Raw genomic sequence first — 57,671 nt, 5'->3', positions numbered from 1 at the left:
GACCCCGTAGTGTTTAAAAATCTTGGGTTTGTGGTGGTAGATGAGCAGCATAAGTTTGGTGTGGCGCAACGTGCCAAACTTTGGCAAAAAGCAACAGTACCACCGCATGTATTAGTAATGACGGCAACACCAATACCACGTACTTTAGCCATGACTGCCTACGGCGATTTAGATTATAGTGTAATAGATGAATTACCACCAGGCAGGCAACCTATCACTACGGTGCATCGTTTTGAACAAGCAAGGGCAAGTGTAATGGAATTTATACGCACAGAAGTAGAAATTGGTAGGCAGGCTTATATCATTTACCCACTAATAGAAGAAAGTGAGAAAATGAGTTATGAGGATTTAATGCAAGGCTACGAGCAAGTAAAAAGCGTTTTTCCTGAACCCAAATACTTAATAAGTATGGTGCATGGTAGACAAGCACCTGACCTTAAAGAAGCCAATATGCAACGCTTTGTAAAGGGCGAAACTAATATTATGGTAAGCACTACGGTAATTGAGGTGGGTGTAAATGTGCCTAATGCCAGTGTAATGGTAATTGAGAGTACCGAAAAATTTGGTTTATCGCAGTTGCACCAGCTACGTGGCAGGGTAGGTAGGGGTAGTGAGAAAAGTTTTTGCATTCTTTTAACAGGTAGTAAAGTCAGCAAAGAAGGCCGTGAGCGTATCAAGATAATGTGCGCTACCAACGATGGCTTTTTGATAGCAGAGAAAGATTTGGAGCTACGTGGGCCTGGTGATATTGAAGGTACAAGGCAAAGTGGAGCTTTAAACTTTAAGTTAGCTTCAATTGTAAATGATAAGGAATTACTAGAGCTAGCTAAAAAAGAGGCAGAAGAACTACTAGACAGAGATGTAGATTTAATTCTGGCAGAAAATTTGGTGCTAAAACAATTTTTACAGCAGCAAAAGGGGAAAACTGGGTGGAGTAAAATTTCGTAGTTTTTAGCCACTGAAGCACAGAATATTTTACCCGTAGAAGACATAGACATGCACAGAAATTTAGTTCTGGTATTGTTTTATTTGAGAGAGTTATTTTTAGCGTCTAAGATTTTCTCTGAGTTTCTGTGCATCTGTGGCAATAAAAAAAGTTCAGCGAAGTTCGCGGAAGCAAAATGAGGTGTAAAATCAGCCCAGCGAAGTTCGCTGACGAGAAAAAAGGTTGTAAAATGGCATCAGCGAAGCTCGCTGATGAGAAAAAGAGTGTAAAATCAGTCTAGCGAAGTTCGCCGAAGCGAAATGATTTATAAAATTATTGTAGCGGTATTCGCTGACTAGGTTTTAACCATAAAATGGTTATAGCGGCTTTCGCTAAAAGGAATAGCTGCGACAAATAATAGAATTTATTTCTACCAAATACTAACTGCAATAAAAGAGAACATTAAATTTGATATGCACTATCTAAATGTAAAGCAGTTGGCTATAAAACATCACATACTTTTATTAATACTTCTAGTGTTTACTAGTGCCACTTTTGCGCAGCAATCTCTAGAATTTATTGAAAATAAAGGGCAATGGGATAATGCTATTCAATACAAAGGGCAACTTACTACAGGCTCATTTGCCTTAAAAAAAGATGGTGGCTATAAAATGACGCTCTTAAATCACGATGACCTTAAAGCTATTGGCGATATGTTGCATGGTCATAAAGATACTCATACATCTAGTGGTGCAAGTGGTGGCGATAGAGAACAAGCTGTTACATCTACCAATTCAAATAGAACGACAACATCATCAAGCAGCAATGGTACTATTCGTGGTCATGTTTATGAAGTGAGCTTCTTAAATGCCAATCCAAACCCTACGGCTGTGCCTGATAAGCAACAATCTTTTTACAACAATTATTATATAGGCAATGATAAAACCAAATGGGCTAGTGGCTGCAAGGTATTTGGTGCCGTAACCTATAAAAATATTTATCCCAATATTGATGTGAGGTATTACACTGACAAAGGACAATTGAAGTACGATATTATAGTAAACCCTGGTGGTGATGTAAACCGTGTAGCATTGTATGTAGATGGTGTAGACGCTTTGAAGCTAAAGGATGAACAACTGGTTTTTAAAACATCGGTAGATGAAGTGAGAGAAGCCATTCCTTATAGCTATCAGTCAGGCAGAAAAGGTAAGCAAACTGTGGCTTGTAGGTTTGAATTAAAAGGTAATATTGTACGCTACAAATTAGATAATCCAGTAGATAATGATGCTACTTTGGTGATAGACCCAAGTTTAATTTTTTCAACATTTACAGGTAGTACAGTTAGTAATTGGGGTTACACAGCCACTTACGATGGGGCAGGTAATTTTTATGCTGGCGGTATTGTTTTTGGTGATGCTTATCCATTTCAAAATGGTGCATTTAGTTTTAGAGGTGGAAATAATTTAAGCGGTGAAAATGATGGACCATTTGATATAGGGATTATTAAATTCAATTCAACTGGAACAAAAAAAATATATGCTACTTATTTAGGTGGTGCACAAGGAAATGAATATCCACAAAGTTTAGTTGTAGATGCCAATAATAACTTAGTAGTTGCAGGCAAATCGACTGCTTCAGATTATCCCGGATCTACAAGAGCTTCAGGCAGAAATGACTGTGACATTGTTTTAACCAAGTTTAAGGCAGATGGAACTTCTTTAATTGGCTCGAGAATGATAGGTGGTACTAATGACGATGCTGTAAATATTCAGAACAAGTATACAAATACAAACGTAACACCGGCAAATTTCTCTACACGTAGAAATTATGGTGACGATTCTAGAAGTGAAGTAATTATTGATGCATCTGGGAATATTTTGCTAGCATCATGCACACAATCAACAGATTTTCCTACTGTAAATGCATTTCAAAATACCAATGGTGGTTCGAATGCAAGTGGTAGGTCTCAGGATGGGGTGTTTTTAAAAATATCATCAGATTTAAGTACAATACTTGTAAGTAGCTATTTAGGCGGTAATAACGATGATGCAGCTTTTGTATTATCAATAAATCCTACAAATGGTAATATTTATATTGCAGGTGGTACAGCGAGTACTAATTTCCCTGGCGATAAAATAAGCGTACTAAATGCAAGTAATTCAGGTGGCGATTGTGATGGTTTTGTGGCTATACTTAATAGTGTTGGTACACAACTGCTTAAAAGTACTTATTTGGGTACGGTTGGTGCTGATGTTGTGTATGGTATTCAGTTTGATAAATATGGTTATCCTTACGTAATGGGCACTACAACTGGTGTTTGGGTAGTTACTAATAATGTGGCTTTTGTGCAAAATGGTGGCAAGCAGTTTATTTCTAAGTTGCAGCCTAATTTATCTGCTTATGTTTATTCAACTGTGTTTGGTACAAACACAGCCGCCCCTAATATTTCACCTACAGCTTTTCTTGTAGACAGGTGTGAGAACGTGTACGTATCTGGGTGGGGTGGTTTTGCAAATACTAATTTTAAATATGCGAGTGCTGGTACTAATGGGCTGCCTATAACTTCTGATGCAGTTAAGAAATCTAGTGATGGTAGTGATTTTTACTTTTTTGTAATGGAAAGAAACGCCAATAAGCAATTGTATGGTAGTTTTTTTGGGCAAAATGGTGGCTACGGTGAGCATGTAGATGGCGGAACGAGCCGCTTTGATGCAAATGGCATAATCTATCAGTCTTTATGTTCTTGTGGTAATGCTGATCCTGGTGCTGGCAACGCTTTTCCTACAAGCGGTGGTGCTTTTGCAAGTACTAGAGGTGGCAGTGCGTATTGTAATTTGGCAGCTATAAAAATTGCATTCAATCTCTCTGGTGTGGGTTCTGGTGTACAGTCATCAATACAGGGTACTGCCAATAGAAAAACTGGCTGCGTATTTACCGAAGTAGAATTTAAAGATACATTGGCTTTGGGCAGAACTTACGTTTGGAATTTTGGTGATGGTTCGCCTGAACAAACAACTATAACACCCAATATTAAGCACGCTTATACAGTTGTTGGTAATTATAGCGTTCGGCTAATTTCAATCGATTCATCTACCTGTAATATTTCTGATACCTCGTATGTAACCATTAGAGTAAGAAATGATGCAGCTACTTTAGCTTTAAACGCCACTAAATTAGCACCTTGCAATGCTTTGTCTTACCAGTTTGATAATACATCTATTGCGCCTGTGGGCAAGCCTTTTAGCAATAGTAGCTTTACCTTATTTTTTGGTGATGGTACACAGCGAGCTGTTGGGTTGGGTTCGTTTCAGCATAGTTACCCGGCAGCAGGTACTTATAACGCTGGGCTTATTTTAAGCGATACTAATTATTGTAATTATCCCGATACGTTTAAATTACAGCTTCGCATAGCTGCCAATGTAAAAGCACAGTTTAACACACCGGCTATTGGTTGCGCACCTTATCAAGCAGTTATTACAAATACATCGCTTGCAGGTGAAACTTTTACATGGGATTTTGGTGATGGTACATCTTATGTAGGTGCAGACCCACCACCACACTTATATACTGCTGTAGGTAGTTATACTATTAAATTGTCGGTTGTAGATACCAATACTTGTAACAAAATTGATAGCGCTTCATTTACCATTACCGTGAATGGTAAGCCTACATCAGCTTTCACTTTTAGTCCAAATCCTCCTCAAGCCAATACAGCAGTTGTATTTACCAATAATTCAATTGGCACAGCAAGCAGTTATAAATGGCTATATGGTGATGGCGATTCGTTGGTTACCAATAATATTAATGCAGTAGTAAGCCATATTTATAATGCTACAAACACTTACAATGCCTGTTTAATTGCGTCTAATTTGTCTGGTTGTAAAGATACTTCTTGCCAAAATGTGAGAGCTATTACAGTACCTTTGTTAGATGTGCCAAGTGCTTTAACACCGAATGGTGATGGTAAAAATGATAATGTATTTGTAAAAGGCTACGGTATTGCTAAAATGGATTGGCGTATTTATAACAGATGGGGTGTTTTGATATTTCAAAGTAGTAGCCAGAAAATAGGTTGGGATGGTAAATTTAAGGGTAATGTGCAGGCTCAAGATGTGTACACTTACTCACTTGAAGTTGAATTTAGCGATGGCACAAAATATTCTAAAACAGGTGATATAACTCTACTACGATGAGAAAGTATTTGCAACATATCATTTTGGCTGTATTGCTAATGGTGACAAGTACTTTGTTAGCACAGGATTTGCATTTCTCGCAATATTTCAATGCGCCGCTTTTGGTAAATCCTGCTAATACAGGATTTAATCCTGATTATGATTATAGAGTTGGTGGTAATTACAGAAATCAGTGGGCAGGTGTCATTAATAATCCTTATAAAACCATGAGTTTATGGGGTGATGTACAGCTGTTTAATAATCGTTTTGAGAACGGTTGGGTAGGTTTAGGTGGCACTTTGTACAGAGATGAAGCTGGTAGCGGTAGCTTAACAAGTACGCAAGGTTATGTGTCAGCCGCTTATCATCAATTACTTGGATATTCAAGTTTACTAAGTTTTGGGGCAAATATTGGTTTTGTAAATAAACGAATTGACATAAATAAACTGTCGTTTGATAATCAATGGAACGGTAAATTTTTTGACGTAAATGCTGGTTCTGGCGAATCGTTTGTGTACAGTAGTATTGGTTATTTCGATTTACAAGTAGGTCTAAACTATGCCTTATTTCTATCCCAAAAAGCCTATTTTAATCTTGGTATTAGTGTTTCGCATATTAACCGACTACAAGAAAGCTTTTTTGCTCCTAATAATACCGTAGATACAAGAGTGCCTGTTCGATTTACTACTTTTTTGAATGGTAGTTTTAAAATAGATGATAATTGGATAGTCAATCCTAATGTGTATGTCAGTCAATCTGCCAATGCAACAGAAACTGTGATTGGTATTAATGCCAATAGAAATTTAAGTGGTGATGGTGGTGCACAACAACTAATATTTGGTGCTTATTACAGAAATGCCGATGCTATTATTCCTATGATTGGCTATCAAATAAACGATATGAAAATAACTTTCAACTACGATGTTACTACTTCTAGTTTAGGAAGTTTTAATGGTAGGCAAGGGGCTTATGAAATATCGATAGTAAAAAATGGTATTTACGGTGGTAGTGGTAAAGCCATAAAATGCCCAACAGTAAAATTTTAATCCAGATTTAAAATATTGAGTAAACAGAAAAAAGCCGATTAGAAATTTCTAATCGGCTTTTTGAATATAGTTGAACTAATTATTAAGCAGCTACAACAGCAGCTTTTTTCGCTAATTTACTTTTTAAGTTGGCAGCTTTATTTTTATGGATGATACCTCTTTTAGCTAATTTATCAATCATTGAAATAACGCTAGGTAATTTTTCAGTGTATGCAGTAGCTTCAGTTGATTTTAAATCACGTACGGCATTACGAGTGGTTTTACCATAATAACGGTTACGATCTCTACGTTTTGCCGCTTGTCTTGTATCTTTTTTAGTAGCTTTATGATTTGCCATGTTTCCAATTAAATTTTTACGGAGCGCAAAAGTAAGGGCATTTCATCAAATATTCAAAACAATTTGGCATCTTTTTTTATTCTGCTAATTTTACAAAAATAAATAGTTCTAAAATTTGTGGATATTACCTGTAATTCCTACTTGGTTTATACATGCAATACACGATATTTGCCATCATTTTTTATACAGCAGAATAAACGAATCTAATGAAAGATTTCTCGTACATCACCAATTCTCACCCATCCTATATTGAAAGTTTATATTCAGAGTTTGTAAAAAATCCTAACAGCGTTGATTCTGAGTTCAAAAAATTCTTTGAAGGTTTCGATTTTGCAGTTTCAAATGGTTCGGCTGTTGCTAGTGGCCAAACTGTAAATTCAGCAAGTACTGATGCTGATTGGATGAAAGAAATTAGAGTGTATCGATTGATACTCGGTTATAGAAATAAAGGCCATTTATTAGCCAAAACAAATCCTATTAGAGAAAGAAAAGACAGAGGCGCTAATTTGGATTTACCATTTTTTGGGTTAAGCGATGCAGATTTAAACACTGTTTTTCAGGCGGGTAATATTTTAGGCTTAGGTGCTGCTACCTTAAAAGATATTTTAGCACATCTTAAAAAAGTATATGCAACGCACGTTGGTGTTGAGTTTAAATACATTAGCGACCAAAAGAAAATAGATTGGCTAACCACTGAAATGGAAAATAACTTCATTCAGCCGATTGCATTGCCCAAAAAGAAACGCATACTTGAGAAGTTGAATCAAGGTGTGATGTTTGAGAAATTTTTACATACAAAATATATTGGGCAAAAACGTTTTTCGCTTGAAGGTGGTGAAACAACTATTGCTGCGCTAGACGAAATTATTACAGAAGCAGCTAACCACGATGTAGAAGAAGTAGTGATAGGTATGGCTCACAGAGGTCGTTTAAATATTTTGGCGAACATAATGGGTAAAACCTATGAGCAAATATTTAGCGAGTTTGAAGGCACTGCTGTAATGGATCAAACCATGGGTAGCGGTGACGTAAAATACCACATGGGCTATGGCAGTGAAGTTACTACTGCCGATAATAAAAGTATCCACTTGAAATTGATGCCAAATCCTTCTCACTTAGAAGCAGTAGACCCTGTGGTGGTAGGTTTTGCAAGAGCGAAAGCCGATGTATTGTACAAAAGCGATTTCGATAAAATTTTACCAATATTAATACATGGTGATGCTTCTGTTGCAGGCCAAGGTATTGTGTATGAAGTATTGCAAATGTGCCGCCTAAAAGGCTATTACACTGGCGGTACGATTCACTATGTCATTAATAATCAGATAGGTTTTACTACCGATTTTGAAGATGCAAGAAGTGCTGATTATTGTACCTCAATTGCATCTATGGTGCAAGCACCTGTATTGCACGTAAATGGTGACGACGCAGAAGCGGTGGTACGTTGTGCATCTATTGCGGCACGTTACCGCCAAGAGTTTAATAGCGACATATTTTTAGATATGGTCTGCTACCGTAAACATGGCCACAACGAAGGCGATGATCCTAAATACACGCAGCCACAGTTATACGCGTTAATTGACAAGCATGCTAACCCTCGTGAGCAATACGTGCAATATTTATTGCAAAATGGTGAAGCCGATGCACAAGAATTAGCTAAAGAAATGGAGAAAAAATTCTGGGCAGACTTGCAAGAGCGCCTAGATGATGTGAAACAAAATCCATTGCCTTATAAATACCAACCACCAGAATTAGCTTGGTTAGAAATGAAGAAAGCTGCTCAAGCAGATTTTGAAAACTCACCATCAACAGCTATTTCTGCTGAAACTGCTAAATTGTTGTTTGATGGCTTAATGAAATGGCCTGCTGACTTTAAGCCTTTGAAAAAGGTAGAAAAGCTGATTCAAGATAAAGTGAAATTGCTTGAAAGTGAGCAAAAAATAGACTGGGCTACTGGTGAGTTGATGGCTTATGGCTCTTTATTGCTTGAAGGTAATATTGTGAGAATGAGTGGTCAAGATGTGAAGCGTGGTACTTTTAGCCATAGACATGCGGTAATTCGTGATGAAGAAACCAACCAAGAATATAACCGCCTTAACCACTTTAACGATACGCAAGCTGAATGTAGAATTTACAATTCTTTATTGAGTGAATATGGTGTACTTGGTTTTGAATATGGTTATGCTTTAGCAAATCCTAATGCGCTTGTAATTTGGGAAGCTCAATTTGGTGATTTTTGTAATGGTGCGCAAACAATGATAGACCAATTTATTACTGCTGGTGAACAAAAATGGCAACGTCAAAATGGTGTGGTAATGTTATTGCCACATGGTTATGAAGGGCAAGGGCCTGAACACAGTAGTGCAAGATTAGAGCGCTTTTTACAAATGTGTGCTGAGCTGAACATTGTAATTACCAATGTAACTACTGCGGCTAATTTATTCCACTCGTTGCGTAGACAACTAGCTTGGAACTTTAGAAAACCATTAATTAACTTCTCGCCTAAGGCTAACTTACGTAGCCCTGGTACTTACAGCCACATTAGTGAGTTTTCAAATGGTGGTTTTAAAGAAGTGATAGATGATGTTTTTGTTACCGATGCAACCGAAGTGAAGAAAGTATTGTTCTGTACTGGTAAATTGTATTTTGAACTAGCTGATAGACAACAAAAAGAGAACAGAACGGATGTTGCAATTGTAAGATTAGAGCAACTGTATCCTTTACCATACAATCAATTAGATGCTTTGTATAAAAAATACAGCAAAGCAGTATGGTTCTGGGTTCAAGAAGAGCCATTGAATATGGGTGCTGCAACGTTCTTACAAACGAATTTAAAATCTATCAATTTTGGTGTAATAAGCCGCCATGCAAGTGCTGCAACAGCTACTGGCTACGCAAAAGTGCATGCACAAGAGCAGAAAGAAATTATAGATACAGCATTTAGTATTTAAATGTCATGCTGACGAAGGAAGCATCTAAATAAAAGAGATTCTTCGTGCCTCAGAATGACAAGGTGGGAAAAGCTAAATAGCTATAAGAACGTACAAGTGTGCGACGCAACAGACGCTAAATAGTAGTATAAAAGCTGGTAACAAAAAGAAAATATAATTACGAAATAGAATTTTTATGATTGATATTAAAGTGCCTACCGTTGGCGAATCGATAAGTGAAGTAACCTTGTTAAAATGGACGAAAAGAGAAGGTAGCTACGTAGAGCGTGATGAAGTAATTGCTGAACTTGAAAGTGAAAAAGCAACGTTTGAAGTGAACGTTGAAAAAGCTGGTGTTTTAAAACAACTAGCTAAAGAAGGTGATACAATTTTAATTGGTTCGATACTGGCACAAATAGACGAAACAGCTGAAAAGCCAGCTGCTACGGCTGCTGCGCCAAAAGCTGAAGAAGCAAAACCTGTGGCTGCTGCACCTGTTCAAGCGCCTGTGGCTGCACCAACAGATATTAAAGCAACGCCTGTTGCATCCGCAATTATTGCAGATAAAAAAGTAGATGCAAGTTCAATTACACCTAGTGGTTTTGGCGGTAAAATCATGAAAAATGATGTGTTGGATGCATTGAATAATCCGGGTAAAAAAGCCTTTGCTGGTACTGAATTATTTACACGTAATGTGCGTGTAGAAAAAATGAGCAACCTACGCAAAACCATTAGCCGTAGGCTGGTAGAAGCTAAAAATACCACTGCTATGTTAACCACGTTTAACGAGGTTGATATGACAGCAATTATGGCTACACGTAAATTGTATAAAGATAAATTTAAAGAAAGCCATGGTGTAAACTTGGGCTTTATGAGCTTTTTTGCAAAAGCTTGTGCTATTGCATTGGGTGAATGGCCTGCTGTAAATGCGTATATTGATGGTGATAGTTTTCAATACCACGATTATGCTGATATTAGTATTGCTGTAAGTACACCAAGAGGCCTAACTGTACCAGTAATAAGAAACGTGGAAAGCCTTAGCATGGCTGAAATTGAGAAAGCTGTAATTGTATTAGCTAGTAAGGCAAGAGATAGCAAATTAACAGCTGAGGACTTACAAGGTGGTACGTTTACAATAACTAATGGTGGGGTTTTTGGTAGCTTAATGAGTACGCCAATTATTAATATACCACAAAGCGCCATTTTGGGTATGCATAAAATTCAAGATAGGGCAATGGTGATTGATGGCAAAATAGAGGTGCGACCAATGATGTACTTAGCACTGAGCTACGACCACCGTGTAATTGATGGTAGAGAGAGTGTAAGCTTTTTGGTAAGAGTGAAGGAATTATTAGAAAAACCAGAATTATTACTAATTGGTAAAGATCCTGTGAAAACTTTATTAGAATTATAGGTATCTTTATTGCAAAATGTTTTTATGAGAAGCAACCTTTTTCTGTTATCATGTTTGTTAGTGCTTTGTTTTACTTCGTGCCAAAAGAGCATTGAGTGGAATGATTTAATATTAACACCAACTACACCTGTAACACCAACACCTGGTACAACAGGTGGTAACCTGTTAGTGAAAATGGTATCCTTATCTTCAACTGACACAGTGACCTACATATATGGCTATGATTCAGCGAAAAGATTAATAAAGTTGACTCAGGTTGGTGTTTCTAGCGGTGATAAAGTTGATGAAACAGAATATTATATACGAAATGCTGCTGGTAAATTAATTCAGCATACAAAAATTTCTTACTCATCAAAGTCTGTTTTACCCTCTAAATACGATACTGTTTACTCAAAGCTGCATTACCCAACTGGCTCTTCAAACTTCGATTATGTTATTGAATCTGCAAATAGTGGTAATGGGTTTGTTACTGATAGTGTAACATTTGCGTATACTAATAATAAAGTTTCTCAGTATAAATATTACGCTACCTCACCTTCAAGACAGCCTATACTTGTATATCATATTGATGTTACGTATGATGCATCTGGTAATGTAATTAATGAAAAGCTGTATACCTATAATTTTACTACTACACCAACATTATCAACTGACAACGCCTTTACTTATGATAATAAAATATCGCCTTTACAGTATGGGAATGAAAGTTTTGTAGGGTTGGGAGAAAACTTTGCAGGTTCTAATAACGTAGTATCTTTATTAATAACAGATAAATCTGGTGGTAGTACCAATACTGTTTCTGTAAACTACAATATAACTTATAATAGCAATAGCTATCCTGCTACCGCAAACGGAACAGCAATTGTTACTGGTGCACCTGCACAAACTTTACAACTCACATATTTCTACCAATAACATCTAAACAATACTTTTTGTAAAGCCGTTGAGTTGTCTCAGCGGCTTTATTATTACCAATACATGAAGTACGTTCACAAACATATAGCCACTGCTGCTAGTATTATTGCTGCCTACAACGGTGAAGTGCCGTTAAGCAATTACTTAAAACAGTTTTTTGCTTCTAATAAAAAATATGGTGGTAAAGACAGAAAATTTATCGCCCATTTTTGCTTTCTGTATTATCGTATGGCTGGTGCTTGCAGTAACTTATCGGTAGAAGAAACCATCAAAATAGCTATATTTTTATCTAGCAATGAAGCAAGTAATTATGCAGACTTATTTGCTAAAGAATGGCAGCCATTATTCAGCGAAGCGCTACATAACAAACTAGATTTTATTGCCCAAATTCATCCTTCGGTTAATGTAGGGCTTTGTTTTCCCTTGGTAAATGAACTAAGCGAAGGTATTGATGCCGCTAGTTTTTCTATATCGCATTTGGTACAGCCAGATGTATTTTTACGCATGAGGCCAAAGCAACAAGATAAAATACTGCGTAAATTATCAGCCGCTGATATCGCCTATCAATTAGTAAATGAGACGTGCTTGGCTTTGCCAAACAATTCTAAAATAGAAGAAGTGCTGCAAATAGATAGGGAAGTAGTGGTGCAAGATTATTCATCTCAACGAATAAGAGAGTTTTTGAACTTTGTTGCTACATCTCAAATTTCAAACTCCAAGCCGATAGCTATCGGCTCACCCATCACCGTTTGGGATTGCTGCGCAGCTAGTGGTGGTAAATCAATTTTAGCAGCAGATGTTTTAGGAAATATTCGGCTGACTGTCAGTGACATTAGAGCTACTATTATTCAGAATTTAAAAAATAGGCTAGCAAAAGCTGGTGTACCTATTTACAATGTATTTGTAAAAGATTTAGCAACTAGTAACCAGCAACCAGCAACCAGTAACGCTTATCAACTTATCATTTGCGATGCACCTTGCAGCGGTAGCGGTACTTGGGGCCGCACACCAGAACAATTGTATTTTTTTAAGCAAAACCAAATAGACAAATATGTACAACTGCAACAACAAATAACTACCAATGCTCAGAAGTATCTATCGCCTAATGGCTATTTTTTATACATCACTTGCTCGGTATTTAAGCAAGAAAATGAGCAAATGGTTGATTTTATTTTACAGCAAAATCCAAATTTGAGCGTAGTAAAGCAAGAACTGCTAATTGGTTACACCAAAAAAGCTGATAGTATGTTTGCTGCTTTGTTTCAACTTAAAGCTTAATCTGTTCAATCTATACGCACAAAAAAGCCGCTCACATTGTGAGCGGCTTTTGTATTTTCTACTTACTAAACCTTTTAATTAGTTACCACCTTGCATCATTTCTGTACCACCACTTTGGTCAGCCTTGGTGTTTTTACGTTTAAACAATGTTGCATCAAACTTACCAAAACGGTAGCTGAAGTTAATACGTAACACTTGTGGATCTCTTCTTCTTTCACTTATTTGATTGAAGTAAACACTTTCAGAGTAAGTTTTAGATAATTGTGTTCTAAAAATATCATCCATACTTACAGTTAATGAACCACTTTGACCATTTTTCCAAGTCCAATCTTTTCGTAATGCTAAATCAAAGCTATATCTAGGGAAGTTGTAGCCTTGAGCAGTAGACTGAGAACCGCCACCCATAAAGAAGCCACCGCCTCCACCACCCATACGCCCCCCACCGCCACCGCCTTGGGCTAATACGCTTTTCGCTCTATAATCGCCACTAAATTGAATAGAATAACCTTTTTTCAATTTAAAGCTATTGTTCATTTTACCAAACCAGCTTACACGCTCGTTGCTAGCACCGTTATCAACATTGGTAGAGTTGATTTTAGAATTGTAAATGTTTAGGTTTAAAGTTAAATCCCAAAAGCTTGTTACAGGCAATTTGTTAGTAATCTCTAAGCCGTAAGAAATACTGTTATTAGCATTGATGTAAGTGTTAAATACTACACTATCAGCAGTTGTAAGCTGTGGCGCAGGATTTTTATCCTTGTATTGAAAACGCGTAATTAAGTTATCAGTTTGTTTAAAGTAAGCAGTAACTAACAAGTTAGCACCTTTTTTATACGCATTATTATAAGATACTTCAAACGAATTGGTAAATTCTGGTCTTAAATTAGCGTTACCATTGCTCAAGTTTAATGGATCTGAGTAATCGATAAATGGAATTAACTGGAAGAAATTCGGACGGTTAATTCTACGAGAATAGTTTAATTGTAAGTCTTGTTTATCAGTTAATTTATACGTAATAAACGCACTTGGGAATAAACTGATAGGGAAACTCACTTTAAAAGATGAATCTTTTGAAGAAGTAGCACTTAAAATATTGCCTTTATAATCAGAACTTTCTGCACGTAAACCTAATTGATAGCTGAATCTTTTGGCTTTCCAGCTAATATTTGCGTAGGCAGCATAAACTGCATCTGTGTATTTATAATTAGAACTTAATACAGGAAAGTAATCGTAAGTACCAGTGCTATTGTTAAAGAAATACTGATTGTTTAAGTTGCTAAAATCTCTAACAGCAGCTCTTGCACCAAGTTCAAGTTTGGTATTTTCTGTCAATGGATTTTCGTAATCAATTTGACCAGTAAAAAACTTATTCTCACCATTGCCTAAGCTTTGTTGCTTAATAGGCGATTTTGTAGGGTTAATGGTGAAAGGGTAGTAGTTCTGTGTATTGATGAATGAATTGTTGCTATTAGTGCTGTAATTGTAGTTTAAATCTGCACTGATATTATGGCCATTCTTCTCAAAATTGTGTTTAAAGCTTAAAGATGAACCAAAGTTTTTGAAGATAAAATTAGAATTAACGTTGATTAAATTGTAAGATTTGTAAATGCCATTAATAGTAGAATCTACTTGTTGGTCTTGGTCACCATCAAATTTACCTCTATTAAAATTAGCTGCAATACTGATGGTATTTCTGTTATCTACAAAATAATCTAAACCACCACGCAAGAAACCAAAGTAGCCATCATTGGTACTTTTTTGATTTTGGTGAATTTGATCTGGTTTTGTACCAAAATCGTTTCTATCTGTAAGATTGGTAGAAATAGATTTACGTTGGTTGTAAATACCACTTAAAAAGAAGTTCACTTTGTTTTGACGAACGTTTAAATCGCCACCAGTATTAAACCTTGCACGGCTATCTATACCAGCTCTAATACCGCCGTTGTAACCTACTTTTTTGTTCTTTTTTAGTACAATGTTTAAAATACCAGCACCACCACCACTTGCATCAAACTTTGCAGAAGGGTTAGTAATAATTTCTACTTTTTCAATTAAGTCAGCAGGTATTTGATCTAAGGTTAAAGTCGTTGGTCTGCCATCAACAAAAATGGTAGGTGATGCATTTCTTAACGTTACATTACCATCAATATCTACGCTTAATGAAGGAATACTCTTCATTATTTCAGTAGCGGTTTGGCCTGTGCTTACTAAGTTTTTATCTACGTTAAATACTTTTCTATCAATACCAAGTTCAAATAATGGTTTAGCGGTACTTGTTACAGTTACGCTTTGTAGTTGCGTAGCATCTTGGTCTAGTTTAATGTTGCCAAGGTCTTTATCAGCAGCGGCCATGATGGCTGTAAAATCTGGTTGTGTACCAGCAGCAGGAAATTTAATGCCAAAACTTACTGTGTTTTCTGTGGCTTTGTAACCTACAGCCGATAATTTCATTTTAAAATTACCAAAAATTGATAAGCCTTCTAAGCTAAAATCACCGTTTGCTTCGGTAATTACTGTTTTTAAAATGGCTTGTTTCATTTGTTTAGTGATAGTATCAAACTTATTACCAGTCAACTGAACCGATACACCAGGAATACCTTTGTTGGTTTGCTTATCTACAATTTTGCCGTATAAATGGCCAATGTTTACGTTCTGTCCGCCTGCTCTACCAGCGCCACCAGTTCTACCTGCACCAGGAAATTGTGCTTGTGTAATAATTGTGGTAACTAATAAAATGCCTAAGATGAAAATTTTCTTCATGTGTTTCTAAATAATATGGTGCGAAGTTGAACCCTAAAAGCCACGTATCTAGTTGCTTCTATACGAACGGTATAAAGACAAATTTGAATGGATTTTGTTGCCCTTTGGGCTACGAGAACCGTGTATTTGTCGGTGAATTAAAGATGTAGTAGCGTAATGCCTATTTGCAAAAGCCCAATAATAAAGCCCAATACAGCGCCAATAATTTCTACAAAGCGAAATTCTTTACTCATAATGCTGTTAAGTATTTCCTCTAGTTTGTCGCTAGAAAATGCAGCTACTTTTTGGGTTACAATTTGCTCAAGGTCTAGGTCGTTTTGTAAATTGTTGATATAGCTTTCCATCAAGGTAGGAAACAGGGTTTTCAGTTCTTCCATAAACACCCCTTTTAGTTCTGTGATGGTTTTTTCGCCAATAAACATGCTGATAACAGGCATTTTCTCGGCTAGTTTTACACGTAAAAAATGGTCAATATGGGTTTCTACTACTGGCATTACCTTTTCTATGTTTTCTGGGTTGGTAATTTTTCCAGCAATATCTTTAAACGATAACAATTCTTCGCCTACCAACTTGCCTAGCTTGGCTGCAAACTGTGCCTGGTTTTTAGGAAAAATACCTTGAAACGTAATACCTAATATTTTTTTCGGTTCTCTAGGGTGAAACAGCATTTTAATAGCTATCCAATTGGTAAACCAACCAATAAATGCAGAAATGATAGGGATAAGAAATAAGCCTAACGTCATAATAAAGATGATTTATTTGCCACTGATGCACTGAAACACAGAACATCGAACACAAAACACAAAGAATGGTTACTTACAAAACCCGTCAGGTTTTAAAACCTGACGGGTTTATGCTAATTATAAAAAAACCTTGAAAGTTTGCGACCTTCAAGGTTTACCAATTTTTATGAGGGAGAACAATGGGTCTCGAACCCACGACCTACAGAACCACAATCTGTCGCTCTAACCTACTGAGCTATGCCCTCCATTTTGTTTGGGCTGCAAATATAGGGGGGATTTTTATTTTAGAAAAGAGATTTTAAAAAAGTTTTTTGGTGTGCACCACATAGGCAGAGTAGGTAGCGGTTGCTATTGTTTTGCCGCTTTTGGCGAAATGACTACTTACAGTTACTTAATGGCAGCTTACATTAGCTTAATGATGTGTTACATTAACTTAATTGCATCTTACATTGTCTTAATTGCAGCTTGCATTTGCTTAATGGTATGTTGCAGTAACTTAATTACTGCTTACATTAACTTAATAACACCTTTCACCGCCTTAATGGCAGCTTTAAATGACTTAATGACATCTCACCGTTGCTTAACGCTATCTTACATTAACTTAATTACTATTTCAATGCCTATTGGTAGCTTTTCCCAAAAAAAATTTTAAGAAAATGTATAAAAATATTTGCTAGTGTAATGTAAACGAATTACATTTAACATATTATTAATAGTAAATAAATCCCCATGACTAACAGACAAACTAACAAGCTGTCTATGGCTAAGGCAGTACAATTAATTGTAACCACATTTACCAGTATTTTAAACAGTGTGGCTTTTGTAAAAGTAATTACTGACTTAGAGAATACCGTAGCCAATATAGATGGCTATGCACAGGCACAAAGCAAGCAAACCACAGGTACTGCTACAGATAAAGACAAAGCAGAAGATACCGCTATTGCGGCGGCCATAGCCATTATCGGTCCAACACGCAGCTATGCATTAGCCGAAAATAACAACACCTTGTACGAGGCATTGCACTACACCGAAAGCGGCCTCAAACAAACGAGAGATGCGATACTAATAAATACCCTAACCTTGATACGTGATACCATACAACCCTTGCTAAGCAAACTAGCTGACTACGAAGTAACCATAGCCCAAGTGAGTGCTTTAACCACTGCTATAGCCGCTTACCAACCACTAGTAGCTGCGCCAAGGGCTGCCATAAGTGTAAAAGCTGCCGCTACCAACGCTTTGGTAACTGAATTTGAAACGCTAGACAAAGTATTAACCCGCTTTGATGGCCTTGTAGATGCTAAAAAAGCGACGCACCCAGAGTTTTACAGTGCTTACTACACCGCAAGGGTAATAGTAGATACAAGTGGTGGTAGTGGGGAAGAAGAAGTGAGTAATGGTGAGGGGTAGTTTTTTCCAGTCACAGACTGTATAATTTATTTTATCACAAGTGACTCTTGCAGGAACACTTGCGCTAGTGGGGGGGATATGGGGGTTCAATAAAGGGCAATACGATTTCTTTATATAATTTATCTGCCGAGTGCTCAAACTAAAACAAATGAAGAAAATAATATCACTTATACTTGGCTTTACTTTTACAACTGCCCTATTTGCTAATAATAGAACAGTTGGAAGAGATACGCTTTTTATCCTTTTACCAAAAGGGATTGATGAAAACAATACCGTAGTTTATAATAATTATAAAGAATTGGGTATTAGCACCTGTGAAATTTATGGATTTTTAAAAAATAACAAGTTTCAAGATTTCATTGATTCATCGCGTTCATTGGGTATTAGTATTGATATATTGAATAATCCATTATTCTCTGTTAGCAAAACTGCGGCTAGTCATTCTTATGTTAAAAAAATGCTAAGCATAGCTGATATAAAAGATACCCTAAAAAGTAGAATGGATATGGCTTATTTTAGAAAACATAGACCAGTGGGATTTATAACCGAAAATGTGATGCTACTTGAGTATGTTTTGATACTGGTGATTCGCGATGATAAGAACTTTATCTTTAACAAGATAAAAAATATAAGTGGATTTTATATGAAGTCGGATAGTATGAATTAATTGAAGCATAGCTTTAGAAGTTAGATATCAGTGGCGCAAGTACCCCGCTAGGTTCACTAGTGCCTAAAAAAATGTCATTTGTTATTAGATGTATTTTTAAACAATTAGCAACGCCAAAATACCTTTTCAATAGCAAAAAAATAGTAACATTTAATACAAAACATATGAAAAATAATAAGTTAAAGAGTTTTCTTTCGGCAGTATTATTATTGCTGGTTTATGCCTGTCATAAAAATGATTCAGAGCCTAGTTTTGTAACTGGAAAATTTGTTTTTGAAAATGTAGCCGATTACGGTTCAGTTAGGCTTTTTACAAAAAATGGTGAAATAAACGACCCATCGTTGCTAGCCCTTTATAAAATTAAATATGCGGATTTAATTTACCCAAAGCAAAATCAAGCAGTTTCTAGTGATACACTTAATATAATAAATACAACTGAGGCAAAAGATAATAGAAAAACGTATCAAATTAACAAAATCGATAATTTCTATGAATTAAAAAGTGTAGATTCTACAATTTTTATTGGTAATTTCGACTCCTTGCATTACAATATTGGAAAATATAAAGCTTTTTACTCTATAGAGCGTATCTATGGTGGGGGATATTATGGAAAAACATTTGATTACTATTACGTGTTATTTTCTGGCAATAAGTTGGTTATTCCATATATAAGCACTATTCGCTTTTCAACTATAACCTATTTAGGGAATGTAACCAGATACTACATGGCAGCAGGTACTTGGAACAATGTAGCTGACCTCAATGGTATTAGAAGTTTGAATGTTACGGATACCTTATTATTGCAAACATTTAATAATTATGGCAGAAAAATAGATTGATTTAGATAATTACTTTAAATGTACATCACCCGCTCTTCGGGTTGCTCTCTTCGGGTATCCCGAAATGCAGATAACGGGGATTCGTAATCCCCAAAACGATTTTTAGTAGATTTCTTGTTCGTTCCTCACTGGTGCGAGTGTTCCTCTAGGTTCACTCGTGCCTTACAAACAATCCGATTTGTAATCGGATATAAATGTTGTTTTCCCAGTCGCAGACTGGATTATTTGGTGCATCACAAGTGATCCTTTCAGGAACACTAGCGCTAGTTATTTTTTATTTGCTCGCAGATATCGCAGAAATACGCAGATTTTTTTTGTCTCACGGGTTTTTGTTTGCTCTCAGATAACGCAGAAGTACGCAGATTTTTTGATTTAAAAACTACACGAATAACAATATGCAAATTTCTGACTAGTATCTGCGAAATCAGCGCAATCTGCGAGAACCTTTTAAACTATCTACCCGTAATTCTCTGCCAATTGTAGCTTCTTTATTCTTGCTACAATAGCGCCTTTCGTACGTTTAAAATGTTTAATCATATCGGTAATGTCTTTGCCTTTGCAAAATAGCTCAGTTAGTTCTTCATCTAGTTCAGCCGTCCAAGGTTGGTAAGCACCATTATGCTTTTCTCGCACCAATTCTACTGAATAGGTTTTGCCTTTGGTACTAGCAATATAAGGTGTCTTTTTAGTGTTTTGTGCTTTGGCTTTTTGCTTGTCTTCAGCCGATATTTTTGGTATCACATGTATTTGCGCCGCAGGCGGAAAATCAACAGGCATCAACTCTTCAGGTATGTGTAGCGCATGTTTGGCTCTTGTAATAGCTACGTACAGCAAGTTAATTTCTTCGTTGAGTTTTGTTTTATTGAGGGCTTCTTTTTTAGTATCAGCTAAAGTTTTTTCTAGCTTTTCTTCGTTAATAAAATCGTTGGCTAAATGGATAATATCGTATTCCATGCCTTTGCAGCGGTGCACTGTTGAGAAAATAATATCGGCCTTTTCTTTCTCATCGTTTGGTACGTGCTTGTCTTTTATAGCTTTAATAATGCTGGGTATTTCATTACCATATTCTTTCACTATTTCTACCATCATGCCTAGTTGCATGTCTTCGGTTTTTTCAATGTATTCTTTCAGTTCTTCCATGTCTTTCATGGCCTTAATTAAATTGTCTCTAATTAAGTCACGCTTGCCATTTTGTAAGTTCAGCACATCATACAGCGAAGCGCCTTCATCTGCATAAGTGTAAGAATTAATGTTGCCCTCGAAGTAAATATGTTTGATTTCTTTTTTCTCAGTTACATACTCAATGGCTTTTAGCAACAAGCCTAAATTGGTTCTTGCTATTACCGCTACGGTTGCCTGTGTTTTACTTTTGCCCTTGCCATTAATAGTAACAGTTTTGTGTGTAGCTAATTGTTCTTTCCATTGCAACACATCCACTGCTAAGTCTGCTATTGGCTGCGCAAAACGAAAACTGGTAGATAAATGATAGGTTGTAAAATCTGCCTTTTCAAGTGAGTTAACCGCATAGCGCCAACCATAAATTTGCTGGTGCGTATCGCCTACAATTACTTTGGTAGCTGCTTGCTGTAGAAAAATGGCCAACATAGCAGGCGACGCATCTTGACCTTCATCGAACAGTATATAATCGTAGCCAAGTTGTGGGTTTGCCAACTGGAATTTTTTCAAGTAAAAATCGTGGGTAATTTCAATCTCGGCTTTATCCATTTTGCCCAAAACTATTCTTGCTTGCTTTTCTATGTATTGATAATTGGCAGCCACAAATATTCTAGCAACAGGGTCGGTAACAATGTCTAGATAATTGAGTTCTTGTACTTTGCGCTTATCGCTATTGCAGAAGTAAGCAATAAACTTATTGATGTGATTGGCAATAATATATTCAGCATGTTTTTCGCCGGTGGCTTGTAAACTAAGCAGTTCGGCTATTTCGTTGGTTTTGTAACCTTGCGACCTTACCTTATAATTACTGCGATAAACAATGTTTTTAAAAGCTAATGAATGTGCAGTTTCCACCGTCACGTTCGTCAATCCTTTTTCTGTAAACTTTTTAGTGGCTTCAAGCTTTACAGATTTATTAAAAGCCAAGTATAAAATACGACTAGTGGCAGGTTTTGCCTTAGCATAAGCAATAACGGTGGTTGTTTTGCCTGAGCCTGCTACTGCATTTATTTTAATATTCCCTGTTGATTGAATAATGGCTGCTTGTTCTGCGGTTAATTGCATAAGGCCTCAAATAAAGGTCAATGTATTGGTATGGCAAAATAACGATTAGCATTCGCAGTAGTAAAAGCTCAAAATAGAACAAGCCTTACAAGTGTGCACCGATGTATGATAGTAGTACTTGCGCTGGTGACATAAAACATCACAATACGTAACAGATTCTTCCTTCGTCAGAATGACAAAAAAGCCGTTTCGCAATTGCGAAACGGCTTTTTACTATTAGATGCTTCCTTCGTCAGCATGACAACGGGAAAATTAATATCTGTACATATCGCTTTTGAAAGGCCCGTTTTGTGGGATGCCTAAGTAAGCAGCTTGTTCTTCTGTTAATACATCTAGTTCAACACCAATTTTAGCAAGGTGTAAACGAGCAACTTTCTCATCTAAAGTTTTTGGTAACACATACACTTTGTTTTCGTAAGCAGCGTGGTTTGTCCACAACTCAACTTGCGCCAAAGTTTGGTTACTAAAGCTGTTACTCATTACAAAACTTGGGTGGCCAGTAGCACAACCTAAGTTTACCAAACGACCTTCAGCAAGGATGATGATGTCTTTACCATCGATGTTGTAGATGTCAACTTGTGGTTTGATGGTATCTTTTGTATGAGCGTAGTTTTTGTTTAACCAAGCCATATCTATTTCAATATCAAAGTGACCGATGTTACAAACAATCGCCTTGTCTTTCATCAAACGGAAATGTTTTTCAGTAATCAAGTCACGACAGCCAGAAGCAGTAACAATTATGTCAGCCTCAGCAACTGCTTTGTGCATTGGTTTTACTTCAAAACCATCCATTGCAGCTTGCAAAGCACAAATAGGATCGATTTCGGTAACAATAACACGGCAACCTGCACCTAATAAAGAAGCAGCAGAACCTTTACCTACGTCACCGTAAGAACCTACAACCGCAACTTTACCAGCCATCATCACGTCAGTAGCTCTACGAATAGCATCTACCAAACTTTCTTTACAACCGTATTTGTTATCAAATTTAGATTTGGTAACACTGTCGTTTACGTTGATAGCAGGTACTGGTAAAGTACCTTTAGCCATACGCTCGTATAAACGGTGCACACCTGTAGTTGTTTCTTCTGACAAACCTTTGATGCCACTTACAAATTGAGGATATACATCAAATACCATGTTGGTAAGGTCACCACCATCATCTAAAATCATGTTTAAAGGACGGTCAGCACCACCGAAGAATAAAGTTTGTTCAATACACCAATCAGCTTCTTCTTGTGTTTGACCTTTCCAAGCGAAAACGCCAATACCAGCAGCAGCAATAGCAGCCGCAGCTTGATCTTGTGTAGAGAAGATATTGCAAGAGCTCCATTTTACCTCAGCACCTAAAGCAACCAAAGTTTCAATAAGCACAGCCGTTTGAATAGTCATGTGTAAGCAACCTGATACACGAGCACCTTTTAATGGTTGGCTAGGGCCATATTCTTCACGGATAGCCATAAGACCTGGCATTTCAGCTTCTGCCAAACGGATTTCTTTACGACCCCATTCAGCAAGGCTAATATCAGCTACCTTGTATGGTAAGCTAAAATCGATTGATTTTGATAAAGTAGACATGTTTTAAATTTAGGTGGCAAATATAGTTTGGTAGGATAAAGTTGGTGTTATTTAATTTTATTTGGGAAATAATTGGCAAATTTGACTACTAGAAAGAATAAATAGCTATAAAGCCATGTCAAAAGCCATTAAAAAAGAACAATCCACCAATGAGGTTTTGGTGCTAGACGATAAAGACCTTGCCATATTGCGATTGCTACAGCAAAATGCTAAGGCAACCGTAAAAGAAATAGCCGATGCGGTGCATTTAAGTACCACACCTGTGCATGAACGCATAAAACGTATGGAACAAAATGGTGTGATAAAACAATACGCTACTTTGGTAGACCATAGCAAGGTAAAAAAGGGCTTGATGGTGATTTGCTATGTATCGCTAAAGCAACACGATAAAACAGCAGGTAGTGAGTTTATACAAATGATAAATGCCATGCCTGAAGTGATTGAGTGCTATAACATTAGTGGCGAATTTGACTTTATGCTAAAAGTGGTGGCTGAAAATATGGATGACTATTATCACTTTCATGTAAATAAATTAAGTGAAACAGGTAATTTAGGCCATGTGCAAAGTGTGTTTGTAATGGGCGTGATAAAGCAAACGCATGTGGTGGTGTAGTCAATGGTCAATGGTCAATGGTCAATTAACTTTTGGATTGCACAATATACATTAGTGCGGTTACATTTGAGTTTACTTGAAACTTGAAACTTGAAACTTGAAACTTGAAACTTGAAACTTGAAACTTGAAACTTGAAACTTGAAAACAATTACTTTTAAAACTTGTAATAAGTATTAAACATCACTACCAATCAATGATAGATACACCAGTTTGTATAATAGGTGCGGGGCCAGCAGGGCTTGTGGCTTCTTTGTTTTTGAGCAAGCAAGGTGTTGCGCATACAATTTTTGAGCGAAGGAAAGAGGTAGGCGATAAGGTTTGTGGTGAATGTTATGATGGTAGGCTAGCCAATGTGTTGAATAAACTTGATACGAATTTATTACCTACAATGCTTGCTGAGCAAGTATTACAGCCAATAGAACAATACCAATATTTTAACCATAAAGGCAAGGGCTTGTATATAGATGCTGCTAAGCACAATGCGGTTAGCCGGTACAGTACTTATAGAAAAGATTTTGATACATTTTTACGTGCAGAAGTACTAAAAAGCCCATACTCTACGCTTAATACTGGCGAGGCAGTAAGCAATATTGTTACTCATGCAGATGGTATTGAGATCATTACCGCAAACAAGCGCATTAAAAGTGAGCTAGCAATAATTGCAACGGGCAATTTATCTATGCTTGCAAATCAGGCTAGGCAAGCTTTGCCTGACCATTTTTTGTTGGCTGCAAGAGGCTATTACCGCCATTTAAACATTACAGAGCCGCATGGCTTTCAGGTGTACTTAATTAACAAACCTGTACATGGTTATTTGTTTATTAATAAGCTACCAAAGGGTTTGTACACGGTAGAGATGTTTATTCTAAAAAAGCATGCTAGTAAACATGGCTTTAATGCTGAGACCTTGTTGCAGCAAGTGATACAGCAGCAGCCACAAGTAAAAAGCATTATGGCTAGTGCAGTTTTGGTAGAAAAAATTAAAGGTGCTTCTTTACCATCAACAGCTAATAAACACCAAAGTTTTTCTGCTGAAAGAGTGTTGCTAGCAGGTTCTTCTGGTAGTGGGGTAAATCCGTTAACAGGTTGGGGTGTTGGTCATGCAGTGTTTCAAGGTATGTGTGCTGCAGAGCAATGTATTACTAGCTTAGAGGAGCAACAATTTGACGCTAATTTTTTGCAACAATATGATGCACGCTTAAAAAAATCATTGCAAAATGATTGGCAAAAAAGCCAACAAGTAGATTTTATCATGCGGTATTTGCACAAGTCTACTGGCAGATTTATTGGCTATGCAGCGAGTAATAATTACTTAAATAAAATGGCAGAAAAAGCCATTGTAGGTGTGTAACTACAGGCTCATACTCATCACATAATCGTTCATGTAAAAACCTTCGCCAAAGTAAAAGTCTTCAGATTTTACAATTTCAAACCCCATTTTTTCGTAGAAACCAACGGCTTTATTTTTTCTGTTTACTTGTAGTTCTAATTGCTTGCCACCAAGTTTAATTACTTTGTTTAGTACTTCTTTCAAAAGAGCTTTACCTGCACCAGATTGCTGTACATCAGGATTTACATACAGCTTGTGAAGCTTGTAAATATTGTCTTGCTGTAAGCCAAACGACGCAAAACCAACAATCTCATCATCTACTTCTGCCACTAAAAATTGAGTGCCTTCGTAAAACTGATTTTCCAATACATCTTGGCTGTACATTTTCTCAAGCATGTACTCAATTTGCTCGTTGGTAATAATGCGTTTATAAGCACTAGGCCAAGTTGTGTAAGCAATATTTTGTATAGCGTTGATATCTCTAACTGTGGCAATTCTTATTTCAGCAAGCATAGTTTAATGAGTCTTTTTAGTAAACAACTTTTTGTTTAAATATTGGCTAAGCCAAGCACTACCTACACCAATTGCTGCACCAGCCAATACATCAGTAGGGTAATGTTCACCCAAATATAAACGAGAATAACCAACACTCGAAGCCCAAGCATAAGCAGGTACCACTACATACCATTTTTTATATTGTAATGATAAAGAAGTAGCTACTGCAAAAGCTGTAGAAGTGTGACCAGAAGGAAAAGATTTATCACTTTCTATTTGATATGGATTAATCAACAAAGGATATTGCTCGTAAGGTCTATCTCTTTTAATAGTGTACTTTAAACCTTGTGTAACTATTGTATTAATAGCCAAACCACCAACACTTTGCCAACCTTGACGTTGTAGTTTTTTGTCTTTTTTAATAAAGCCTACAATCAGCTGTGTTGCAGGCACACCAACGCTTACAGCATAAGTACTAGCTGATGTTTTTTGCCAAAAGCCAGAAGATGGTTGCTGCGGGTTAATATCATTCAACAAGTTTACTTCCCAGTTTTGTGCGTGGGTAAAACTGAATAATAGTAGGCAACAAATACTTGTGATAACTTTTTGCATGTGATATTTTTAGCTCGCAGATTTCACAGATTTACACAGATAATTTCTATTTATTTCTGCGAAAATCAGCGACATCTGCGATAGATTTTTACAAACTGCTTAGGCTTTCTTCAATAGTTTTAATTCTAGCTTCTGCGTCTGCTTGTTTTTTACGTTCAAATTCTATCACCTCAGGTTTTGCATTTTGCACAAAACGTTCGTTAGATAACTTCTTCAATACGCTTTGCAAAAAGTTTTGCTGATACGCTAAATCCTTTTCTAATTCTACTTTTAGCGCCACTGTGTCAACTTCTCTTTCTGCTTGTAAAAAGAATTTATCTTGCTCTACAGCAACCACAATACTATTTGCAATGGCTTCACTCGTAAATGTAATTGCCTCAGCATTTACTTGCTTAGATAATATGCTTGTAATACCATCGAAACTTGCTTGGTTGCTAGTTTGTATGGCTAATTTGATGGTTTCTTTTGGCTTAATTTGGTTTTTGTTTCTTGCTTCGCGAATGGCAGTAATTACTTGTTTTAATAATTCTGCTTCTGCAAGAATTTCTGATTTAGGATTTGAAATTTGAGCAAACTGTTTTACACACAAGCTATCTGTTTGCTCTTTTAATAACGTGTAAATTTCTTCAGTAACAAATGGTGTAAATGGGTGTAATAATTGCATTAATTGCTCGAAGAAGCCAATGGTTTTATTGTAAATAGATGCACTAATTGGTTGCTCAAAACCAGGTTTTACCCACTCTAAATACCAGCTACAGAAATCATCCCAAATAAGACTATAAATCACTTTTAAGGCTTCACTTATTTTAAACTGCGCCATCAAGCCATCCACTTCAATTTGTACTTGCGCTAGTCTGTTTTCAAACCAAGTGGTTGCAAAATCGCTTTCTGTAGATGGTAAACTATCATCGGTTGACTGTCTTCCTTCCCACATTTTCACCAACTTCAAGGCGTTCCACAATTTATTATTAAAGTTTCTACCTTGTTCAAGTGATGCTTCATCAAACATTAAATCGTTACCAGCAGGTGATGAGAACATAATGCCAAAGCGAACAGCATCGGCACCGTATTTATCAATTAAACCCAATAAATCAGGGCTATTGCCTAATTGCTTACTCATTTTACGACCTTGCTTGTCACGCACCATACCTGTAAAATACACATCTTTAAATGGCAATTCGCCTTTAAATGCATAGCCAGCCATAATCATTCTAGCTACCCAAAAGAAAATAATATCTTGACCGGTAACCAAAGTGGTAGTAGGGTAGTAGTAGTTTACTTCTTCGTTATTTGGGTTGCTAATGCCTTTAAAAACTTCCATTGGCCACAACCAAGATGAGAACCAAGTGTCTAAGCAATCTTCATCTCTAGTAAGTTGCGGATTTGAAATTTGAAATTTGGAATTGTATAATGCGATTGCCTCTTGCTCAGTTTCTGCCACTACACAATTACCTTCATTATCATACCAAGCAGGAATTTGTTGCCCCCACCACAATTGGCGAGAAATACACCAATCTTTAATGTTGCTTAACCAATGGTTGTAGGTATTTTTTAGTTTGGCAGGATGAAACGTAATCTCATCATTCATTACACTAGAAAGGGTTTCTGGATGTTTACCCAAAAACGTTTTCATGTCTACAAACCATTGTAGGCTTAATCTATTTTCAATAACAGCGCCTGTTCTTTCACTAGTACCTACCTGACCTTTATAGTCTTCAATTTTCTCTATTTGGCCAAGTGCTGCAATGTCTTCAGCTATTTGTTTTCTTAAGGCAAATCTGTCTACACCATTGTAAGCCAATATCTGCGCTGGTGGATTTTCGTCCATCAATTGCTCAGCCGTAAACTTGCCTTCAGCATCAAGCGTATCAATGGTTTTAAGATTGTGTTTTCTGCCTATTTCATTATCGTTTTTATCGTGTGCTGGTGTAATTTTTAAAGCACCTGTACCAAATTCAGCATCTACATAATCGTCTGCAATAATTGGTATTTTTCGGTTAATGATTGGTACAATTACTTCCTTACCAATCCACGCTTTGTAGCGCTCGTCATTAGGGTTTACACAAATAGCCACATCACCTAAAATGGTCTCTGGTCTTGTTGTAGCAACCATCATGTACTTGCTACTATCTTCAACCAAAGGGTATTTTACATAGTAAAGTTTGCTATCAATTTCTTTAAAAATTACTTCCTCATCACTTAAAGCCGTTTTACTTGCAGGATCCCAGTTTACCATGCGCAAGCCACGGTAAATAATGCCTTCTTGGTGTAGCTGAACAAATATTTTGATTACTGCTTTGTAGTAATCATCATCCATTGTAAATGATGTTCTGTCCCAATCAAGACTACAGCCCAGTTTTTTTAATTGTTGTAAAATGATGCCGCCGTATTTCTCTTTCCATTCCCAGGCATAGCCCAAAAATTCCTCTCTTGTCAAAGATGATTTGGCAATGCCTCTTTCACGCAACATCGCTACTACTTTGGCTTCTGTGGCAATAGATGCATGGTCAGTACCAGGCACCCAACAAGCATTTTTGCCCATCATTCTAGCACGGCGCACCAATATATCTTGAATGGTATTGTTCAAGCAATGGCCCATGTGTAACACACCTGTAACGTTTGGCGGCGGAATGACCACAGTATAAGCTTCTCTCGCATCAGGCACACTTTTAAAGTAGCCCTTCTCTTTCCATACATCTGTCCATTTTAGCTCTATTGCTTGCGGTTCAAAGTTTTTTGATAATTCCATTGCTTGTTGTTTTCTCTAAATCTATTTGCTGTAAATTCTATACTAATTGCTTCAATTATTTTTTAATAAAATAAGCAATTAGGGCTGCAAAAGTAAGGAAAAGCGAGGCTGTAGATAGGCTTAGTTTTACCCAAATAACTTCAATTGCAAAAACAGATTTTAGCCATTAAAAATCACCTCAAAAACATTCGCACAATCAGTTTAAACTAGGTATATATTTGCACCCACAAAAAAAGTAGGGTAATGAAAATAATGAAATTTGGCGGTACCAGCGTAGGTAAGCCAGAACGTATGCATCAAGTGGCGCAATTAATTACCAAAGATGCTGAACCAAAAATTGTGGTATTAAGTGCATTAAGCGGCACTACCAATTCACTAGTAGAAATTAGTAATCATTTAGCCAAGAGCGACCGTGAGGCTGCCAAGCAATCCATAGATAAATTAGAAGCACACTATAGAAGTTTTGTATTGCTATTGGCAAACGGTGCAGAGGCACAAACTAAGGCAAATGCTATTGTAAGTGAGCATTTTGAATTTCTAAACATCATCTTACGTATCTCTTTTAGCGATGCGTTGAATAAAGATATTTTGGCACAAGGTGAATTGCTAAGTACCAAATTATTCTGCGTATTTTTAGAAGAACAAGGTATTGACCACCAATTATTACCTGCATTAGACTTTATGAGTATTGATGCGAATGGTGAGCCACATGTAGAAGCGATAAGAGCGAAACTAACGCCAATTTTAGCGCAATATGCGTCTAAAAATCTCTTCATTACACAAGGTTATATCTGTAAAAATGCAAGAGGCGAGGTAGACAATTTAAAACGTGGTGGTAGCGATTATACAGCATCTTTAGTTGCTGCGGCTGTAAATGCAACAGTTTGTGAAATATGGACTGACATTGACGGTATGCACAACAACGACCCTCGTATTGTAGAAAAAACCAACGCTATTGAGCAATTGAGTTTTGATGAGGCTGCTGAGCTAGCTTATTTTGGTGCAAAAATTTTACACCCAACTTGTATTTGGCCAGCACAACAAGAAAACGTGCCTGTTAAGTTATTAAATACCATGCAGCCAGAAGCTGTAGGTACTGTAATTACTAAAGAAGCAGGTAGCGTAGGTATTAAAGCTGTGGCTGCTAAAGATGGCATTATTGCTATTAAAATTAAGAGTAGCCGTATGCTATTGGCTTATGGCTTTTTAAGAAAAGTATTTGAGGTATTTGAAAAATACAAAACCTCTATAGATATGATTACCACATCTGAAGTGGCAGTATCTGTAACCATTGATAGTGCTGAATTTTTGAAAGAAATAGTGCAAGAGTTAGAACCATTTGGCCATGTAGAAGTTGAAACCAACCAAAGTATTGTATCTATTGTAGGTAATGAAATAGCCAAAACAGAAAGCGTTCTACAAAAACTTTTCATAGCTATTAACGAAATACCAGTAACCATGGTAAGTTATGGTGGTAGTCATCACAATATCTCATTATTAGTACCAAACGAATACAGAACCAAAACTTTACAACTACTTAACAGTGGTTTGTTTGGTTTGTAATCATTTCAGTAAATAGCTTTTTATAAAAATCCCTAGCAAGCAATTGCTAGGGATTTTTGTTTTATCAATTCGTGTCAGAAGTTAACTAAAAGAACACATCTTCAATCATAAAAATGTCTGGTACTTCGCCTTTTTTTAAGGTAATCGCAATCACATCAAATTGAATTTTTACCCATTCAGGGTTTTGGTATAAATATTCTTCTGCGGCTTTTTTTAAGTGGTTCATTTTGGCCTGACTAATGCTTTCTTCTGGCAAACCAAACTTTGCATTGGTTCTAGTTTTTACTTCTACAAAGTGTATTTTATTATTAAGGCTAGCGATAATATCTATTTCTAAGTGCTTGTGCCGCCAATTTTTGGCAATAATGCTGTAATTTTTTTCAATTAAATAGGCTTCTGCCAATAATTCGCCCTTATTTCCTGTGAGTTTGTGGTGCGTCATACTTAATTTCGTGACTATAAATATAGACTATGAAACTGAATGGAAAAACATTTCATCTGAAAGGAAAAGTACAAAACTATGCATGGGGCGGTTTTACTTTTTTACCCGCATTATTAGGTTTTGACAATATAGATAATAAGCCTTGTGCTGAATATTGGATGGGTGCACATCCATCTGCTGCTTCAATAGTAAGCGATGATACAAATGCAGTGGCTTTAAATGAATTAATAGCTAGCAATCCTGCTGAAACCATTACGAGTAAAGTGTTTGAGCAATTTGGTGAATTGCCATACCTATTTAAAATATTGGATGTAAAAGATATGTTGTCTATTCAAGTGCATCCTACAAAGGCAGAAGCTGCCAAAGGTTTTGATGCCGAAGAAGCTGCTGGTATACCTATAAACGCACCACACCGTAATTATAAAGATAGAAACCACAAGCCTGAGGTAATGGTGGCTTTAAGTGAGTTTTGGTTGCTACACGGCTTTAAGCAAAAGGACGATTTGATGCAGACCTTAATAGAAGTACAAGAATTTAATGTGTTGATGCCATTGTTTAAAACTGGTGGCTACAAAGGTTTGTACCAAATGGTAATGGAAATGGATCAAGTGTATGTAGATAACATGCTTGCGCCATTGGTAAAACGTGAATTGCGCCGCAAAGCAAATAATGAATTGACCAAACATGATGCAGGCTGGTGGGTATCCAAATTATTTGAAAGAAAAGATGAGGTAGTAAATATAGATAAAGGTGTGTTTTCTATTTACTTCTTCAACATTGTAAAAGCTGAACCTGGTGAAGCGGTATTTCAAGGGGCAGGTGTGCCACATGCTTACCTAGAAGGGCAGAACGTAGAGTTAATGGCTAATAGCGATAATGTATTACGTGGCGGCCTTACACCTAAGCATATTGATGTACCTGAACTGCTTAAACATACGTTGTTTGAAGGCGTAAAGCCAAATGTAATGAAGGGTAATGACATTGGTAATCATGCGGTACATTATCCTTGCCCTGTACCAGATTTTGGTATTCATAAAGTGGCATTGCAAGGCAATAGCCATGAGGCAACAGCTAGTTCTTTAGAAATAATAATTGCCGTAGAAGGTGGTGCAGTGATTAATAGTAGCAGAAATATCGCTTTAAAACAAGGTGAGTCAGTAGCTATTTTACCGGGTGAAACTTATAAGATAGAAGCGTCTGGTAAATGTGTGTTGTACAAAGCTTTTGTACCTTAATATTGTTTGCCACAGAAGCACAGAATCACAGAAAATTTATCCTAACTCTGTGTTTCAGAGTCTCAGTGGCAGATTTTGTTGCCAAAAAAGCACAGAATCACAGAAAAAGTATGCTAACTCAGTGTTTCAGATTCTCAGTAGCAATAAGCTTATCCACCTATGAGGAAAATAGGATTTGCGGGGTTGCAAATTCAGCCTATTTTTGTTATTGAAACACTTGACTATGAAGTTGAATAAAAACATCGTTATCTCTTTGGTATTGTTGATTGTAATAGCATCATTGTACCGCATTATACCTAGCCGTCCTTTTGGTTTTGCACCACAAATTGCGATGGCTTTATTTGGCGGCGCCTTGTTTGTAAACAATAAAAAATGGGCTTTTTTACTACCATTATTATCTATGTTTATCAGCGATGCTTTGTACCAAGTATTGTATGTAAATGGTCTTAGCCAAACTAAAGGTTTTTATGGTGGTCAAGTAACTAACTACTTGTTATTTGCTGGCTTAACGGTAATTGGTTTTGCTGTAAAAATGAACAAATTAGGTAGCATACTTGCTGGTGTTTTGGCTGCACCTACCGCTTATTTCTTAGCATCTAATTTATTGGTTTGGGCTAGCGGTGGTGGTTACCATCATCCTAAAACATTTGATGGTATGCTTGCTTGCCTTGCTGATGGCTTACCTTTTTACCAAGGTAGCTTAACAGGTACAGCAGTATTTGCAGGACTATTATTTGGTAGCTATTACTTGATTCAGCAACGTGCAGGTAGCGCTTCTGTAACGAAATAAGTTCGCTATAATGATATTAATAAAGGCAAGCTGAAAAGCTTGCCTTTATTGTTTTGTTCCATCCGTTGCTTTAGCTAGCTATTATTTACTTTAATAGTTACCCTTTAAAAAGCCCCAAGCCCTTAATTCGCTTTCCCAAGTTTTAGGGTAATTGGCTTTTACCAAATGTATGATGGCATCTAAGTGGGCTTCAACATCTGCACGTAATACATCTTTTTTATCTACCTCTGAGGTGATGGTTTTTGCCACAGTGGCACTAGCGCTTACAACAGCTTCAAAATCGGCAATGGTGGTATCCCAAAAAGCAGAGCCGTATTTTTCAGTAGCAAAACCATCTTCTACAATAGCAGTTTTCATAAGCGGCAAAGCTTTTTTACGGCTATCATTATCTTTTGGTAATTGGTAGGTGTTGTTTTCTTTTACTAAGCCAAAACGTGCATACTGTGGTATGGCTGCTGCTTCTGTTTCATACTTTTTTACAATATAGCCTTTTACTATTTTAACTGCATTATTAATAGTTGCATTTACAGTTTTTAGCGATACTGTTTTACTTGGTCGGTTACCGCCTGCTTTTAGCCTGGCAGATAAAGTGGTGCTATAGGTACTTGCCATGCCTTCAAATAGGGGTTGCGTGGTCCAAAGTAGTGTTAGTTGTGGCAGGGTTTTCCATTTGGCAGCTACCGCTGTGGCAAGGGTGTCTAGGTCAGCATCTTTTGTAGGTAACAATCTTACTTTTTTGGTTGATTGTTTAGTGGCAGTAGTAGTGCTGCCAGAAGTGTTGGCATCGGGGCTTAATTGTTTTGTAAGCATGACTTTATTTTTTTGATAGTTGAATGGATGATAAGGCTAATGTAACACTTTCTTATTAGTTTATTGTAGTCTATGACAACTTTTTAAAGATTTTTTATGAAAATGACATTGTAAGAAGCCTACATTGTCATTTACACCGTGCAACTGTGTAGGTAGGCTTCCTACTTAATCATTCGCACCGTGCAACTGTGTAGGTAGGCTTCCTACTTAATCATTCGCACTGTGCAACTGTATAGGTAGGCTTCCTACTTAATCATTTGCACCGTGCAACTGTGCAGGTAGGCAGTCGACTAGGTCATTTGCATTGTGCAACTGTGCAGGTAGACAGTCGACTAGGTCATTTACACTGTATATGTATAAGCCAACTTAACGAAAGTTTAAAGTAAGAGGGGTTAATGTGATTGGGTGAAAAGCGTATTATATCAGAAAATTAATTTGCCTGAATGCATGAAAGCTATATTTTTATTGCGTTATATAACTAAGTAAACCATTTGCCATGAATTTTTTTACTAAAATCACAACCAGTTTTATTGTATGCTTGATTTTGTTTTTTAGTACTAAAGCACAAACTATTAATCTCGTTCCTAATTTTTCACAAACAGATTTTGGTGTTCCTGGTTCTCCTATTGTTTATAATAATAACCTTTATTGCATTTACAACATCAGCGCTAGTAAGTCACAACTAGCGAAATATGATGGGACTAAGTTAAGTTTAATAAGTAATCCTAATGGTATTGATATAGGACCTAAGGATTTGTTGACAATTTATAATGGTAATTTATACTTTCAATACATAAATTCTAATAGTAAGTATCAACTAGCGAAGTTTGACGGTACTTCTATAAGTCTCATAAATAATTTATCCCCCACAGATGATGGGTTTATCGGAAATCCTATAGTTTATGGAAATAATTTGTATTTTAGGTATGGTAATACAAATGGTCAGTTTCAACTAGCAAAATATGATGGAACTAGTATTTCTTTAGTTAGTAATCCACTGCCCCCTGTTAACGAATTTTATACTAACTATGGTTTTCTAGGTGACCCAATTGTTTATGGAAGTAATTTGTATTTTGCGTATGGCTACATAAGGGGTAATCCAGTATTAGCAAAATATGATGGGACTAATATTTCCTTGATAAACAATCTATCTACATCCGATAATGGATGGGGTGGCTTTCCAATAGTGTATAATAGTAATTTATATTTCAAGTATTATAACAGTACTGGGCAATCTTTTTTAGCAAAGTACAATGGCTCAACTATATCTTTAATTAATAACCTGTCAAGTTCAGATCCTGGTATTGGAAATACATCTGGTATAGTGTTTTCAAATAGCTTATTTACTACCTATCAAAATGCATTTGGTCAGTTTCAATTAGCAAAATGTGATGGTTCTAGCCTTTCGTTAATTGCAAATCCATCGGGCATAAACTATTTCATCTATGGGGCACTAAATGTGCTTGGTTCTAGTCTATATTTTATACATAATAACGCTAGTGGCAACACTCAGTTGGCAAAGTATGATGGTTCAACTATCACAACTATTAATAACTTGTCCAACTTGGATCGTGGTTTTAATGGCAATACAATAGTAATTGGTACTAATTTATTTGATACATATGTAACTTCATCTGGTAAAACACAAGTAGTAAAATATGATGGAACTTCTCTTAGTTTAATTCCAAATCCATCAAGTGCAGATGATGGACCAAGTGGACATTTTACCGTATTTGGCGATAGACTTTATTTTAACTATAATAATGCAAATTCAAAATATCAATTGGCATACATTACATTATCATCACTCCCACTCTCTATTCTCACTTTCACTGCCCAAGCTCAAAACAACACCATAAACTTAGCTTGGCAAACTACCAACGAGGTTAATATGTCACACTTTACTATTCAGCGCAGTGTAGATGGTACTAGCTTTAGTGATATAGGTAAGGTAGCAGCTAAAGGTGATGGTGGTTATAGCTATACAGATAATCAATTGCCTAGTGCTTCGGTAGTGTATTATCGCTTACAAATGGTAGATAAGGATGGTAGTTTTACGTATAGCAAAGTGGTGGCGGTAACGCTAGTCGATAATCGTGTTTCGCTAGTCTTGTTCCCTAATCCTGCAAGGGATAATTTGTTTGTGCAAATAACTTCTACCAAAGCAGAAAAAATAACCTTACAAGTTACAGACTTACAAGGCAGACTACTACAACAAGAAGACACACAAGTAGGTATAGGTAATGTATCATTATCGGTAAATACCGCTTCTTTAGCAAAAGGTAGTTATGTACTGTTAGTTAAGAGTAGTACGGGCTTGCAACAAAAACAATTTGTGAAGGAATAGATTGCTTCGTACCTCGCAATTACGAATAAATTAAAACGGCTGCTCAGATTGATGTGAGCAGCCGTTTTTGTTTTTATACTTTACTTCTTTAAATACAGAATAATGAGACCGAAAATAGCCACCATTTGCCCTATCCAAAATATAAACATCCATTTAACAATATCTGATTTTGATTCAGCAATTTCTTTTCTTATCTGACTAATATCTTCTTTTGTAGCTAATACATCTTTCTTTTCTGTGTATTTCTGTTCTGCTTTTTGTTCAAAATATTCTATTACAGATGCAGCTTCTTGTTCAGAAAACCTTGCTTTGAATATTTCATAAATTTTTAGTTCTAAAGCACTCATTGTTTGTATAATTATAGAACGAATGTAAGATTTTTGATTGAAATTTAATTTCCCTTCTATAGTAGTACTTGCGATGGTTCAATAATTATCTACTTGCTTTAAAACCACTTTTTCTTCATAAAGTAGGCGCTAATGATGATGGATACAATGAGCGATAAAATGATGGGTATGTAAAAGGCGTGGGGCGAATTTTGCCCAGGAATAGCTACGTTCATGCCATACACACTTGCCACTAAAGCTGGTAGCGATAGGATGATGGTGATAGACGTAAGGCGCTTCATCACGTTGTTTAAATTGTTGCTGATGATGCTGGCAAAAGCATCGAGTGTGCTGGTGAGTATATTGGTGTAAATATTGGCCATTTCTAAGGCTTGGCTGGTATCTACAATTAAGTCTTGCATAAACTCTTTTTCTTCTTCGGTAAGGCCTAAAAAGTTGGTGCGTTCTAGTTTCATTAATAGCATTTCGTTACTGCGTAGGGCAGTAATAAAATACACCAAGCTTTTTTGAATACGCATCAAGTTTAGTAAGTCCTCATTGCTATTGCTTTCGTATAAGCTGGTTTCGTATTTGTTTCTGCGTTGGTTGACTTCTTTTAAAAACTCCATGAAGTTTTGCACCACTTTCTCGAAAATCTTGAGCACCATCATGCTGCGATTTTCAGGGTTGCGACGCTGAAACGAGTTGAGAAACTTTTTAATAGCACCATTATCGAAGCTATTTACGGTAACAATTTGCTGGTCGGTTAAGATGATGCAAATAGGAATGGTAATGTAAAAAGCATCGCTATCGTTGAAGGAATTGTTTTCGGTAGGCGTTTTAATAACAATAAATTTGGTATTATCATCTAGCTCAAAACGTGGCCTTTCGTCAATATCAAGCGAGTCTCTTAAAAACTCAATTGGTATAGCTAAAGTTTCACTTAATTCAATAAATTCTTCTTCCTTAAATGGTGGTACCAAATTGACCCACGTGCCATTTTCTGGCTTGTCTATTTCTATTGTTTGGTGATCTATTATTTTAAAATATTGAATCATAATGTAGAAGTGAAACGTGAAAAGTCAATGGATGATATCGTAAGTCGTGAACCGATAATCGCTAGCTTTTAGCGTTAACTTGCGATTATCGATTTTTCGATTTACGAGAGTTCGATTGTTCCTTTAAACACAAAAGTTGCAGGGCCACAAAGCCAAATATTTTCAAAAGAGTTTTCGCCTGTTTTATCAAATTCAACTGCCAAATTACCACCTAGGGTTTTTACTTCTATACGGTTAAAACCATTTTCATTGTGTGCAAAAATTAATGCAGAAGCTGTAACGCCTGTACCACAACTTAATGTTTCGTTTTCTACACCACGCTCGTAAGTACGCACAATAATCTTGTCTTCATCTGTACTTTCTACAAAGTTTACATTGATACCTTCAACCTTAAAATCACTGCTGTAGCGAATATCGTGACCGTGCTTATACACATCGTAATCCATTACATTATTAGTAGGGCGCACTAAATGTGGGCTACCTGTATTCAATACAAAATCGCCATGATTGTGTGTTATGGTATCAACATCTTTCATTTTTAAGTTCACCCAATTGTCGCTAAAAGTTGCATCATGTTCACCATCAATGGCAATGAACTTGAGCGTCTCTTTTTTTATGCCCATATCGTAGGCAAACTGCGTTAAACATCTGCCACCATTGCCACACATGGTACTTTCATTGCCATCTGCGTTGTAGTACACCATTTCAAAATCGTAGTCTTGCTTTTGGTTTAGTAGCATTAAACCATCTGCACCAATACCAAATTTTCTATCGCACAAATGATGCACTTGTGTGGTGGTTAAATTTATTGAATTGTCTCTATTATCGAAAATGATAAAGTCGTTACCTGTTCCTTGATATTTGTAGAATGTCATGTTGTAAATTGTGAGAGGTCAATGGTCAATAAATTTTTGAATTGTGCAATTTAAATTATTGTTTCAGCATTTGAGTTTACTGAAACTAGAAACTAGAAACTAGAAACCGCTAATTATCCCTAACGCTTTTACTATTAAATTCTCAACTGCTTTCTGACCATCTTTACTAAATTCTTTTTCTACACGATTGGCTACAATGGCATTTAAGCTTAAGCAATGATGACCTAATAATTTACCTAAACCATAAATTGCACTTGTTTCCATTTCAAAATTAGTGATGCGATGTTGCCCAAATGTGAAGGCTGGTAAGCGGTCAATTAATTTAGGATTGGTAAGGCCTAAACGCAATACACGGCCTTGTGGGCCAAAAAAGCCAGGGCAAGTAACGGTAATGCCATGATGAAAACCATCTACAAAATGCTTTAACAAGGCACTACTAGCACCAGTAATATATGGCTGAGAAACAGAAGCATCTATTTGTGTATGGTTAATAAATTGCTGAATAATTTGTTGGTCTTCATCGTTGCTGGTATGGGTATAAAAATTAAGCAAGTTATCTATGCCTAAGCCATGTGAACTAGCCACAAAACCATCTACAGGAATATCTTTTTGCAGCGAACCAGATGTACCAATACGAATAATATTCAGTTGTTTTAAAACAGGGTTAATGGTTCTTGTTTTAAAATCGATATTTACCAAAGCATCCAGCTCATTCAATACAATATCAATATTATCTGGCCCAATGCCTGTAGAAATAACGGTTAAACGTTTATTGCCTAAGCGACCTGTATGCGATATAAATTCACGGTGTTCGTTTTTAACTTCAACAGTATCAAAATGCTTGCTTACTTCTTTTACTCTACCCGGATCGCCTACAAAAATTACCGTATCTGCAACATCTTCTGGTAGCATATCTAAATGATATATGGCACCACGACTATTGATGATTAACTCGCTTTCTTCTATTCTGTTCATACTTTTTTTTTAGATTTCAAATTTAGAGTGTCTTTTTTCAATCTGAAACATTATTTTCGCACCCTCGAAAGAAAAAAGGTTCTGTGGCCGAGTGGCTAGGCAGAGCTCTGCAAAAGCTCGTACAGCGGTTCGAATCCGCTCGGAACCTCAAACTACCAACACACAAAAGCCGCTATAATAGCGGCTTTTGACGTTTTTGATGATTATGTTTTTCAGAAACACTTATCGCAAAATTTTCAACTTAATTAGAAAATCGTACACGTAGCAGCCTGCACAAATACTTAAAAACGATTCTAGAAAAGCAAAGAAAGCTAACACACTTGTAACAATCACAGTGCTAATACCAACAATTTGTAGTATTAAAATAGTTACTGAAAATAAAAAACCAATTCTTGCGGCAAAACGTTTTGGTGGTAAGTAAATGAACTTTATCGGCAAATTGAATGCTTTTACCAATTTATCTGCTATAAAACCTAAAGGGCTTAAATGGCCTAAGTTAAAGCCACGCAGGCCGAAATCTATCACCAAGAAAATAGGTAAAACGATACTTTGGGTTAATAGATAGATAATAGCAATAATTAGTACAAATAATGCAATCAGGCGAATTTTACTCTCGTTGGTTTGTGCTTTATAAATTTTTGCTGTAACGTCACCCATTCAAATTCATTTTGTGAAACGCAAATGTAGGGCAATATCTCTATTGAAACGATAGACTAAAAGCCTGTTTACAACTTACGATAATTATTTTAACAAACCAGCAGCCCATTCAACTGCATATTTGGCTTTGTAGTATTTAATGTTTAATTCTATTTGTTTTTGCAACAGTTCTATTACTTTGGTTTCTCTACTATTTACCAAGAACAATGAACTTTCGCCTTGTGTAAATTTTAGTTCTTCATTTTTAAGCAATGCTTGGTAATTGCTATACATGTTTTGAGCAATTAGTAGCTGCTGTGTAAGAGCAGAAAAATCGTTGTAATAGCTTCTTATTTTGGTATTGGTTTGCTGTTTTTTATTGATAAATTCTAAGCTCGTCTCTTTAATTTTTAGTTGTGCCTTTTTGTAATCACCTCTAGCTTCTCGCAAGAAAATTGGTATCTTAAAATCAATACCCCATTTGTAATTATTCTGAATAAAATCGGTGCTTACATTTTTTAGTGCGTAGTAATCTTTGTTTAAAATATTGCCCTTTAACGATACATAGGGTAGAAGGCTTTGAAACTTCAATTTACGTTCTACTTCTAAGCTGTTTAGTTTAAAATCATAAGCCCTTAGCAATGGGTTTTGCTCTGCCGATTTTGCCAAAATATCTTCTAATTGTTGTGCATTTGTAGCACTAAATTGCAAGGTTTCTGGTATATAATTTTCAGGCAAAAAATAGCTGCTATCGTTATTTAGCCACAAAAAGTTCGACAATTCAAGCTTTGCGTTGTTCCATCTTAACATGGCGTCACTTTGCATTAACTGGTAGTTTTGCAACTGTGTAAAGGCTTCAACTGTATCCATCATGGCACGGTCGCCATTTTTATAGGCAATGCGTACTAAGCGCAATCTATTGCTTGCAATTTCAGTAAATTGAGAAAACAATTTGTATTGCTGAAAACTGCCAGCCCATAACCAATAAGTGGTATAAGCATCAAACAATAAGTTATTGAGTATGGTTAAACGCTCTTGTTCGCTTTGGCTGCGATATAGTTTTGCTTGTTGCAGCACAGCTCGTCTTTTGTCAATTAATAAGCCTTTTGCTAATGGAATTTCTAAACCTAGGTAACTCGTCTTTCCCTTAGTAACTTCAGATGTTAAATAATCACCACCATTGTTTTCAATGCCAGTTTTTATATTACCTACTGGTAATGGTATACCTAGTTCAGGGTTGGTGTAGTAATAGTAATTCTTGCCATCAAATGTTTTTCTACTTGCATCTAACGCAATGGTAGGATCGAAGCTGCCACGGGCTGACAATAACTCGGCCGCAGCTTTATCTACCTGAATATCAGCTTGTTTAGCTATTGGGTGGTATTTTTTTATTTGCGCAATAAATGTGTCTAATGCGTAAATATTTTGCTTATTTGTTTGTGAAAATATTTTGCCACCGAATAATACACATACCATCAGCATTAACCCAAGTTTATAACCGTTGGGCTTCTTTTGAGTGTAGTTATTCGTATGTATTAAAAATCGATCAATCATTTTTAGTCGTTTCATTACTTCTTTCAGCAATTATTTTTTCTTAGCCTTATCGGATTTTCCAGATTTATCAACTTTGTAATAGTCTGGTGGAAAGCCATTGATATTACGCCATAATTCGTAATAAATAGGTACATTTTTAAGCAAAGCAATACCGCTTGCGCCGCCACCCATTCTTAACATGGTTGGCCACTTTTTATCGCTTGGGTCTTCTGCTACAAGCACTCTAAATTTACCGTTATCGCTTACTGAAGTTTCTACAGCAGCTACAATACCACCAAAAGTACCATAGCTATTTTGCGGCCAACCGCTAAAAACAATGGCAGGAAAGCCATCAAAAACAAAGCGTACTTTTTGCCCCATGCTTATTAGTGGTAAATCCATTGGTTCTACAAACATTTCTACTGCGTACTGAATATTTGTAGGAACTACTTCTACAATCATCTCACCTTCTTTCAGCATTTCGCCTATACCAGCTTTTTTTGCTTTGGTAATTTGTCCGCTTTGTGGTGCTAAAATGTAATACAGCTTGTTTCTTGCATCGTAACTAGCATACAGGTTTTGTAATTTAGATACGTCTGCCTCGGTAGAAGCTGCGCTAGATAATGATGAAAATTTATCGCCTTCTGCTTTAGAAATTTTGTCTGTGTATTCTTGAACAGCACTGTTTTTTTCAATTCTCAGGTTTATTAATTCTTGCCTGCCTTGCGCTAATTTGTTTTCTGTACTTATTTTCTTAGCCGTGCCATTTTGAAAATTCACACGTCTTTTCTCAAACTCTGTAAGCGAAATAGCACCACTGTCTAGCATCACTTTAGCTGCATCAATTTGGCGCTTATAGGCATTTAATTCATTATTTACAGCAATTAAATCGGTGCTATCGCTAGCTACTTTTAATTGTTGTTGTAAAATCTTATTATCAAGTGATTGTAGTTTTAAAACCTGACCTTGTAGCAAAGCTGAGGCTTGAATTTCAGCAGTACCTGCTTTGTTTTTATAGCCTTCTATACTTTGTTGTTTCGCATCTATTTGTTGTTGCGTACGTGCTAGTAATTGCGGGTCAAAATAATCTACTTTAACCTCACCTAATTGTAAAATAGTATCGCCTTCTTTTACGAAATCACCCTCTTTTACATACCATTTTAAAACTCTACCAGCAATAATGGTGTTTAATTCTTGTGGTCTTTGTTCTTGTCTTAACGTTGTTACCGCACCTTTGGCTCTAATATTTTGGGTCCAAGGCAAAAACATAGCAAGTACTAATATAATTAAAAAGCCCCATAGCCATTTTTTTACTTGGCCATGTTTTTCAATGCCATATACTTTTTTAAAAGCTTCCAATGAGCTATTATCTGCTTGTGATTCTATATCTATATTAATGAAACTATTCATTGTAAACAAATGATATTAAATATGATTAATGCTTTTGTAGGTGTAAAACGGTGTCGCACTCTTTAGCAATAGTAGTATCGTTAGAGGCAATGAGTACGGTACAATTACTTCTATTTTTAATAATATCTACCAATGCTTTTCTTGAAGGTTCATCTAGGTTTTCAAATGGTTCTTCAAGCAGTAACAATCTGTTTTTACCTAATAAAGTTCGTACTAATAATATTTTTTGTCTAATGGTTTTTGGTAGTTTTTTACCAGATGGGTCAAGCACATAATCGTAACCTGCGCTATGCGATTGTACAAAATCTGTTAAGCCTAGCTTTTCAACGTAATGACTCATTTCTACCACATCTATACTAGTGTTACCCATGGTAATATTTTCTCTTAAAGTGGCATGAAAAATATCTTGACTATTTAATAAAATACCTGTTGCTACTCTTAAACTTTGTAAGTTGTAGCTTTTAATTGGTTGATTATCAATTAAAATTCCGCCATCAAAATTCTTCAAAGTGCCTGTAAGTAAGCGCATTAAAGTAGATTTACCAGAGCCAGATGCACCTGATACATATACTAACTGACCAGCAGTAATATTATAATTTAAATTGCTAATTATTTGTTTGCCTTCTTCAAAGCCATAATATGTGTTTCTAAATTCAATAGAAACACCTTGCTGTATTGTATTATCTAACACCAAAGAACCATCGTTTTCAAGTTCTGCTTCAGTAACCTTGCTTAATTTTTCAATAGAAACTAGTGCATCGTACACTTTATCTAAACTTAAAATTAGTTTTTCTACTGAGCCAATAATAGTAATAATTACAATATCTGCTGCAATAAACTGACCCACATTTATCTGCTGATCAACTAATAATAACGTGCCCACAATTAGCATCGCTGCGGTTATTACTATTTTAAAGCTAATAAGACTCCAAAATTGCACCAGCAATACTTTAAAATATTGTGTTCTAGCATCTAAATGCTTTGCTATTAAGCTGTCAGTTTTATCTACATTCAAAGTACTTTTTGAGTATTTGAACGATTTTACCACTCTAGCAATTTCTTGCAACCAAGATGCTACTTGGTATTTATAATCGCTTGATTGCATGGCTAAAGCCAAGCCTTGTGGCGATGTATAACGTAATATTACAATTACAATAAGTAACATCAATGCGCCAAAACCTATAAAAATAGGGTGGTAAAAGGCTAATAATAATAAACCTAATAATGTTTGTATAAGTGCAGCAGGTACATCTAAAAGTAATTTGTCAAGACCTTTTTGTAAAGAAATCGTATCGAAGAAACGGTTTACAAGCTCTGGTAAATAATATTTATCAAGCTTTTCTGTGTCAAGTTTTGGTAGGCGGTCGCTAAACTCTAAACCATAACGTAGAAAAATTTTCTGTTTTAGTTTTTCGATAATTTCTAGTTGCCTTACTTGTAGCAAGCCATTTAGAAATGTGCCAAAAACTACTAATACAATTAAAATAACAATGGATGTAGATACAGAACCAGCCATTACAAAGCTGATAATTGTTTGAATACCAAGGGGTAAGGAGAGTTGTACGATACCTGCCAAAATTGCGAAAGCATAGATAGATGAAATATCTCGCCTATCTAAGCGCAAAATTTTGTAGAATTTTCTTAAAGCGCTACCAATAGAAACATTGCTGTTAGTTGCCATGAAGAGTGGGTTTTCTATAAAAAACTTGGGTGTCTGCAATAATTAAGCCATTGCAGGCACCCAAATTGATCTTTTTTTACGAATAAACGAAATAATTATTGATGTAATTGAGGTCTTGTATTTATTTCTATGTGAGCATTTAAACTAGTGTGCATTTGCCCATTTTCTTTAAGTTTAGCAATGGTTTCTTTTAATGTATTTTGAAGATGCATAATTTTCTTTTCAGAATGCTTAATGTCTTCTTCACTCATTTTAATGGTGCTAATTTTTGCTTCATGAAAAGCTATTTTGGCATTGAAAATAGCTTTTAAAAGTCCTTCTGCTTCTGATATAGTAAAAACGCCGCTGATTAATTGAATTTCCATTTATTTATTTTTTTAGTTACTGTTTATTGACCTTGTGCCGCTGTAAAACCCATTTCGCCATTAAAGGTGTAAAGGTTTTCTGTTTTAATAACGTTAAGCTTTGTGTTTGTAATAGCTTGTAATAAATTTAAAATATCTTGATATTGCAATAATGTCAATTGTGTGTTTTTAAATCTGCAACGCCAATGATTAGTACAAAAGGTTTCAGGAAAACCGTTTGGCCACACTTTTGTGCCTCTATTTGTAATCATTGTAAGTGGTAGATTGCTATTAGAAATCTGTTGTAGTTTTTCTGCAATATCATCTGCACTTAATATTTTTTCATCTAAAAAGACATCAACACCTACTAAATTTTTATTGCTTACAATTGGTGTACTTAGTTTAATATTAAAATTGCCTGAAGATTTTGAGTAATCAACAGCTTGTAAGGTACTAGGTTTTTGTCCTAATCTTTCTATCACGGCATTTGCAAATGCTTGTGTACCAGTTAAATTACGAGAGTTACCTAATTTAAAAATATCGGCTGTATGCACACCATCTTCTAAGGTTTTTAACCAAGCGTTTTGAATTTTTTCTGCTACATCTTTTTGGCCAATGTGCACTAGCATTTGTATAGCGCCAAGCAACAAACCAGATGGATTAGCTTTATCCATACCAGCAATATCTGGTGCTGAACCATGAATAGCTTCAAACATTGCAAAGCCGTCACCAATATTAGCACTGCCACCAAGCCCTACCGAGCCAGTAATCTGCGCAGCAACATCACTTAAAATATCGCCATATAAATTAGGCATCACAATAACATCAAACACTTCTGGTGTATCGGCAAGTTTTGCTGCGCCTATGTCTACAATCCAATGTTCTTTTTCAATTTCTGGATATTCTTTACCTACTTCTTCAAATGTTTTATGAAATAAACCATCGGTCATTTTCATAATATTATCTTTAGTAAAGCAGGTTACCTTTTTTCTATTATAAGCTTTCGCATACTCAAATGCGTAGCGAATAATTTTTTCTGTACCAGGTTTTGAAATCAATTTTAAGCACTGAATCACATCATCAGTTTGTTGATGTTCAATACCTGCATATAAATCTTCCTCATTTTCACGTACAATTACAACATCCATTACAGGGTGTTTGGTTTGTACAAATGGGTGGTAAGAAATACAAGGTCGTACGTTAGCGTATAAGCCTAATACTTTTCTAATGGTTACATTAATGCTTTTAAAGCCGCCACCTTGTGGTGTTGTTACAGGCGCTTTTAGTAGTACTCTTGTACGTCTTAAAGAATCCCAAGCATCGTCTGCAATACCAGATGAGTTGCCATTCAAGTACATTTTTTCGCCTATCACAATCTCTTCAATATCAAGCTGCGCACCAGCAACTTGTAAAATTTTTAACGTTGCGTCCATTATTTCAGGACCAATGCCATCGCCTTTTGCTACAGTAATTTTTGTCATAGTTGCAATTTTATGTTGCAAAAGTCATTTCTTTGTAGCATATAACTTCATTTATCTTAAATATGAATAGCATAAATTAAAATTATGAACTACACTTTCCATCAATTAAAAGTTTTTATGGCTGTGGTTGAAAAAAAGAGCATTACCAAAGCCTCGTTAGAGTTAAATATGACACAGCCAGCCGTGTCTATTCAGTTGAAAAACTTGCAGGATCAGTTTGATATTCCACTAACAGAAGTAATAGGTAGGCAATTGTATGTTACAGAATTTGGCCACGAATTGTATGCAATTTCAGAAAAAATATTAGAAGAAGTAGCGGCAATTAATTACAAAACACAGAGTTTTAAAGGCATGCTTTCAGGGAAATTAAAAATTTCTGTGGCTTCAACAGGTAAGTATGTAATGCCGTATTATTTAAAAGATTTTTTGAAAGTGAATCAAAGTATAGATTTATTAATGGATGTAACCAACAAAACAAAAGTGGTAGAAAGCCTTGAAAATAATGAGGTAGATTTTGCTTTGGTATCAGTTTTACCAGACAAATTAGAAATAGAACAAGAAGTATTGTTGCCAAATAAATTGATACTTACGGCATCAAAAAATTATGAATTTAATAAAAATGAACTGCTAAATAAAGCTGTGTTTGACGAGTTACCACTTATTTACCGTGAGGAGGGTTCTGGTACCAGAACGGTAATGCAGCAGTATTTTCAACAAGCGCATATTGTACCTAAAGTTCGTTTTGAACTTACTTCAAGCGAGGCTGTAAAGCAGGCTGTAATGGCTGGTTTAGGCTTTTCTATTCAATCTATTTTAAGTCTTAAAAATGAATTGAAACAAGGTGATATTCAGATCATTAGGGTAGAAGGACTGCCATTAATTGAAAATTGGCGATTAGTGTGGTTAAAGCAAAAAAAGATGTCGGTTGTTGCAAGAGAGTTTTTAAAATATATACAAGCCCATAAAGCAGAAATTTTCGAAGAAAATTTTGCGTGGACAGAAAATTTTTAGATAAGCTTTTCGGCTTTAAAAAAGCTTTAATTGATGTTTCGCTTCGTAGTTAAAAGGCACTGTTATATAAAATCCTGACCTACCTACACGTGTAGTACCACTCACTTTTATAAGTGTTTCATTGCCCAAGAAGCTGCTAAATGAGTTTTTTAAAACACTTATAGTATTTACAGAAAGTGTGCTAGCTATGGTAAATTCACTTAATTTATCAATGTGCATTGCTGTGTCTAAAATTACTTTCCCTAGGTAATTATTGTTAATATAAACCTCGCCATCTACACGCTTTAAATCGACCGCAAACTTGTTAGGATTAAAATAAACCAGCTGAAATGTCAGGTTGGTTTTATCTAAGTTAGCTTTTTGCAGCTGTACGTTTTTTAATTCTCGGTATTCAAAGGCTTTTGGTTTGGCGCAAGCCATACAAAGCAAAATGAACAATAGGGGCGAAAAGAAGCCGTATTTTTTCATGGTAATAGCATTTGTTGCAAAATAGGTAAATAAGGGCGTAATTCAAATTTATGCCTTATCTTTAACTATGTGTTTGTGTGCTAAGTAGTTTAGTTTTTGCTTGTTGCTATTATTAAATCAAGCTAAAATAGTTGTACTAGTATTTTTAGTCAAATAAATTCCATTTAAATAATTGATTTTAAACTATTTATAATTTTCAACGCTATTTTTAAATTGTAAATTTTATACCCGAAATACATAAAATAGCAAGATAAATATCAAAGAAAATGCAAAACGATATTTTTTTAAAAAAGAAAACACAAATAACTGATAGTCAATATTTTGGAAGTGTTAGTTACTATAAGAATTTGTTTATTTTTACAAATAATACTATTGAACTATTTGACAACTACCAGAAAATGAGTTTTCGTAACAGATGCACCCTTGCTGGTAGTAATGGGTTGATAGATTTAAGTATTCCAATAGTTGGTGGGCGTAATAAAAAGCAATTAATGCGTGAAGTGAAAATTGAATATTCGCAACCTTGGCAGCAGCAACATATTAAAACAATTAAAAGCTGTTATGGCAAGTCGCCTTTTTTTGAATATTTTATTTTCGATATTGAAAAAATGCTAAAATGTCAGTACGATTCTTTGGCTGACTTAAATATTGAATTGCTAAATTGGTCAAAAAAAATAATTAAATTAAATAATTTAATAAGTTTTTCTACTGCATATAAAACAAAAGAAGAATTAAATGATATAGTAGATAATAGAAATTTATTTATACCTAAGAATTTTCAAACGCAAAAAAATATTATTAAATACACGCAAGTTTTTGAAGCTAAAATTGGCTTTCAACCTAATTTAAGTATTTTAGATATGTTGTTTTGTGAAGGGCCCGCTGCGAAGAATTTATTAAAAGGCAACATATAGCTTGTTACAAGTATCTTTTGAGGTTGGGTTAAAATAAAAACCTTGTAATTGTTTTTAAACTTAAATTGCCATTTCTAATCAATTAGCGTTACACCTTAGACTGCATGAAAAAAATATTACTATCTATTGCTTGCTTAATATTGCTTATTACCGTTTCAGCCCAAAATTTCTCTAATAAGGGTAAAGACTTTTGGCTAGGTTATGGCTATCACTGTAGAATGGATCATGCCTCTAATGCTGATCCAATTAATGCCCAGAATTTAGTACTTTACTTCACATCGGATAAAAATGCAAATGTGACGGTAGAAATCCCTGCTGTTGGTTATAAACAAATCTATCAAGTGTTTGCTAATCAAATTACAGAAACTTCTACATTACCTAAAACTGGCGTGCAAGATTCACGTATATCAGATACTGGTTACTTTAATAGAGGTATTCACATTTACAGCGATGTAGACATAGTCGCATATGCACACATTTATAACAATAGCATTTCTGGTGCATCACTTTTATTTCCTACTAATACTTTAGGTAAAGACTATTATGTAATTAGTTATAATCAGTCAACCAATGAGATTAATTCAAATTCATTTGCATTTGTGGTTGCGGTAGAGGATAATACAACTGTAGAAATAACGCCTTCGGTAAGCAATAAAAATAATAAAACAGCGAACTCACCCTTTACAGTTAATTTAAATAAAGGGCAAGTGTATAGTGTGATGGGGACAACCTCTGGCAATACAGGTACAGATTTAACAGGTACTCATATTAGAACTATTAGTACTAATGGTAGTTGTAAAAAGATTGCTGTTTTTTGCGGTGCAGGTAAAATGAGTATTGGTGGCACAACATCAGGTAATAATCAAACTGGTAGTGGTGATAATACATTCGCACAAAGTTTACCGGCAAGCGCATGGGGATTGAAATATTTGACAGCACCAACAGGTACGCAACCTAATAATTACTATCGTATTTGTGTTACCGATCCTACAACGGTTGTAAAACTAAATGGTAACGTCATTTCTTCTAGTTTTTTACAACGGAACTTTTTTTACGAATTAAAAAATTCTACACCGCTTAGTATTCCAGGAAATGGCTTGTCTGTTGCCAATACAACAAATGGTGTTTGGAATTTAATTGAAGCAGATAAACCCATAAATGTGGCGCAATATACACCAACGCAAGGTGTTGATGGTAATGGTTCGCCAGGTGATCCTGAAATGATTTATTTAAGTCCTGTTGAACAGACTATTAATAACATCACCTTAAACTCTACCTTTCATAATGCTATAACAGTTCATGGTATTAATGTTATTATCAAAAAGGGTGGTGTCAATAGTTTTAAACTAGATGGTGTGAGTAAAGCATCGAGTTTTATTACACATCCTAGAGATGCCAATTATTCTTATGCAATTCTTCCTGTTACGGCTGGTTCTCATGCCTTGTATTCTGATACTGGTTTTAATGCCATTGCCTATGGATTTGGTAATGTAGAGAGTTATGGCTACAATGCTGGCACTAATATTAAAGATTTATATACACCTATATTTCAAAATCCATATGCACGTTTAAGTTTTGCCGCCACTTGTGTGGGTACACCATTTCAATTTTCTGTGCCATTGTCTTATCAACCAACTTCAATAACATGGGACTTTGGCGGTGCTGCCAATACCAATCTCTCACCTAATACCACTATTGGTCCACTTACGCCCAAAGCCGATAGTTCTACAACTATTGGTGGTCAAAATTTATATTACTATAGCCCTGCAAATGGTTTAGGTAGTAAAACATTTATTTATTCAAAAACAGGTACAGATACAATAAAGTTATATGCTACCAATCCTACACCAGATGGTTGTGGTACTAGTAATGCAGAGTATGATTTTCCTGTTGTAATAAGCAATGTACCAAATGCTAATTTTAGTGTAAGCACGGCAAGGTGTATTTCAGATTCTATTCCTTTTACAGATGCATCTACAGGTTTAGGCATTAGCAATGTTGTAAATGGTTTGTGGTACTGGGGTGACGGTACTCAGGATAGTTTGAAGAATCCATTGCACAAGTTTGCATTACCTAAAATATATAATATCCGCTATAGACCAATTACCGATTTTGGCTGCATAGGCGATACTACAATTTCTTTTGATATTGCCGCAGCACCTGTTGCACAATTTGGAATTAGTAGTAATACTTGCTTAGGTACTACAATTTCTTTTACAGACTCATCATCTATTACCACCGGTACTATTGTAAAATGGTATTGGGATTATGGTAATGGAAAAAAAGATACGCTAACTACTAATGCCACTAGAACGCAGGTTTATAACACAGCAGGTACTTATACTGTAAGCTTAGTGGTAGAAAATAATACAGGTTGTAAAAGCAATGCATTTACAAAATTATTAGTCGTAAATCCTTTACCTGTTGCAAATTTTACATTGCCTACAGCAGTTTGTCTGCCTATAGGTAAAGGTATTTTCACAAATGCAACTACTATTAGTGATACCTCAACCACATTTAGTTATACTTGGAATTTTGGTGATGGCGGTATTGATAGTGCGAAAAATCCAGTACACTATTTTAGCAACGTTGGGCCATTTAATGTGAAGCTTACAGCTACATCAGTTTTTGGTTGCATAAAAGACACAACTAAAATTTTGACTTCTATTTTTGAACAGCCAAAAGCTGCTTTTACTTTAAGCAATGAAGTTTGTTTGAGAGATACGACAGCTTTTACAGATGTAAGTGATGGTAAAGGCGCAACTGTTGTAAAATGGAATTGGGATTTTGGTGATGGTACGTCAGATACTTCACAAAATACCAAGCACAGATATTTACTTGCTGGTACCGATAGTGTGAAGTTATTTGTAATTACCGATAAAGGCTGCTACAGTGATACTCTAACCAAAGCTACAGTTGTAAATCCTTTGCCTAGTGCTTTGTATACTTACAATGCAAGTGCTTATTGCGAGAAAAGTGGTATTACATTTACTGATACCTCAAAGGCAAACGTTGGAAATTTGGTGCGTTGGTATTGGCTAATGGGTGATGGCAGAGTAATTGACACTGCAAATGGTAATCCATTTAGCCACACATATACTAGCTATGGCAGTTATGCAGTAAAATTAATGGTAGAGACAGACAAAGGATGTAAGAGCGATACTATCACGAAAGTATTAGATGTTCATACGTTGCCTATACCTAATTTTATAATACCTACCGTGGTTTGTTTGCCACAAGGTGCAGCTACGTTTACAAATACCACAACGATAATTGATACATCTACAACGTTTAAGTACGCTTGGAATTTTGGTGACGGTGGCATTGATAGTGTTAAAAATCCAACGCATAATTTTGCTGCTGTTGGGCCATTTAATGTGAAGCTAACTGCTACCTCTGTGTTTGGTTGTGTAAAAGATACTTCCAAAAGCATTGCAACTATTTATCCGCAGGCAAAAGCTAATTTCTCAGTTGTCAATCAGCCTTGCTTTAGAGATACTACTTATTTCAAAGATTCTACAGATGGTAAGGGCAGTGCTATATCTTCTTGGCGCTGGTCCTTCGGCGACAGTTTCACCGATACATTACAAGACAGTAAGCACCGTTACGCAGCATCAGGCAGTTACAATGTGAGTTTATATACGATTACCGATAAAGGCTGCAATAGCGATACTGTTACCAAAACAGCAGTGGTCAATCCACTACCACAAGTAGGCTTTACTGCTACAGCCGCAGCGTATTGTGAAACAAGACCAGTTACGTTCACAGATACCAGCAAAATAGCCACAGGTAATATCGCCAGATGGTATTGGTCACTAGGCGATAGTAGAGTAGTAGATACCACCAACAAAAACGCCTTCACCCACAGCTACGCCACTTATGGCACTTACACCGTAAAACATATGGCAGAAAGCGACAAAGGCTGTAAAAGCGATACGGTTAGCCAAACAGTCACCATCAATCCATTACCACAAGTAGGTTTTGTAGTACCAGAAATCTGCCTATCCGATGCTGCCGCCCAATTTACAGATACCAGCAAAATAGCCGATGGTAGCCAAGCCAGCTTCACCTATAACTGGAACTTGAATGTTACAGGCATCACACCAGTACCAACACCATTTACCACACTTACGGTTAAAAACCCATCTGCTAAATACAAGAAAACAGATATCTATCAAGTAGCAGAAACCGTTACCAGCAATAAAGGCTGTGCTGTAACCCTACAACAGCCCTTTACCGTAAACGGCTCTATACCAGTACCAGGCTTTGCCGTACAAAATGCAGGGAAATTGTGTGCCAATGATTCAGTAGGCATATTAGATACATCCTACATCGATTTTGGTAATATCACCAAAGTAGAAATTGTGTGGGATAACCTAAATAATCCAACCGTAAAAGAAATAGACGACAACCCAACGTCAGGGCATAACAAACTAGGTAAGTTGTACAAACATCTATACCCTAATTTTTACAATCCACAAGCACCCAAAACCATCCAAATCAAGTTCACCGCTTATTCAGGTAATATCTGTGTCAATAGCATCACCAGAAACATTACTTTAAACCCAAGCCCAAGGGTACAGTTTACCATAATACCAGGCATTTGTAAAGATGCTAGCCCAAGACAAATTACCCAAGCCACCGAAACCACAGGCATAGCAGGTACATTTATTTATACAGGTACAGCCACCAATAGCACAGGTACTGTTACACCAAGCAACACACCAGCAGGTGCCTACAATATTCAGTACAAACACACCAGCACCATCGGCTGCGCCGATAGCGCCACACAAGCCATTACCATATGGCCAAGCCCAGTAGCCAAATGGGGCATCAGCAGCCCAAGCTGCGAAAAGAACAATATCACTTTTACCGATAGCTCAGTAGCCAACTACAGCAATATCACCTCTTGGCAATGGATCTATGGTGATGGTAATACTGCCAACAAAACCACAGGTGCCGCCTACAGTTACAGCTATGCAGCAGCAGGTACTTACACCGCTAGCCTAAGAGTCACAACAGATAGTGGTTGTAGAAGCCAAGTCAATACCCAAACTATCAAAGTCAACTATTTACCAAAAGTGAGCTTCACTATGCCAACCATCTGCTTACCAGACGGTAACGGCACATTTACCAGCACCAGCACTATTGCAGACAATAGCCAAAACTTGTTCAGCTACAGTTGGAACTTTGGCGACCCCAACAATGCCACAGGTAGTACCAGCCAAACAGCTAGCCACCAATACAGCGCACTAGCGCCAACAGCCGGCTATCCAGTCAAACTCATCATCACCACCAAAGATGGTTGCGTAGACTCGCTGACACAAGCTTACAGCGATGTAAACCCACAACCAACAGCAGCGTTTACCGCCACACCAACAGCCGTGTGCGTGAGAGATAATATCAGCTTTACAGATAAAAGCAATGGCAAAACTAGTGCAGTCACCACATGGTATTGGGATTTAGCGCAAGGGCAAACAAATACCAACAACGCACAAAACCCAAGTAGACAGTTTAACGACAGCGGTACTTACCAAATACGTTTATGGATAGACAATGCACAAGGCTGTAGAAGCGATACGGCTAAGCAAACTGTCACCATACATCCCTACCCAATGCTAGAGTTAGGGCCAAATCTAGTGGTACTAGAAGGTGGTACCATCGCCATCAAACCACAGACCGTTTATGGCAATAGCCTCAGCTATTTATGGACAGCCATCTCGCCAGCAGGTAGCCCAACCTACCTCAGCAGCGATACCGCAGCCGTACCAATGTGCACACCAATAGCCAGTGTAGATAGTATTACCTACAAGCTACAACTCACAGGCATAGGTGGTTGCGCTGTAAGCGACCAAATAACAGTAGTAGTACTAAAAACCCCAGTAATACCAAACACGTTTACACCGAATGGTGATGGTAACCACGACACATGGGTAATCAAGAGTTTAGAAAGTTACCCTGGTGCCACGATAGAAATCTACAACCGCTATGGGCAATTGGTGTACAAAACCACAGGCTACGACCCTAATAATGCATGGGATGGCAAACTAAATGGTGTACCATTACCAGTAGGCACGTACTATTACATCATCAACCCTAAAAATGGCAGAAGCACGCTTAGTGGTAGCGTGACGATTATTAGGTAACAACAATTAACTTAGCAGTTCATGAAGACTTTTTTATACCGACGATTGATTGTTTTGTTAATGCTTTTTGTGGTAACAAACGCATTTGCGCAGCAAAGACCCTACTATACACAATACATACTTAATAATTATATCATTAATCCTGCGGTAGCAGGTATTGAAAACTATACCGATATAAAAGTAAGCCATAGGGCACAATGGGTGGGCTTACAAGGCGCACCTGTAACTACTTATTTAACTATTCATGCGCCACTTAAAAAAAGTGATTACGATGAAAGAGAAAACCCAACGAGTTTTCATAGAGAAGGCGGTAACCCAAGAGGCCAAGCTTACTGGCAGAGTTACCAAAAGCCAGAGCCGCATCATGGTGTTGGCTTTACGGTTTTGAACGATAAGACAGGGCCTCTGAATCGTTTTGCTGCTTATGGGTCGTATGCTTATCATGTAGGTTTAAGCAGTAACGCCAACTTGTCTTTTGGTATTAGTGCTGGCATTACGCAAATGAGTATTGATAATTCTAAGGTAGATTTTGGTGATAATAGGGTAGATCCTGCGGTAAATTTGAGTAGTTCTTTAAATACCATAAAACCAGATATTAGTGCAGGCTTATGGTTGTATAGTAAAAACTATTTTGCCGGTATATCGGTGCAACAAATTGTACCTCAGAACATTGTGTTTTCTGGTACGGCTGTCCAGGTAGATAACGCGAGATTGATACCGCACATTTTTTTACAAGCTGGTATGAGGTTGTACTTAAATGATGATTTAACCTTGTTGCCAAGTGTAATGGCTAGATATATCAATCCTTTACCGTTGGGTGTAGATATAAATGCCAAATTGCAATACCAAGATTTAATATGGGTGGGGGGTACTTATAGATACCAAGATGGGTTTGCTGGTATGCTAGGTGTAAACTTAAGTAATAGCATCAATATCGGCTACTCTTACGATATTAATACCTCTAACTTACGTGCAGTAAGCAATGGCTCACACGAAATACTTGTAGGCTTTTTACTAGGTAATAAATATGGTGATTGGTGCCCTAAAAATTTGTTTTAGTATGATTGATAGTAACACGATGACGCAGATTCGTATGGATGGAAATGGATTTTCTTATTCTACAGCTGTTGAATTAATTTAAAATCTGTGTTTATCGGTCAAAATCAGCGTTATCAGTGTTGCCATCATTCCTTATAAATCCTGTCTCAATTTTTAATTGTTCTACCACATTGTAAATAATAGGGCAGCGGTCGTAATGCATAAACGTAGTAAATATACGTTTGGTAAAATTGGGTAAATGCAAGGCAGGAAACTCTTTACAACCTGCAAAACGATAATCGTACACGGTGCATTTGTTATCGCTTAAAAAATGGCAAGGCATGGTATTAATTACCATCATGCTGCCACCTTTTTCCAAATAGGTGTTGTCAAAATTGGCTCTTTTTTGTTGTAGATGCGCTGATAAATTATCGGCTTCTTCTTCCGTTACATTAATCATTAAAGTTTTGCAGCAATTGCCACAAGTGGTACAATCAACTTGCTGAGATATGGTTTCATTTAGCGAATTAACTAATATATCTATCGTTTCTGGCTTTGATGCAGACTTTAAGAAACTGCCAAATGCATCGTTCTCGGTTTGTTTTTCTACAGCTAATGAAGCGATAGTACCTAAATTGGTTTCTATATGTTGTGAAGTATTACTGATGCGGTAAAACTAATAGAAAAAATTTTATTGTGACGAAATGCTGATGAATAAAAGGTTTATGCACAAAGTTTCGGTAGTTGTTAAAAAAATGATACTGTTGTTGTAAAGAAATAGTGTTTCTTGCAAGATTGGTGGTGATAGCACAGGTGTACGAAAGATAAATTAGCTCTTTGATACAATAAAATTAAATTTATCCGTTGCTTTAAGATGGAATTACAAAAAGTGCTTTCATTGATACCATCTAAGCTACTTGAAGAGTTGGCTATAGAAACCGAGGTGGACGTTTTTACAAAAAAATTGCAAGGCGAAGTGATGTTTAAATTGCTGCTGCATTGTATTATTAGCCACAAAGACAATAGCCTTCGCACTATGGAATCAGCTTATGAGACACTTGTTTTTAGGCTCATTAATAGTAAAAATAGGCACAGTAGTATTCGGTTTAGTTCCATTGGTACAAGGCTATCTGTTATCAATGCTGCCTATTTCGAAAAACTATTTGAAGCTTGTGTTCGTGTCTACAAAAAAGAATTAGGCACTGATAAAAATGCAATTATCCGATTCGATTCTACCATTGTTGCTTTATCAACCAAGTTATTAAATGTCGGTTATCAGTTAAAAGGTGGAGATGCAGGTAATTATCGTCAACTGAAGTTTACCGTTGGCTATGCCGATATTCCAGAGATAGTTCATTTTTATACAGACCAAACACATAACAGTGAGAATGTAGCATTAAGAGAAACCATACTTAAACAATCAGAAAATGATGTAAACAGCATTAAGATATTTGACAGAGGTATTACCGCAAGAAGCACCTACGATACATTTACCAACAAGGGGATTCAATTTGTATCAAGGATTAATGTAAAATC

45 protein-coding genes and 2 tRNA genes (1 of these 47 running past the window's edge) are annotated in these 57,671 nt (G+C 36.3%); 24 read left to right on the top strand and 23 right to left on the bottom strand.

Translation table 11 applies throughout. From position 1 onward, the window contains the following. From recG to ACT9TX_RS02505, 3 genes are all read left to right on the top strand, one after another. Positions 1–948: the final stretch of an ATP-dependent DNA helicase RecG gene (gene recG, locus ACT9TX_RS02515; protein ID WP_481336628.1), read on the top strand. Its footprint begins 1,218 nt before the window's first position; the window shows 948 of its 2,166 coding nt (coding positions 1,219–2,166); its start codon lies beyond the left edge, outside the window; the stop codon is at positions 946–948. 450 nt (positions 949–1,398) lie between these two features. Then, the gene (locus ACT9TX_RS02510; RefSeq protein ID WP_481336627.1) at positions 1,399–5,118 is read left to right on the top strand and encodes a DUF7948 domain-containing protein; all 3,720 of its coding nucleotides are present in this window, start codon (positions 1,399–1,401) and stop codon (positions 5,116–5,118) included. Further along, on the top strand, positions 5,115–6,143 hold the full coding sequence (locus tag ACT9TX_RS02505) for a PorP/SprF family type IX secretion system membrane protein (RefSeq protein ID WP_481336626.1): 1,029 nt from the start codon (positions 5,115–5,117) through the stop codon (positions 6,141–6,143). The genes ACT9TX_RS02510 and ACT9TX_RS02505 overlap by 4 nt, the downstream gene beginning before the upstream one ends. An 82-nt stretch (positions 6,144–6,225) precedes the next feature. Here the strand turns inward: ACT9TX_RS02505 and rpsT are convergent, their stop codons facing one another. Further along, positions 6,226–6,480 carry a 30S ribosomal protein S20 gene (gene rpsT / locus ACT9TX_RS02500; protein ID WP_481336625.1) on the bottom strand — a complete coding sequence of 85 codons (255 nt, stop codon included), beginning with the start codon at positions 6,478–6,480 and terminating at the stop codon, positions 6,226–6,228. A 206-nt stretch (positions 6,481–6,686) separates the two neighbouring features. Between rpsT and ACT9TX_RS02495 the strand changes: the two genes are divergently transcribed. The 4 genes from ACT9TX_RS02495 to ACT9TX_RS02480 all read left to right on the top strand — a co-directional run bounded on the left by ACT9TX_RS02495 (position 6,687) and on the right by ACT9TX_RS02480 (position 13,014). Continuing rightward, positions 6,687–9,428: a 2-oxoglutarate dehydrogenase E1 component gene (locus ACT9TX_RS02495; RefSeq protein WP_481336624.1), complete on the top strand. Its 2,742-nt coding sequence runs from the start codon at positions 6,687–6,689 to the stop codon at positions 9,426–9,428. Positions 9,429–9,603: 175 nt separating this feature from the next. Next, on the top strand, positions 9,604–10,821 hold the full coding sequence (odhB, locus tag ACT9TX_RS02490; RefSeq protein ID WP_481336623.1) for a 2-oxoglutarate dehydrogenase complex dihydrolipoyllysine-residue succinyltransferase: 1,218 nt from the start codon (positions 9,604–9,606) through the stop codon (positions 10,819–10,821). 24 nt (positions 10,822–10,845) lie between these two features. After that, positions 10,846–11,736, top strand: coding sequence for a hypothetical protein (locus tag ACT9TX_RS02485; RefSeq protein ID WP_481336622.1), 891 nt, complete (start codon positions 10,846–10,848; stop codon positions 11,734–11,736). 63 nt (positions 11,737–11,799) lie between these two features. Then, on the top strand, positions 11,800–13,014 hold the full coding sequence (locus tag ACT9TX_RS02480) for an RsmB/NOP family class I SAM-dependent RNA methyltransferase (protein ID WP_481336621.1): 1,215 nt from the start codon (positions 11,800–11,802) through the stop codon (positions 13,012–13,014). Positions 13,015–13,092: 78 nt separating this feature from the next. Here the strand turns inward: ACT9TX_RS02480 and ACT9TX_RS02475 are convergent, their stop codons facing one another. From ACT9TX_RS02475 to ACT9TX_RS02465, 3 genes are all read right to left on the bottom strand, one after another. Then, positions 13,093–15,774 (bottom strand): TonB-dependent receptor, encoded by a 2,682-nt coding sequence (locus ACT9TX_RS02475; protein ID WP_481336620.1) that lies wholly within the window; start codon positions 15,772–15,774, stop codon positions 13,093–13,095. Between the two features lie 137 nt (positions 15,775–15,911). Then, positions 15,912–16,517, bottom strand: coding sequence for a DUF445 domain-containing protein (locus tag ACT9TX_RS02470; RefSeq protein WP_481336619.1), 606 nt, complete (start codon positions 16,515–16,517; stop codon positions 15,912–15,914). A 171-nt stretch (positions 16,518–16,688) separates the two neighbouring features. Then, a tRNA-His gene (locus tag ACT9TX_RS02465) sits at positions 16,689–16,762 on the bottom strand. Positions 16,763–16,833: 71 nt separating this feature from the next. Between ACT9TX_RS02465 and ACT9TX_RS02460 the strand changes: the two genes are divergently transcribed. The 4 genes from ACT9TX_RS02460 (at position 16,834) to ACT9TX_RS02445 (ending at position 19,433) form a co-directional block, all read left to right on the top strand. Next, on the top strand, positions 16,834–17,169 hold the full coding sequence (locus ACT9TX_RS02460) for a hypothetical protein (protein WP_481336618.1): 336 nt from the start codon (positions 16,834–16,836) through the stop codon (positions 17,167–17,169). 77 nt (positions 17,170–17,246) lie between these two features. Next, on the top strand, positions 17,247–17,927 hold the full coding sequence (locus ACT9TX_RS02455; protein WP_481336617.1) for a hypothetical protein: 681 nt from the start codon (positions 17,247–17,249) through the stop codon (positions 17,925–17,927). Between the two features lie 148 nt (positions 17,928–18,075). Next, a complete protein-coding gene (locus tag ACT9TX_RS02450) occupies positions 18,076–18,594 on the top strand; it encodes a hypothetical protein (RefSeq protein ID WP_481336616.1) in 519 nt (172 codons plus the stop codon). A gap of 71 nt (positions 18,595–18,665) precedes the next feature. Beyond that, positions 18,666–19,433, top strand: a complete 768-nt coding sequence (locus ACT9TX_RS02445; protein WP_481336615.1) for a hypothetical protein — start codon at positions 18,666–18,668, stop codon at positions 19,431–19,433. 456 nt (positions 19,434–19,889) lie between these two features. Here ACT9TX_RS02445 and ACT9TX_RS02440 read toward each other — a convergent pair whose 3' ends face one another. Continuing rightward, positions 19,890–21,674 (bottom strand): UvrD-helicase domain-containing protein, encoded by a 1,785-nt coding sequence (locus ACT9TX_RS02440; RefSeq protein WP_481336614.1) that lies wholly within the window; start codon positions 21,672–21,674, stop codon positions 19,890–19,892. A 252-nt stretch (positions 21,675–21,926) separates the two neighbouring features. After that, positions 21,927–23,252, bottom strand: a complete 1,326-nt coding sequence (ahcY, locus tag ACT9TX_RS02435; RefSeq protein WP_481336613.1) for an adenosylhomocysteinase — start codon at positions 23,250–23,252, stop codon at positions 21,927–21,929. A 115-nt stretch (positions 23,253–23,367) separates the two neighbouring features. On the opposite strand from ahcY, the gene ACT9TX_RS02430 reads away from it, so the two are divergent. Both ACT9TX_RS02430 and ACT9TX_RS02425 read left to right on the top strand, forming a co-directional pair. Further along, complete coding sequence (locus ACT9TX_RS02430; RefSeq protein WP_481336612.1) at positions 23,368–23,865, top strand: Lrp/AsnC family transcriptional regulator; 498 nt, start codon at positions 23,368–23,370, stop codon at positions 23,863–23,865. A 194-nt stretch (positions 23,866–24,059) separates the two neighbouring features. Next, a complete protein-coding gene (locus ACT9TX_RS02425) occupies positions 24,060–25,217 on the top strand; it encodes an NAD(P)/FAD-dependent oxidoreductase (protein ID WP_481336611.1) in 1,158 nt (385 codons plus the stop codon). Here the strand turns inward: ACT9TX_RS02425 and ACT9TX_RS02420 are convergent, their stop codons facing one another. The 3 genes from ACT9TX_RS02420 to ACT9TX_RS02410 all read right to left on the bottom strand — a co-directional run bounded on the left by ACT9TX_RS02420 (position 25,218) and on the right by ACT9TX_RS02410 (position 29,052). Further along, the gene (locus ACT9TX_RS02420; RefSeq protein WP_481336610.1) at positions 25,218–25,709 is read right to left on the bottom strand and encodes an N-acetyltransferase family protein; all 492 of its coding nucleotides are present in this window, start codon (positions 25,707–25,709) and stop codon (positions 25,218–25,220) included. It abuts the gene before it with no gap. A 3-nt stretch (positions 25,710–25,712) separates the two neighbouring features. Further along, entirely contained in the window at positions 25,713–26,303 is a 591-nt protein-coding gene (locus tag ACT9TX_RS02415; protein WP_481336609.1) for a phosphatase PAP2 family protein, read from the bottom strand. 88 nt (positions 26,304–26,391) lie between these two features. Then, entirely contained in the window at positions 26,392–29,052 is a 2,661-nt protein-coding gene (locus ACT9TX_RS02410) for a valine--tRNA ligase (RefSeq protein ID WP_481336608.1), read from the bottom strand. A gap of 243 nt (positions 29,053–29,295) precedes the next feature. Here ACT9TX_RS02410 and ACT9TX_RS02405 point away from each other — a divergent pair, with 243 nt between their 5' ends. Beyond that, positions 29,296–30,615, top strand: a complete 1,320-nt coding sequence (locus tag ACT9TX_RS02405) for an aspartate kinase (protein WP_481336607.1) — start codon at positions 29,296–29,298, stop codon at positions 30,613–30,615. Positions 30,616–30,700: 85 nt separating this feature from the next. On the opposite strand, the gene ACT9TX_RS02400 is transcribed toward ACT9TX_RS02405, so the two are convergent. Further along, positions 30,701–31,057 carry a YraN family protein gene (locus ACT9TX_RS02400; protein ID WP_481336606.1) on the bottom strand — a complete coding sequence of 119 codons (357 nt, stop codon included), beginning with the start codon at positions 31,055–31,057 and terminating at the stop codon, positions 30,701–30,703. 29 nt (positions 31,058–31,086) lie between these two features. On the opposite strand from ACT9TX_RS02400, the gene manA reads away from it, so the two are divergent. Both manA and ACT9TX_RS02390 read left to right on the top strand, forming a co-directional pair. Further along, the gene (gene manA, locus ACT9TX_RS02395) at positions 31,087–32,292 is read left to right on the top strand and encodes a mannose-6-phosphate isomerase, class I (protein WP_481336605.1); all 1,206 of its coding nucleotides are present in this window, start codon (positions 31,087–31,089) and stop codon (positions 32,290–32,292) included. A 223-nt stretch (positions 32,293–32,515) separates the two neighbouring features. Next, on the top strand, positions 32,516–33,082 hold the full coding sequence (locus tag ACT9TX_RS02390; RefSeq protein WP_481336604.1) for a DUF6580 family putative transport protein: 567 nt from the start codon (positions 32,516–32,518) through the stop codon (positions 33,080–33,082). A gap of 90 nt (positions 33,083–33,172) precedes the next feature. Here the strand turns inward: ACT9TX_RS02390 and ACT9TX_RS02385 are convergent, their stop codons facing one another. Then, on the bottom strand, positions 33,173–33,892 hold the full coding sequence (locus tag ACT9TX_RS02385) for a hypothetical protein (RefSeq protein ID WP_481336603.1): 720 nt from the start codon (positions 33,890–33,892) through the stop codon (positions 33,173–33,175). Between the two features lie 496 nt (positions 33,893–34,388). Between ACT9TX_RS02385 and ACT9TX_RS02380 the strand changes: the two genes are divergently transcribed. Further along, the gene (locus ACT9TX_RS02380; protein WP_481336602.1) at positions 34,389–36,239 is read left to right on the top strand and encodes a T9SS type A sorting domain-containing protein; all 1,851 of its coding nucleotides are present in this window, start codon (positions 34,389–34,391) and stop codon (positions 36,237–36,239) included. Between the two features lie 80 nt (positions 36,240–36,319). On the opposite strand, the gene ACT9TX_RS02375 is transcribed toward ACT9TX_RS02380, so the two are convergent. The 4 genes from ACT9TX_RS02375 to ACT9TX_RS02360 form a co-directional block, all read right to left on the bottom strand. After that, a complete protein-coding gene (locus ACT9TX_RS02375; RefSeq protein ID WP_481336601.1) occupies positions 36,320–36,586 on the bottom strand; it encodes a hypothetical protein in 267 nt (88 codons plus the stop codon). Positions 36,587–36,684: 98 nt separating this feature from the next. Then, positions 36,685–37,623 carry a magnesium transporter CorA family protein gene (locus ACT9TX_RS02370; protein ID WP_481336600.1) on the bottom strand — a complete coding sequence of 313 codons (939 nt, stop codon included), beginning with the start codon at positions 37,621–37,623 and terminating at the stop codon, positions 36,685–36,687. A 101-nt stretch (positions 37,624–37,724) separates the two neighbouring features. After that, positions 37,725–38,498: a diaminopimelate epimerase gene (gene dapF, locus ACT9TX_RS02365; protein WP_481336599.1), complete on the bottom strand. Its 774-nt coding sequence runs from the start codon at positions 38,496–38,498 to the stop codon at positions 37,725–37,727. Positions 38,499–38,597: 99 nt separating this feature from the next. After that, on the bottom strand, positions 38,598–39,473 hold the full coding sequence (locus ACT9TX_RS02360) for a nucleoside phosphorylase (RefSeq protein WP_481336598.1): 876 nt from the start codon (positions 39,471–39,473) through the stop codon (positions 38,598–38,600). A 77-nt stretch (positions 39,474–39,550) separates the two neighbouring features. On the opposite strand from ACT9TX_RS02360, the gene ACT9TX_RS02355 reads away from it, so the two are divergent. Beyond that, positions 39,551–39,621 (top strand) — tRNA-Cys (locus ACT9TX_RS02355). A 74-nt stretch (positions 39,622–39,695) separates the two neighbouring features. On the opposite strand, the gene ACT9TX_RS02350 is transcribed toward ACT9TX_RS02355, so the two are convergent. The 6 genes from ACT9TX_RS02350 to ACT9TX_RS02325 all read right to left on the bottom strand — a co-directional run bounded on the left by ACT9TX_RS02350 (position 39,696) and on the right by ACT9TX_RS02325 (position 46,558). Further along, the gene (locus ACT9TX_RS02350; protein WP_481336597.1) at positions 39,696–40,130 is read right to left on the bottom strand and encodes a DUF4395 domain-containing protein; all 435 of its coding nucleotides are present in this window, start codon (positions 40,128–40,130) and stop codon (positions 39,696–39,698) included. 84 nt (positions 40,131–40,214) lie between these two features. Next, a complete protein-coding gene (locus tag ACT9TX_RS02345) occupies positions 40,215–41,678 on the bottom strand; it encodes a TolC family protein (protein ID WP_481336596.1) in 1,464 nt (487 codons plus the stop codon). Between the two features lie 15 nt (positions 41,679–41,693). Next, positions 41,694–43,052 (bottom strand): HlyD family secretion protein, encoded by a 1,359-nt coding sequence (locus ACT9TX_RS02340; protein WP_481336595.1) that lies wholly within the window; start codon positions 43,050–43,052, stop codon positions 41,694–41,696. Between the two features lie 25 nt (positions 43,053–43,077). Next, positions 43,078–44,733, bottom strand: coding sequence for a peptidase domain-containing ABC transporter (locus ACT9TX_RS02335; protein ID WP_481336594.1), 1,656 nt, complete (start codon positions 44,731–44,733; stop codon positions 43,078–43,080). 95 nt (positions 44,734–44,828) lie between these two features. Further along, positions 44,829–45,098, bottom strand: a complete 270-nt coding sequence (locus ACT9TX_RS02330; RefSeq protein WP_481336593.1) for a hypothetical protein — start codon at positions 45,096–45,098, stop codon at positions 44,829–44,831. A 23-nt stretch (positions 45,099–45,121) separates the two neighbouring features. Next, positions 45,122–46,558: an NADP-dependent isocitrate dehydrogenase gene (locus tag ACT9TX_RS02325; RefSeq protein WP_481336592.1), complete on the bottom strand. Its 1,437-nt coding sequence runs from the start codon at positions 46,556–46,558 to the stop codon at positions 45,122–45,124. 84 nt (positions 46,559–46,642) lie between these two features. Here ACT9TX_RS02325 and ACT9TX_RS02320 point away from each other — a divergent pair, with 84 nt between their 5' ends. Continuing rightward, complete coding sequence (locus ACT9TX_RS02320) at positions 46,643–47,569, top strand: LysR family transcriptional regulator (RefSeq protein WP_481336591.1); 927 nt, start codon at positions 46,643–46,645, stop codon at positions 47,567–47,569. A gap of 15 nt (positions 47,570–47,584) precedes the next feature. Here the strand turns inward: ACT9TX_RS02320 and ACT9TX_RS02315 are convergent, their stop codons facing one another. After that, positions 47,585–48,037: an LEA/WHy family protein gene (locus tag ACT9TX_RS02315; RefSeq protein WP_481336590.1), complete on the bottom strand. Its 453-nt coding sequence runs from the start codon at positions 48,035–48,037 to the stop codon at positions 47,585–47,587. Between the two features lie 266 nt (positions 48,038–48,303). On the opposite strand from ACT9TX_RS02315, the gene ACT9TX_RS02310 reads away from it, so the two are divergent. From ACT9TX_RS02310 to ACT9TX_RS02300, 3 genes are all read left to right on the top strand, one after another. Next, complete coding sequence (locus ACT9TX_RS02310) at positions 48,304–48,951, top strand: WbqC family protein (protein WP_481336589.1); 648 nt, start codon at positions 48,304–48,306, stop codon at positions 48,949–48,951. A gap of 104 nt (positions 48,952–49,055) precedes the next feature. Next, on the top strand, positions 49,056–55,097 hold the full coding sequence (locus ACT9TX_RS02305; RefSeq protein ID WP_481336588.1) for a PKD domain-containing protein: 6,042 nt from the start codon (positions 49,056–49,058) through the stop codon (positions 55,095–55,097). Between the two features lie 21 nt (positions 55,098–55,118). After that, complete coding sequence (locus ACT9TX_RS02300) at positions 55,119–56,156, top strand: PorP/SprF family type IX secretion system membrane protein (RefSeq protein ID WP_481336587.1); 1,038 nt, start codon at positions 55,119–55,121, stop codon at positions 56,154–56,156. Between the two features lie 91 nt (positions 56,157–56,247). On the opposite strand, the gene ACT9TX_RS02295 is transcribed toward ACT9TX_RS02300, so the two are convergent. Beyond that, a complete protein-coding gene (locus tag ACT9TX_RS02295; RefSeq protein WP_481336729.1) occupies positions 56,248–56,646 on the bottom strand; it encodes a YkgJ family cysteine cluster protein in 399 nt (132 codons plus the stop codon). Between ACT9TX_RS02295 and ACT9TX_RS02290 the strand changes: the two genes are divergently transcribed. After that, positions 56,645–56,809, top strand: coding sequence for a hypothetical protein (locus ACT9TX_RS02290; protein WP_481336586.1), 165 nt, complete (start codon positions 56,645–56,647; stop codon positions 56,807–56,809). The genes ACT9TX_RS02295 and ACT9TX_RS02290 overlap by 2 nt on opposite strands. Before the next feature lie 200 nt (positions 56,810–57,009). Next, positions 57,010–57,671 (top strand): hypothetical protein (locus ACT9TX_RS02285; protein WP_481336585.1); only part of this gene is annotated, 662 nt, incomplete at its 3' end.

Source organism: Parasediminibacterium sp. HNIBRBA5674 (genome assembly GCF_056745525.1).
Note: the sequence above shows the minus strand (reverse complement) of the source record. Positions and strands in the feature narration are given on the sequence as shown.

Coding starts and splice junctions, on each gene's coding strand:
- ACT9TX_RS02510 (WP_481336627.1), top strand. CDS start 1,399: ATGCACTATCTAAATGTAAAGCAGTTGGCTATAAAACATCACATACTT.
- ACT9TX_RS02505 (WP_481336626.1), top strand. CDS start 5,115: ATGAGAAAGTATTTGCAACATATCATTTTGGCTGTATTGCTAATGGTG.
- rpsT (WP_481336625.1), bottom strand. CDS start 6,480: ATGGCAAATCATAAAGCTACTAAAAAAGATACAAGACAAGCGGCAAAA.
- ACT9TX_RS02495 (WP_481336624.1), top strand. CDS start 6,687: ATGAAAGATTTCTCGTACATCACCAATTCTCACCCATCCTATATTGAA.
- odhB (WP_481336623.1), top strand. CDS start 9,604: ATGATTGATATTAAAGTGCCTACCGTTGGCGAATCGATAAGTGAAGTA.
- ACT9TX_RS02485 (WP_481336622.1), top strand. CDS start 10,846: ATGAGAAGCAACCTTTTTCTGTTATCATGTTTGTTAGTGCTTTGTTTT.
- ACT9TX_RS02480 (WP_481336621.1), top strand. CDS start 11,800: ATGAAGTACGTTCACAAACATATAGCCACTGCTGCTAGTATTATTGCT.
- ACT9TX_RS02475 (WP_481336620.1), bottom strand. CDS start 15,774: ATGAAGAAAATTTTCATCTTAGGCATTTTATTAGTTACCACAATTATT.
- ACT9TX_RS02470 (WP_481336619.1), bottom strand. CDS start 16,517: ATGACGTTAGGCTTATTTCTTATCCCTATCATTTCTGCATTTATTGGT.
- ACT9TX_RS02455 (WP_481336617.1), top strand. CDS start 17,247: ATGACTAACAGACAAACTAACAAGCTGTCTATGGCTAAGGCAGTACAA.
- ACT9TX_RS02450 (WP_481336616.1), top strand. CDS start 18,076: ATGAAGAAAATAATATCACTTATACTTGGCTTTACTTTTACAACTGCC.
- ACT9TX_RS02445 (WP_481336615.1), top strand. CDS start 18,666: ATGTCATTTGTTATTAGATGTATTTTTAAACAATTAGCAACGCCAAAA.
- ACT9TX_RS02440 (WP_481336614.1), bottom strand. CDS start 21,674: ATGCAATTAACCGCAGAACAAGCAGCCATTATTCAATCAACAGGGAAT.
- ahcY (WP_481336613.1), bottom strand. CDS start 23,252: ATGTCTACTTTATCAAAATCAATCGATTTTAGCTTACCATACAAGGTA.
- ACT9TX_RS02430 (WP_481336612.1), top strand. CDS start 23,368: ATGTCAAAAGCCATTAAAAAAGAACAATCCACCAATGAGGTTTTGGTG.
- ACT9TX_RS02425 (WP_481336611.1), top strand. CDS start 24,060: ATGATAGATACACCAGTTTGTATAATAGGTGCGGGGCCAGCAGGGCTT.
- ACT9TX_RS02420 (WP_481336610.1), bottom strand. CDS start 25,709: ATGCTTGCTGAAATAAGAATTGCCACAGTTAGAGATATCAACGCTATA.
- ACT9TX_RS02415 (WP_481336609.1), bottom strand. CDS start 26,303: ATGCAAAAAGTTATCACAAGTATTTGTTGCCTACTATTATTCAGTTTT.
- ACT9TX_RS02410 (WP_481336608.1), bottom strand. CDS start 29,052: ATGGAATTATCAAAAAACTTTGAACCGCAAGCAATAGAGCTAAAATGG.
- ACT9TX_RS02405 (WP_481336607.1), top strand. CDS start 29,296: ATGAAAATAATGAAATTTGGCGGTACCAGCGTAGGTAAGCCAGAACGT.
- ACT9TX_RS02400 (WP_481336606.1), bottom strand. CDS start 31,057: ATGACGCACCACAAACTCACAGGAAATAAGGGCGAATTATTGGCAGAA.
- manA (WP_481336605.1), top strand. CDS start 31,087: ATGAAACTGAATGGAAAAACATTTCATCTGAAAGGAAAAGTACAAAAC.
- ACT9TX_RS02390 (WP_481336604.1), top strand. CDS start 32,516: ATGAAGTTGAATAAAAACATCGTTATCTCTTTGGTATTGTTGATTGTA.
- ACT9TX_RS02385 (WP_481336603.1), bottom strand. CDS start 33,892: ATGCTTACAAAACAATTAAGCCCCGATGCCAACACTTCTGGCAGCACT.
- ACT9TX_RS02380 (WP_481336602.1), top strand. CDS start 34,389: ATGAATTTTTTTACTAAAATCACAACCAGTTTTATTGTATGCTTGATT.
- ACT9TX_RS02375 (WP_481336601.1), bottom strand. CDS start 36,586: ATGAGTGCTTTAGAACTAAAAATTTATGAAATATTCAAAGCAAGGTTT.
- ACT9TX_RS02370 (WP_481336600.1), bottom strand. CDS start 37,623: ATGATTCAATATTTTAAAATAATAGATCACCAAACAATAGAAATAGAC.
- dapF (WP_481336599.1), bottom strand. CDS start 38,498: ATGACATTCTACAAATATCAAGGAACAGGTAACGACTTTATCATTTTC.
- ACT9TX_RS02360 (WP_481336598.1), bottom strand. CDS start 39,473: ATGAACAGAATAGAAGAAAGCGAGTTAATCATCAATAGTCGTGGTGCC.
- ACT9TX_RS02350 (WP_481336597.1), bottom strand. CDS start 40,130: ATGGGTGACGTTACAGCAAAAATTTATAAAGCACAAACCAACGAGAGT.
- ACT9TX_RS02345 (WP_481336596.1), bottom strand. CDS start 41,678: ATGAAACGACTAAAAATGATTGATCGATTTTTAATACATACGAATAAC.
- ACT9TX_RS02340 (WP_481336595.1), bottom strand. CDS start 43,052: ATGAATAGTTTCATTAATATAGATATAGAATCACAAGCAGATAATAGC.
- ACT9TX_RS02335 (WP_481336594.1), bottom strand. CDS start 44,733: ATGGCAACTAACAGCAATGTTTCTATTGGTAGCGCTTTAAGAAAATTC.
- ACT9TX_RS02330 (WP_481336593.1), bottom strand. CDS start 45,098: ATGGAAATTCAATTAATCAGCGGCGTTTTTACTATATCAGAAGCAGAA.
- ACT9TX_RS02325 (WP_481336592.1), bottom strand. CDS start 46,558: ATGACAAAAATTACTGTAGCAAAAGGCGATGGCATTGGTCCTGAAATA.
- ACT9TX_RS02320 (WP_481336591.1), top strand. CDS start 46,643: ATGAACTACACTTTCCATCAATTAAAAGTTTTTATGGCTGTGGTTGAA.
- ACT9TX_RS02315 (WP_481336590.1), bottom strand. CDS start 48,037: ATGAAAAAATACGGCTTCTTTTCGCCCCTATTGTTCATTTTGCTTTGT.
- ACT9TX_RS02310 (WP_481336589.1), top strand. CDS start 48,304: ATGCAAAACGATATTTTTTTAAAAAAGAAAACACAAATAACTGATAGT.
- ACT9TX_RS02305 (WP_481336588.1), top strand. CDS start 49,056: ATGAAAAAAATATTACTATCTATTGCTTGCTTAATATTGCTTATTACC.
- ACT9TX_RS02300 (WP_481336587.1), top strand. CDS start 55,119: ATGAAGACTTTTTTATACCGACGATTGATTGTTTTGTTAATGCTTTTT.
- ACT9TX_RS02290 (WP_481336586.1), top strand. CDS start 56,645: ATGGTTTCATTTAGCGAATTAACTAATATATCTATCGTTTCTGGCTTT.